The sequence below is a fragment of the Kitasatospora sp. NPDC057904 genome, assembly GCF_042887925.1.
Lineage (GTDB): Bacteria > Actinomycetota > Actinomycetes > Streptomycetales > Streptomycetaceae > Kitasatospora.
Map to the genome: position 1 here is coordinate 1 of NZ_JBHVOL010000037.1, position 57671 is coordinate 57671.

The window sequence follows — 57671 nt, forward strand, 5'->3', positions numbered from 1 at the left end:
CAGCGGGCCCTCCGGGCGCTTCGTTCTTTCGTGTTTCCAGCTTATCAGATGTTTTCCGCTCCGTTTTCCGGGGCTTCGTCATCCAACTCGCCGGTTTCTTCCGGGACTTGACGCCCCGTCCGACGTTTCAAACTCTAGCCGATCCCCGCTCCGAAAAGCGAATCCAGCCGAAGTCCGACCGCAACCCAATTAAACGCGCACGCCGAATACGCAGCGAGCCGCGACAAGACGCGACCCAGCCCGGACCGGGAAGTGGTGTTTCAGAGGATTGGCCGCCCCGGGACCGTCCGCGCCGATGCGTGTCCGGTGCTCCCTGCCGAGCGACTAGAGAACACTACCCCTGTTCGGCGCTCCGGGCAAACCCGTGCCGGGGACCGTCCGGGTACAGAGCGGGCGGCCCGCCTTCACGTGTTCGCCGTTCGGGTGGTCGTTGCCGGTGACCCAACGGCGTGCGGTGGGCTCGTCCCGGCCTCCGTCGCGGTGGCGGCGCAGGAGGCGTTCCTCGCGGAGGGCGTCGTCGGTCTCGACGTACCAGAGTTCGCGGAGCAGTCGGCGGGCGTCCGGCCACGGGGCGTCGGTGGAGGCGAGGTAGTTGCCCTCGGTGATGACGAGGCGGGCCTGCGGACGGACGACGTGGCGGGCGGCGACCGGTTCGTCGAGGGTGCGGTCGAAGTCGGGGACGTAGATGTCCTGGAAGCGGTCGGCGGCGATGCGGCGCAGCAGCGCGACGTAGCCGTGGGTGTCGAAGGTGGCGGGTGCGCCCTTGCGGTGGGTGAGGCCCAGGCGGTCGAGCTGGACAGCGGAGAGGTGGAAGCCGTCCATTGGGACGTAGGCGGCGCTGCCCGGGCCTTCGGTGCGCTCGACCTCGGCGACCAGGTGCCGGGCCAGGGTGGACTTGCCGGCCCCCGGAGGGCCGGTGAGTCCGAGGATCGTACGGGCGTTGCTGCCCGGGCCCCGGAGGAGTCCGAGGGCGAGGGCGGTGAGGCGGTCCTCGTTCATGGCCGCACCCTACTCATCCGTCCCGCCCCGGCCCGGGCCGCTCGCTTCCCCGCTGCCGACGCCTCACCGGGCGGCGAGGGCCGGCACCTCCAGGGTCAGCGTTCCCGCGTCGGCGTCGAGCACGGCCGGGACCCCGAGCGGGACGGTGAGGGTGGAGGGGCAGTGGCCGAAGCCCAGTTCCCACAGCACGGGCACCCCGAGCGGGCCGAGGCGGTCGAGCATCACCTCGCGGACCCGGTCCGGTCGCCCGCAGCCCTCCCAGGAGCCGAGGGCTATGCCGGCCACGCCGTCGAGGGCGCCGGAGCGGAGGAACTGGGTGAGGAGGCGGTCGAGCTGGTACGGGTGCTCGTTCACGTCTTCGAGGATCAGGATGGCGCCCGCGAAGGAGGGCCGGGCGGCGGGCGTGCCCCGCTCGGCCGCGAGGACGTGGACGCAGCCGCCGGCCGTGACGCCGCGGGCCCGGCCGGGGACGAGCGGTGCGGCGGCCGATCCGGTGAGGACGGTGGTCGTGGCGGGGTCGAAGAGGGTGCGGCGCAGGTGTTCGGCCGTGGGGGCGTCCTCGATGAAGGAGGCCGCCGCGCACATCGGCCCGTAGAGGGTGGCGAGGCCGAGCCGCTGGGCGAAGGCCTCGTGCAGAGAGGAGACGTCGCTGAAGCCGATGAGGACCTTGGGCGGGACGCGGCGCATCGCGGCCCAGTCGAGGAGGTCGACGACGCGGTGCACGCCGTAGCCGCCGCGGGCGCAGACGACGGCGTCGACGGTGGGGTCGAGCCAGGCGTCCTGCAGGTCGGCGGCCCGGCTGGCGTCGGTGCCGGCCAGGTAGCCGAGGGTGGGGTGGGTGTCGAGGACGTGCGGGGCGACGGTGACCCGCAGCCCCCAGGAGCGCAGGATCGCGGTCCCGGCGGTGAGCCGCTCGGGGTCGATCGGGCCACTGGGGGCGACCACGACGACGTGGTCCCCCGGACGGAGCTGCGGCGGACGGGTCAGCCCTCGGGCGGGCGTGGTCGGGTGCTGGTCCATGGCCGGGATCCTTCCAGGGTGCGGGCGTCGGAGCGTGAGGGGGTGAGGTGCGGTCGGATCCGGCGGGGCCCGCCGCAAGTGGTATGCCCCGTCGTCCTCAGACCGACCCCATGACCTCCCTGACCTCGGCGAGGGTGGCGTCCGCGATGGCGTTGGCGCGCTCGGCGCCGTCGCGCAGCACTTGGCGGAGGTGGCCGCGGTCGGCGGCGAGCGCGGCCCGGCGGGCGCGGATCGGGCGGAAGAACTCGTTCACGGACTCCGTGACGGTGCGCTTGAGCGCGGCCGCGCCGCCGTCTCCGAGTTCGGCGGCGACGTCCTCGGGTGCCCGGCCCTGGCAGAGGGCGGCCAGCAGGACGAGGTTGGCGACCTCGGGCCGGTTCGCCGGGTCGTAGGCGATGTGCCGGTCGGTGTCGGTCTTCGCGCCGCGGATCAGCCGGGCGGTCTCGTCCTCGGAGGCGCCGAGGAAGACGGCGTTGCCCCGGCTCTTGCTCATCTTGCCGCCGTCGGTGCCGAGGAGCAGCGGCGCGTCGGAGAGCACGGCCTCGGGGCGGGGGAAGACGGCGGTGCCGTCGGCGTGCGGGTAGCGCTCGTGGAAGCGGCGGGCGATGGTGCGGGCCACTTCGAGGTGGGGCAGCTGGTCCTGGCCGACGGGGACGAGGCCGGCCTTGCAGAAGAGGATGTCGGCGGCCTGGTGGACGGGATAGGTGAACATCAGTCCGCTGACGACGGCCTGGCTGGAGTGGGCGATCTCGTCCTTGACGGTGGGGTTGCGGCTCAGTTCGGCGACGCTGACCAGGCTGAGGAAGGGCAGCAGCAGCTGGTTGAGGGCGGGGACGCGGCTGTGCGCGAAGATCGTGGCGCGGTCGGGGTCGAGGCCGGCCGCGAGGTTGTCGAGGACGAGGTTCTCGGTGTGTTCGGCGAGCCGGTCGGCGATGTCCCGGTCGGTGATGACCTGGTAGTCGCCGACGACGATGAACATCTCGACGCCCTGGTCCTGGAGGCGGACCCGGTTCTGCAGGGTGCCGAAGTAGTGGCCGATGTGGAGCGGGCCGGTGGGGCGGTCGCCGGTCAGGACGCGGCGGGCCGCCGGAGCCGCGACGGGAGCGGGAACGGGAACGGGAGCGGGAACGGCGGCAGCGACGGGGTGGGCGGTCGTGGCGGTCATGCGGGTTGTCTCCTCGGTACGGCGGTGGTGGTGGCCGTCCGGGGCGCGGGCCCGTCCCGCTGGGAAACGCGACAGGGCCGTCCATCCCGGACGGCCCTGGTCAGGCATGCAGTGGTGGCCGTCCTAGGACGGCCACCAGCACAGGCCCGTGGAGCGCTTCATGCCTTCGACCATAGCGCCGGTCCCCCGCCGCGGTCACCGGTTTTCGCCGTCGGCCTCAGTCCTCGACGACGAGGGCGGGGGTGTCGCGGCGCAGCGTCTCGCCGCGGAAGAACTCCGCCTGCAGGAAGACGGCGCTGAGCCGCAGGCCGCCGACCCCGGGGTCCGGAAGCCCGGGTGGACGGCGCCGAAGCGCGGCGGGACGGCCCGGTAGGCGCTTATCGCCGGCAGCGTGCGGGCCACCGGGATGAACGTGGTCTTGTGGAGTAGGTTAGCCTCACCTTAGTTGCGAGTCCGTGGCCGCCCCTGCGGCCGCGCCCCGTCCCCGACTCGCCCCCGACCCGTCCTTGACCCGCCCGCCGATCCCGAAGGAGCGTCGCGTGGCCCCCAACGCCGACGACCTGACCCCCGCCCGCCGCACCGCCTCCCGCCGCCGCTTCCTCGCCGCCGGGCTCACCGGCGGTGCCGTGCTCGGCCTCGGCGGGCTCCTTACCGCCTGCGGCAGCTCGGACGGGTCGGCCGGACCCGGCACTGCGAAGCCGTCCGGCGGCGGCTCCCCCGACCAGAAGTCGGTCAAGCAGGGCGGCGACGACTACGCCACCGTGATCGAGAAGATGAAGGGCTTCGGCACCGACGCCGCCCCCGGCGTCTACCCCCGCACGGTCAGGCACGCGATGGGCGAGACCGTCCTCCCCGCCAAGCCCGTCCGCGTCGTCGTCCTCGACACCGGCGAGCTCGACAACGTCGTGTCGCTCGGCGTCCAGCCGGTCGGCGTCGTCCACACCGACGGCTCGAAGACCATGCCGTCCTACCTCAAGGACAAGGCCGGCAGCCCGGCGAACGTCGGCACCATCAACAGCCTCAACCTGGAGGCGATCGCCGCCCTCAAGCCCGACCTGATCCTCGGCAGCCAGCTGCGCGCCCAGGACCAGTACGCGCAGCTGTCGAAGATCGCACCGACCGTCTTCTCGCTGCGCCCCGGCTACCCGTGGAAGCAGAACTTCCTGCTCAACGCGAGCACCTTCGACCTGGAGACCGAGGCCAAGACCCAGCTCGACGCCTACCAGGCCGCCGCCACGGCGATCGGCGCCCGGCTCGGCGACAAGCGACCGGCCATCACGCCGCTGCGCTTCATGCCCGGCAAGACCCGCCTCTACGCGGAGCTGTCGTTCATCGGCACGATCCTCACCGACGTGCCGCTGCCGCAACCCGCGATCGAGCGGGTCAAGGAACTCGCGGTCGAGATCAGCCCCGAGCAGATCGACAAGGCGGACGCCGACTGGATCTTCTACGGCGTGTACGGATCGCCCACCTCCACCAACCAGGACACGGTGCTCGGCGGCGCGCTCTGGAAGACCCTCGGAGCGGTCAAGTCCGGTCAGGCGCGGCCGGTTTCGGACGAGACCTGGTTCCTCGGGCTCGGCGTGATGGCGGCCACCGCGGTGCTCACCGACCTCAAGGGCTTCGTCGCGCCCGGCAGTTGAGCCGACACGCCGGGTAGGGGCGGGGTGCCCGCGGCCCGCTCCCGGAGGGGCGTGCGGGCGTCCGAACGGGGAACCGGCGCTTGGAGCTGGTCACTCGGTGCGGGAGGATCGTCTGGACCGTCCCCCGAAGGGCCCGTGCCGATGACCTCGCTCCACCCCACCCCCACCGACCCAGCCCGCCCCGACCCGGCCGCGGACCGCGCCGGAGCCCCGCGTCAGGCCGCCGCGCGCTGCTCCATCGCGCAGGCCGCCGACACGGGACAGCTCCCCGGTGCGCCGGGCGGCGGCGCCCGGGACGACTCGGTGCCGCGACCGCGCAGCGGCCCCGGCGACGCCGACGGCGGGGCGCCGACCCGCGCACCCCTCACCGGCGCGCCGGACCAGCGGACGGCCGCCCGTGTGCAGGCCGCGCTCGCCGAACGGCTGCGGGCCGCACGCCTGCAGGGGCGCACGCTCGCCGAGTTGGCCGCCGCCTGTCGACGGCCGGTGGCGGAGGTCGCGGCGCTCCTGGGCGAGGCCGTGCCGGTGGAGGCTCCGTCGGCCTGGCAGGTTCAGGACGACCAGGGCGAGCCCGGCGACGTCCACACGCACGACGTTCACACGCACGAACTCCCGCAGCCCGCCGCACCGACGGCCGAACGGCCGGTGCCGGTGCTGCGGGCGGCCCGCGAGGAACCGCGGACCCTCGCGACACGACGGCCCTCGCCCTCACGCCGGCTGCGCCGCATGCACCCCGACGCCGCCCCGACCGGGCAGGAGGCGGCCGAACGGGAGACGGCCGCACCTGAGGGACCACTCCCGCGCAGGTCCGCACGGGGAGCGGGCAGGACGGCGGCGGGAGCGAACGGGGCCGCAGGGACCGCGGCGGCCTGGCGGCCGACCGGCGGCACCGGGGCCGGGGCCCGGGCCGGTGCCGGGGCCGGGGCCGGGGCCGACCAGGCCGAGACCCCGCTCGGGATCCTGATCGGCGCCGGCCCCCACCAACCCGAGGCGGTCGGCCGCCCGGAGGAGCGCACGCCGGTCCGGGTGACCGCCGAGCCGGTCCGGATCGGGCGCGGCACCAGCCTCGTCGTGCTGCCCTCCTGGCGACCCGCCATCGCCGTCTCGGTGCCGACCGAGCAATTGCTGTCCGCCACCGGGCTCGCCTTCGAACAACTGGCCGGTGTGCAGCTGACGGTGATGATGAACCCCGGTGCCCTGCACGACCGGGAGCTCGACCTGCACGACTGGCGGGCCGCGCGCGGACGGCGCGGCGGACGGGCGTAGCCGGTCCGTGCCGTTCGACCCGGCGTAGCGCCCGGCGTAGCGCCCGGCGGACGAACGTCAGTGCTCCGGCGAGGAGTTCGGGATGTAGCCAAGGTGGACGGCGCCCGCGTCGCTCCCGTCGACGTTCCAGTCGCCCGACCGGACCATCGCCAGCAGCTCGGGGAGCCTGGGCGGCCAGAGCGCGTCGGCGTCCGGGGCGGCGAGGTCGGACGGCGTCCACCAGCGCCAGTCGAGGATGCGGTCGACGGCGTGCACCGCGCTGACGTCGCCGACCGGGCCGCGGCGCGGGCCCCGGGTGACGTAGATGTGCTCGTGCTGGCGGACCGGGGTGCCGTGCCAGGTGAAGTCGTGCTCCCAGGTGCAGAGCAGCGGGCCGGGTTCGAGGTCCGTCCAGCCGGTCTCCTCGCGGAGTTCACGGACGGCGCCTTCGCGCGGGGTCTCGCCGGGGTCCAGTCCGCCGCCCGGCATCGTCCAGTGCACGCCGACCTCGGAGTTGTCGGAGCGGAGCAGGAAGACCGAGCCGTCCTCGGCCAGAACCGCCGTCCGGGCCGCCTGCCGGGGCACGCGCTCGCGGGGGCGCCGCAGTCCGACGAGTCCCAGCGGGTTGCGGAAGCGCTGCTGTCGTTTCATCGGCCCACTCTCGCAGGGCCCGACGACGGGCGTCTCCGAATTCCGGGACGGGCGGTGGCGGTACGGGCGGTGGCGGTACGGGGCCGTGACCGGACGGGCGGTGGCGGGACAGGCGGTGGCGGGACAGGCGCTGACGGAACGGTGTGACGGCGCGCGGAGGGCCCGTACCGCCGTACGCTGACGCCCATGCCCGTACCCGCGATCGTCTTTCCCGCCGACCCGCTCAACCCGCGCCGGCCCGACCCGCACTTCGCCTGGGAGGCCCGGCTGGTCCGGGAGTTGGGCGGCGAGCACCATCTCGTCGACCACGACGCGCTGCTGGCCGGACGGGCCGAGGAGGCCGTCCGGCGGGTGCCGGAGGGCGGCGGCCCGCTCTGGTACCGGGGCTGGATGATCCCCTCCCGGGACTACGCCGCCTTCGCCGCCGCCCTCTCCGCGCGCGGCGGGAACCTGCTCACGAGTGCCGCAGGCTACGCGGCCGCACACGAACTTCCCGGCTGGTACGGCGTGTTCGAGGGATCGACGCCGTCGAGCGTGTGGATCCCCTCGGCGGGCGAGGCAGCGGGCGGGTCTGCATCGGCGCCGGGACCGGGGCGGGAGGAACTGGCCGATGCCGTGGCCCGGTTGGGCGGGCGCGGCCCGGCGATCGTCAAGGACTACGTGAAGTCCCGAAAGCACGAGTGGCACGAGGCCTGCTACGTGCCGGAGCTCGCCGACCTGGACGCCGTCGGTCGGGTGGTGGCCCGGTTCGTCGAGTTGCAGGGCGAGTTCCTGGCGGGCGGGGTGGTGCTGCGGCGGTACGAGGAGTTCGCGCGGGCGTCCGCTCCCGTCGGCACCGAGGCCGGTGCCGGCGTCGGTCTCGGCGTCGGCGTCGGGGGCACCCGGGCGGTGGAGGCCCGGGTGTGGTGGCTGGACGGCGAACCGGTGCTCGTCGGACCGCACCCGGACGCGCCGCGCGACGAGGTCGACCCCGACCTGACCGGTGTGCGCTCGCTGGTGCGGACGCTCGGCTGCCGGTTCGTCACCACCGACCTCGCCAGCCGGGCGGACGGCTCCGGCTGGCGGGTGGTCGAGGTCGGGGACGGGCAGGTGAGCGACCTGCCGCACGGGATCGACGCGACCGGGCTGCTGACGTCGCTGATCGCGGCCTGACCCACGCTGGGTTCGGGCCCGGCCCGAACCCAGCGTGGGCCGGCCCGGGCTGGGCCCCGGGCCGGGCTCTTGGTCACCCGGCGGCGACGGTCTCCCCGACGGCGGAGGCCGCGTCGTGGTGCCCGTCCGCGATGAACGCGCGCCAGAGCCGCGCGTACGCCCCGTCGAGGGCGAGGAGTCCGGCGTGCGTGCCGTCCTCGACCACCCGGCCGTGGTCGAGGACGACGACCCGGTCGGCGCGTTCGGCGGTGGTCAGCCGGTGGGCGATCACCAGGGTGGTCCGTCCGCCGCTGAGCCGGTCGGCGGCGCTGTTCACGGCGGCCTCGGTGGCCAGGTCGAGCGCTGCGGTGGCCTCGTCGAGCAGCAGGATGTCCGGGTCGACCAGTTCGGCCCGGGCCAGCGCGATCAGCTGGCGCTGACCTGCCGAAAGGTTTCGCCCCCGGCCCGTGACCTCGTGGTCGTACCCGCCCGACAGGCGGACGATCATCTCGTGCGCGCCGACCGCCCGCGCCGCCGCCTCCACCTCGGCCGCCGTGGCCTCCGGCCGGCCGTAGGCGATCGCCTCCCGCACCGTGCCCGCGAACAGGTACGCCTCCTGCGGCACGACGCCGAGCCGGTGGCGGTACTGCGCGAGGTCGTACCGGGTGAGGTCGACCCCGTCGACCCGGACGGTGCCCTCGGTCGCGTCGTAGAAACGGGCGACCAGCTTCACCAGCGTCGACTTGCCGGCCCCCGTCTCGCCGACCAGCGCCACCGTCTGACCGGCGGGTATGTGCAGGTCCACCCCGGTGAGGACGTCCGGGGAACCGTCCGCGCCGCCGTTGTAGGCGAAGCCGACGCCCTCGAAGGAGATCTCGCCGCGCAACCCCTTCTCGACCGGCACCGGCTCGGCCGCGACGGCGGTGGTCGTCGGCGTGCGCAGCAGCTCCCGGATCCGGCCGAGGCCGACCGCCGCCTGCTGGTAGCCGTCGAACACCTGGGAGAGCTGGTTCACCGGCGCGAAGAACAGGTCGATGTAGAGGAGGTAGGCGACGAGCGCGCCGACCGTCAGGGTGCCCGCGTCGACCCGGGCCGCGCCCACGATCAGCACCAGCGCGGCGGCCACGCTGGACAGGAACTGGACGAACGGGAAGTAGAGCGAGATGTAGAGCTGCGCCCGGACCCGCGCCTCCCGGTAGGCGACGCCCCGGGCGACGAAGCGGTCGGTGTTGGCGTCCAGGCGGCGGAACGCCTGGACGATCCGCATGCCGGCCACGTTCTCCTGGAGGTCGGCGTTGACGGTGCTGATCAGGTCCCGGGAGATCTCGTACTGGTCCCGGGACTTCCGGCGGAACACCAGTGTGGCGATCACCAGCAGCGGCAGCACCGCGAAGACCACCAGGGCCAGGCCCGCGTCGATGATCAGCAGGGCGGCGAAGATGCCGGCGAAGGTCAGCAGGCTGACCACGGCGGTGACGACGCCGGTCTGCAGGAAGGAGGTCAGCGAGTCGAGGTCGGTGGTCATCCGGGTCATGATCCGGCCGGACAGCTCGCGCTCGTAGTAGTCCAGGCCGAGCCGGTTGAGGTGGGCGAAGATCTTGAGGCGGAGGGTGTAGAGCACGCGCTCGCCGGTGCGTCCGCTGACCCGGTTCTCGGCGCTCTGCACCAGCCAGTCCAGCAGGACGACCACCAGGGCGGCCACCGAGGCCACGGCGACCCCGGACATCAGGGTCTTGCTCACGCCCTGGTCGATGCCGTGCCGGATCAGGACCGGCAGCACCAGCGCGGCGCCCGCGTCCAGGGCGACCAGCAGCAGGGCCAGGGCGAGCGGGGCCCGGAAGGGGCGCAGCATCCGGCGGAGGGAGAAGTCCGGGTCGCCGGCCTCGGCCTCGGCGCGCGGTATCGCCGGAGTGTCGCCGGCGGGCGGGAGGGCGGCGACCTTGGCCAGCAGGTCGGGCTCGGCGGTGCGGGCCGCCTTGGTCAGGGCGGGAGTGGGGAGCTCGGGGGTGGGGCCGGGCGTTGGGGCCGCTTGGTTGTCGGGCGCGGTGTCGGGCACGGTACCGGGTACGGCGGCCGCTGTGGGGACAGTGTCCGTTGCGGGGTCGCGCTCGGGCTCAGGTGTGGCCCCGGGCGCGGTCCGGCCGGGTGTGCGGCCGGCCTCCGGGTCGGTGATCAGGGCCCGGTACTGGGGACATCGGGCCTCCAGTTCCTCGTGGGTGCCGATGTCCAGCAGCCGGCCGCGGTCCAGCACGGCGATCCGGTCGGCGAGTTGGAGGGTCGAGCGGCGGTGGGCGATCAGCAGCGTGGTGCGGCCGGTCATCACCGAGCGCAGTGCGTCGTGGATCTCCGCCTCGACCTGCGGGTCGACCGCGGACGTCGCGTCGTCCAGCAGGAGGATCCGCGGGTCGGTGAGGATCGCGCGGGCGAGGGCTATTCGCTGGCGCTGGCCGCCGGAGAGGGTGAGGCCCTGCTCGCCGACCTTGGTGTCGTAGCCGTCCGGCAGCGCGCGGACGAACTCGTCGGCCTGCGCGGCGCGCGCGGCGGCGACGACCTGTTCGTCGGTGGCATCGGGCCGGCCGTACGCGATGTTGGTGCGGACCGTCTCGGAGAAGAGGAAGCTCTCCTCGGGGACGATGCCGACGGCCGAGCGGACCGAGTCGAGAGTGAGGTCGCGCAGGTCGTGGCCGTACAGGCGGATGGCGCCGGCCGCCGGGTCGTAGAACCGGGGCACCAGTTGGGCCACCGTCGACTTGCCGGAGCCGGAGGCGCCGACGAGGGCCAGGGTCTCGCCGGGGGCGAGGGTCAGGTCCAGGCCGTGCAGGACGGGCACGGGGTGCTCGGGGTCGTAGCGGAACTCGACCCGGTCGAACTGCAGCGCCACGCCGGGCGTGCGCGGGCCGACCGTCGCAGTACCGGTCGCAGTACCGGCGGCGTCCCGGTGCGCGGCGGCGCCGGGGGCACCTTCGGGGGCGGCGACGGTGAGGTCGAGGGCCACCGCGTCCGGGCGCTCCTGGACCAGCGGGCGCTCGTCGATCAGCTGGAGGACGCGCTCGACGCCGGCCCGGGCCTGCTGGCCGACCGTGATGACCATGGTGAGCATCCGCACCGGGCCGGTCATCTGGGCGACGTACGTGGAGAAGGCGACGAAGGTGCCGAGCGAGACCCGCCCGTCCACGGCCAGCCAGCCACCGAAGGCCAGCACCGCGACCTGGGCGAGCGCCGGGATCGCCTGCATCGCCGGGTTGTAGCGGGCGTTGAGCCGGATCGAGCGCAGGCGGGCGGCGAAGAGGTTGCGGGAGGCGACCTCCAGCTTGTCCAGCTCCTGCGCCTCCTGGCCGAAGCCCTTGACCACGCGGACCCCGCCGATCGCCTCGTCCACGACGCCGGCGACGGCCGCGGCCTCCTGCTGGGCCGCCCAGGTCGAGGGGAACAGGCGCTTGCGGCTGAGCACGGTGACCCACCAGAGGGCGGGGGCCATCACGAGGGCGATCAGGGTGAGCGGCGGGGAGAGCCAGACCATCACGGCCGCCGACATGACGAACATCAGCAGGTAGCCGGTCATCATCGGCAGCATCGAGAGCAGCCCGTTGACCAGCTGGAGGTCCGACGTGGCGCGGCCGACCACCTGGCCGGTGTCCAGCCGGTCCTGGCGGTGGCCGTCGAGCCGGCCGAGCGAACGGAACAGGTCGCTGCGCAGGTCGTGCTGGACGTCGAGCGCGAGCTGACCGCCGTAGTAGCGGCGGACCTGCGTGCAGCCGAAGACCACGACGGCGGCGAGCAGCAGGACGACCGCCCAGGGGCCGAGCGAGCGGGAGTGCGTGGTGATGACGTCGTCGATGATCAGCTTGGTGACCAGCGGCACGAGCGAGGTGACGGCCATGCCGACGAGCGAGGCACCGAAGGCGAGCAGCAGGCTGCGCCGGGACCGCAGGCAGTAGCCGATCAGGCGGCGCAGCCAGCCGCCGGCCTCGGGGGACGCGGCGGTCGGCGGCGCCGTTGCGGTAGGCCCGGCCGGTGCCGCCGTTGCGGGCGGCGCGGTCGGCCCGGTCGGCCCGGTCGGCGCTGGGGTTACGGGGGTCGTGGGGGCAGGCTGAGTCGCCGCGACCGCCGGGCCGGCCGGGGTCGCCGGGGGCACCAGGCTCTCGGGACCGGCCGCGGCGGTCGGTCCCGGTTTCGCGTCGGGGGCAGGTGGGCCGCTCGGGGATTGCTCCACCGTAGATCCGTGAGTCTCAGGCATATTTAGGGATGCTAACCATTCCGTCGGGACGCCGCCATGCCGTTTCCGGCCGGGCCGGGGTGCGGGGCGGGTCGGGCGCACGCCCGGACGCGCGCTCGCAACAGGCTCCGGCGCAGTGGCCAACAGCCCGCGGCCTGCGGTGATTCCCGCCCGGACACCCGGACGGACCAACCGGCCCCGCTGTCACCAGGGTCGGCCACGCCCGCCCCGATCGCCCACCGGCCAGGGGGCGGCCGGGCGCCGTCCTTTGGGCCTAGGTCCGGAGGCGGGACGGGAGCCGGGCGCGACCGCAGCCGGCCCGGTCGCGGCCCGCTAGCACGGGCGGCCTCGGGCGACGGCGCAGTCGACCCCTGGGCCAGCCACAGCCGCCTCAGGCGTGGGCGGACGCCGATTCGGCCGCCGCCGAGAACGCGCCGTGGGCGAGGCTGTGCAGCAGCGCGGCCATGCCGTCGCGCTGGAGGCCGGGGCCGGGGCGATCGGCCTGGGCCGCCGGGTTGGGCCCGAGGCTGTGCGGGGTCGAGTTGATCAGGCCGAAGACGGCGTGCACCGCGGCGCGGGCGACCGGCTCGGCGGCGGGGTCGGCCAGCGCCGGGTAGGCCTGCCGGACCACGTCGACCCACAGCTCGACGTAGCCGCGCTGGAGCCGGCGGACGGTGCGGCGGTCCTCCTCCTTGAGGTTCAGCAGCTCGCGGTCGTGCAGGGTGATCAGGTCGCGGTCGTCGAGGGCGAACTCGACGTGGCCGCCGATCAGCGCGTCCAGCGCGGCGGCCGGGCCGTCGCCGCCGCCCGCGCGCCGGCGCCCCTCCTCCAGCAGGCGCTCGCTGATGCCGATCAACAGGTCGGCGAGCATCGCGTCCTTCCCGGCGAAGTGCCGGTAGAGACCGGGGCCGCTGATGCCGACGGCCTTGCCGATCTCGTCCACGCCCACGCCGAGGAAGCCCCGGGCGGCGAAGAGCCGGGCGGCTTCCCGGCGGATCTGGTCGCGGCGCGGGAGCGCGGTGGTTCCGGGGACGTTCGGCATGCCGCCCATCGTAGACAGTCGGGTTATCGCCCGTTAACCTGGGCGCGTAAGTTAACGTTAATTAACTTCAGGGAGAGCGGGCGCACCGGAACCCGGGCCACCCCGCCACCCGGTGCCGAGGGCAAGGGAGCTCTTGGGAATGGTCATCTCAACCGCCGGCGTATCCACCGGCGTCCATGGCAGCGCAGCGCGTGGTGGCGCGGCGGGCGGCGTAGCAGCGCCCGGGCCCGTACCGCCCGGGGCCGCCGCCCCCGCGCCCCGGCTCGGCACGGCCGCCGACCCGGCCTCCGAGGCCTACCGGTCCAACACCGAGGCGCACCGGGCGCTGGTCGCCGAGCTGCGCGAGAAGCTCGGCGCGGCCGCCCTCGGCGGCGGTGCCAAGGCCCGCGCCCGGCACACCGCGCGCGGCAAGCTGCTCCCCCGCGACCGCGTGGACACCCTGCTCGACCCCGCCTCGCCCTTCCTGGAGCTGGCCCCGCTGGCGGCCGACGGGATGTACGAGGGCGCCGCGCCCGCGGCCGGCGTCATCGCGGGCATCGGCCGGGTCGCCGGGCGCGAGGTGGTGGTCGTCGCCAACGACGCCACCGTCAAGGGCGGCACGTACTACCCGATGACGGTGAAGAAGCACCTGCGCGCCCAGGAGGTCGCGCTGGAGAACCGCCTCCCCTGCATCTACCTGGTGGACTCCGGCGGCGCGTTCCTCCCCATGCAGGACGAGGTGTTCCCCGACCGGGACCACTTCGGCCGGATCTTCTACAACCAGGCCCGGCTCTCGGCCGCGGGCATCCCGCAGATTGCCGCCGTGCTCGGCTCGTGCACGGCGGGCGGCGCGTACGTCCCGGCGATGAGCGACCAGGCCGTCATCGTCCGCAACCAGGGCACGATCTTCCTGGGCGGGCCGCCGCTGGTGAAGGCCGCCACCGGCGAGGTGGTCACCGCCGAGGAGCTGGGCGGCGGCGAGCTGCACTCCCGGACCTCCGGCGTGACCGACCACCTGGCCGAGGACGACGCCCACGCCCTCTCCATCGTCCGCACGATCGTGGCCGGCCTGGGCCCGCGCCCGGAGCGGCCGTGGCCGCTGGCCGCGGTCGAGCCGCCGGCCGTCGACCCGGCCGGCCTGTACGGGGCCGTCCCGGTGGACCCGCGCACGCCCTACGACGTGCGCGAGGTGATCGCCCGGCTGGTCGACGGCAGCCGGTTCGCCGAGTTCAAGGCCGAGTACGGCGCGACCCTGGTCACCGGGTTCGCCCGGATCCACGGCCACCCCGTCGGCATCGTCGCCAACAACGGCGTGCTGTTCTCCGAATCGGCCGTCAAGGGCGCCCACTTCATCGAGTTGTGCGACCAGCGCGGCATCCCCCTCCTCTTCCTGCAGAACATCACCGGCTTCATGGTCGGCCGGCAGTACGAGGCGGGCGGCATCGCCAAGCACGGCGCCAAGATGGTCAACGCCGTCGCCTGCACCCGCGTCCCGAAGCTGACGGTGGTGATCGGCGGCTCGTACGGAGCCGGCAACTACTCGATGTGCGGCCGGGCCTACTCACCTCGCTTCCTGTGGATGTGGCCGGGCGCGAAGATCTCCGTGATGGGCGGCGAGCAGGCGGCCTCCGTCCTCGCCACCGTCCGCCGTGACCAGTTGGAGGGGCACGGCGAGGAGTGGCCGGCCGAGGCGGAGGAGGAGTTCAAGCGACCCGTCCGCGAGCAGTACGAGCGCCAGGGCAACGCCTACTACGCCACGGCCCGGCTCTGGGACGACGGCGTGATCGACCCGATGGACACCCGCACCGTGGTCGGCCTCGCCCTCACCGCCTGCGCCAACTCCCCGCTGCCGCCGCCCGGTCCGTACGGCGTCTTCCGGATGTGACCCCGCGCTCCCCGGGCGGGGCCCCGCACCTCCCTTCCCCGCCCGGGGCGCACCCGCTCCCGGTGTGACCCCTCCGACGCCGGCCGCCGGGCCCATCGCCCGGGCCCGGACCCGGGCCCGCGCCCGGACCGTCCACCCCACCTCCTTCGTACGGCCCCCTCGACCCGGAGGAACGCCTCCCATGTTCGACACAGTTCTGGTCGCCAACCGCGGCGAGATCGCCCTCCGGGTGATCCGCACCCTGCGGCGGCTCGGCGTGCGCTCGGTCGCCGTGTTCAGCGACGCCGACGCCGACGCCCCGCACGTCCGCGAGGCCGACGTCGCCGTCCGGCTCGGCCCGGCCGACCGCAGCGACAGCTCGGCCGCCGAGACCTACCTGCGGACCGACCAGATCCTCGCCGCCGCCCGGCGCACCGGCGCCCAGGCCGTCCACCCCGGCTACGGCTTCCTCGCCGAGAACGCCGCCTTCGCCCGCGCCTGCGCGGACGCGGGCCTCGTCTTCATCGGTCCTCCTCCCGGTGCGGTCGAGCTGATGGGTGACAAGATCAACGCCAAGGAGGCCGTCCGGACCGCCGGCGTCCCGGTGGTCCCGGGCAGCCGGGCCACCGCGCCCACCGACGACGAACTCGTCGCCGCCGCGGACGAGATCGGCTACCCCGTCCTCCTCAAGCCGTCCGCCGGCGGCGGTGGCAAGGGCATGCGGCTCGTGCGGGACCCGGCCGAACTGCGGACCGAGATCGCCGCCGCGCGCCGTGTCGCCCGGACGGCCTTCGGCGACGACACCCTGCTCCTGGAGCGCTGGGTGGACCGCCCCCGCCACATCGAGGTGCAGGTGCTCGCCGACGCCCACGGCACCACCGTCCACCTCGGCGAGCGCGAGTGCAGCCTCCAGCGCCGCCACCAGAAACTGATCGAAGAGGCACCCTCCGTCCTGCTCAACGCCGAGACCCGGGCCGCGATGGGAGCCGCGGCCGTCCGCGCCGCGGAGTCCTGCGGCTACACCGGGGCCGGCACCGTGGAGTTCATCGTCCCCGGCATCGACCCGGACTCCCCCGCCCCCGACTCCCCCGAGGGCGTGCGGGAGTTCTTCTTCATGGAGATGAACACCCGTCTCCAGGTGGAACACCCCGTCACCGAGCTCGCCATCGCCGTCGCCGACCCGGACGGCGGCCACCCCCGCCGTCTGGACCTGGTCGAGTGGCAGCTGCGCGTCGCCGCCGGCGAGCGGCTCACCTTCGGTCAGTCCGACATCTCCTTCCTGGGCCACGCCATCGAGGCCCGCATCTGCGCCGAGGACCCGGAACGGGACTTCCTGCCCACCGGCGGACGGATCCTGGTGCTCGACGAGCCGCAGGGCGAGGGCATCCGGGTCGACTCCGGGGTCGCCCCCGGAAGCGTCATCACCAGCGCCTACGACCCGATGCTCGCCAAGGTCATCGCGTACGGGCCCGACCGCCCGACCGCGCTCCGCCGCCTGCGCGCCGCGCTGGCCGACACCCGCATCCTGGGCGTCACCACCAACACCGGCTTCCTGCGGCGACTGCTCGCCCACCCCGACGTCGTCGCCGGCCGACTGGACACCGGCCTGGTGGAACAGACCGTCCGGCAACAGCCCGCCCTGCTGGCCTCGCCGCACTCGCCCGCGACGGCCACCGACTCGGCAGCCGACCAGGCCGACCGAACCTCCCCGACCGACCACGCGGCCCCGGCCGACCCGGCCGCGACCGACGGATATCCCGCACCCGTCCACCTCCTCTACTACGCGGCCGCCCTCGCGCGGCACGCGGACCTCACCCCGGCCGCCGACTCCGGCGGCTGGACCGACCCCTTCTCCCTCCCCTCCGGCTGGCGCCTGAGCGGCGCACCCGCCTGGACCACCCACCGGCTCCGGGCCCCCGGCCAGGACCCCGTCTCGGTGCGCATCCGTTCGATCACTGCCGGCAACGTAGCCGACGCCACTGACATTCCCGGCAATGTCACCCTTGAGGTGGAAATCGGACTCGGCTCCGGCCCGGCCCACCGGGCCCGGGCGGTCCGCACCGCCGACCGGCTGCACCTGACGGTCGACGGCGTGCAGACCTCCTTCGCGCTGACCGTCGACGACACCCCCGGGGGCGCCGGCGCCCCGGTGACCTGGCTCGGCGTCGAGGGCGACGCCTGGCCGCTGCACAGCCACGACGCGGTCGGCGAGGGCGCCGCCGCGGCCGGCGCCCACCACGGCGCCCTCACCGCCCCGATGCCCGGCACCGTCACCGTCGTCAAGACCGCGACGGGCGAGGCGGTCCGCAAGGGCCAGGCCCTGCTCGTCCTGGAGGCCATGAAGATGGAACACGTGATCTCCGCCCCGCACGACGGAGTCGTGAGCGAGCTCCGCGCCACCGCCGGGGCCACCGTCGCGATGGAGGAGCTGCTGGTCGTGGTCACCCCCACGGAGGAGGGCGCGGACGTTCCCGCGGGCGCCCCCACCGGCGCGGACGCGACCGCCACGAGCCCGGCGGAGGTGCGGCCGTGACCACCGCCTCCCCCGCCCACGAGCCCGACGCGCTCGAACTCGGCCTGCCCGACCCCGTCCGCGCCCCCGGCCTGCCCGAGGAGGTCCGGATCCACGAGGTCGGACCGCGCGACGGGCTGCAGAACGAGAGCGCCCTGGTGCCCGTCGAGGTCAAGGCCGAGTTCATCGCCAGGCTCGCCGCCGCCGGGCTGCGGACGGTCGAGGCCACCAGCTTCGTCCACCCCAAGTGGGTGCCGCAGCTCGCCGACGCCGAGGACCTGGTGCCCCGGCTGGCCGACCTGCCCGGGCGCCACCCCGGGCTGCGGCTGCCCGTCCTGGTGCCCAACGAGCGCGGCCTCGACCGCGCGCTCGCCCACCACGCCGCCGACATCGCGGTGTTCGCCAGTGCCACCGAGACCTTCGCGCGCCGCAACCTCAACCGCTCGGCGGACGAGGCGATGGCGATGTTCCGCCCGGTCGTCGAGCGCGCCACGGCGGCCGGGGTCGCGGTCCGCGGCTACCTCTCGATGTGCTTCGGCGACCCGTGGGAGGGCCCCGTCCCGGTCTCCCAGGTGGTCCGCCACGGCGTCGCGCTGCTGGAGATGGGCTGCACCGAGCTGAGCCTCGGCGACACGATCGGCGTGGCCACCCCGGGGCAGGTCGCCGCCCTGCTCGCCGCGTTCGCCGCGGCGGGGGTGCCGGCCGAGCGGCTCGCGGTGCACTTCCACGACACCTACGGCCAGGCGCTCAGCAACACGCTCGCGGCGCTCCGCGAGGGCGTCACCACCGTCGACGCCTCGGCCGGCGGCCTGGGCGGCTGCCCGTACGCCAAGAGCGCGACCGGCAACCTCGCCACCGAGGACCTCGTGTGGATGCTGCACGGCCTCGGCGTCCGGACCGGCGTGGACCTGCGCGCGCTGGTCGCCACCAGTGGCTGGATGGCCGAGCGCCTCGGCCGCCCGAGCCCCTCCCGCACCGTCCAGGCGCTGCTCGGCGCCGCCCGGGGCTGACCGTCCCGGATCGCCGTCCGGCGTCCCCCGTCCACTCGGACGACCTTCTTTCCAGACGACCACACCACGCGACCGTCACACCATCGGACGGGCGCCGGTCACCCCGCTCACGCCCGCGGCCACCCCGGCCGGGCGGCCCCAGGAGGAACACCGTGTTCGATCACCGGCTGAACAGCGAGTACGAGGACCTGCGGCGCACCGTCGCCGAGTTCGCCCAGGACGTGGTGGCGCCGAAGATCGGCGAGTTCTACGAGCGGGAGGAGTTCCCGTACGAGATCGTCCGCGAGATGGGGCGGATGGGCCTGTTCGGCCTGCCCTTCCCCGAGGAGTACGGCGGCATGGGCGGCGACTACTTCGCGCTCGGCCTCGCGCTGGAGGAACTCGCCCGGGTCGACTCCTCGGTGGCCATCACCCTGGAGGCGGCGGTCTCCCTCGGCGCCATGCCGATCTACCGCTTCGGCACCGAGGAGCAGAAGCGCGAGTGGCTGCCGCGGCTCACCTCGGGCGAGCTCCTCGGCGCCTTCGGCCTGACCGAGCCCGAGGGCGGCTCGGACGCCGGCGCGACCCGCACGACGGCCCGCTACGACGAGGCCGCCGACGAGTGGGTCATCAACGGCACGAAGTGCTTCATCACCAACTCCGGGACGGACATCACCGGGCTGGTCACCGTCACCGCCCTCACGGAACCGCTCGCTCGTTCGAGTGAAGAGGGCGAATTCCGCTCGCCAACGCGCGAGATCTCTTCCATCATCGTGCCCACCGGGACCCCGGGGTTCCAGGTCTCGAAGAAGTACTCGAAGGTCGGGTGGAACGCATCCGACACCCGCGAACTGTCCTTTACCGACTGCCGCGTTCCCGCGGCCAACCTGCTGGGCGAGCGTGGCCGAGGCTACGCCCAGTTCCTGCGGATCCTCGACGAGGGCCGCATCGCGATCGCGGCCCTGGCCACCGGCCTGGCCCAGGGCTGCGTCGACGAGTCCGTCGCGTACGCCGGCACGCGCCGGGCCTTCGGCCGGCCGATCGGTGCCAACCAGGCCATCCAGTTCAAGCTCGCCGACATGGAGCTGCGCGCCCACACCTCCCGCCTGGCCTGGCGGGACGCCGCTTCCCGGCTGCTGCACGGAGAACCGTTCAAGAAGGAGGCCGCCATCGCGAAGCTGTACTCGTCCGAGGCCGCCGTCGACAACGCCCGCGAGGCGACGCAGATCCACGGCGGGTACGGCTTCATGAACGAATTCCCGGTCGCCCGTTTCTGGCGCGACTGCAAGATCCTGGAGATCGGCGAGGGCACGTCGGAGGTCCAGCGCATGCTCATCGCCCGGGAGCTCGGCGTCACGTCCTGAACCGCACCCTGCGGGGGTAACGCCCGCCCCCGCAGGGACGGTTGGGGCAGGCGACCGGGGCCGGCCGTCCGCCGTGGTCGGCGGCTGCGGCCACCTCCGGCGGTCGGCAGCTGCGGCCGCCTCCGGCCGGCGGCGACAGCCGTGGGCCCGCGCCGGAGCGGGACGGTGAGGGGATGGACGCGAGGGGATGGACGCCGGGCTGGTGCGGCGTCAGGGGATGACGATCACCGGTCGGTTGGCGCGGCGCGCCAGCCGGCCGGAGACCGAACCGAAGATCTTGCCGAGCAGGCCGTGCGTCGTCCCGACGACGATGGCGTCGGCGGCGTACTCACGGCCGACCTCCTCGATCTCGTGGCAGATGTCGCCGCCGCGCTCGACCAGGATCCACGGCACGCCGGCGAGGAAGTCGGCGCAGGCGAGCTCCAGGCCCAGCACCTCGGTGCGGTGGTCCGGGAGGTCCACGAAGACGGGAGGCTCACAACCCGCCCAGACCGTGGCGGGCAGGCGGTTGGCGACGTGCACGATCACCAGGCCACACTGCGAACGGCGGGCCATGCCCACCGCGTAGGCGAGGGCTCGCTCGCTGGACAGCGAGCCGTCGAAGCCGACGACCACGCCGTGCTGGAAGGCCGGGTCGCAGGCGCGGCCGGGCTCGTCCTGGACGATCGGCTCGGTGTGCGCGGACCGGCCGGACGTCTCCGGGCGGTCGGCGCCCGGGCCCAGGCGCCCGCTCACCGCGGGCTCCGTGCGGTCGGCCGCGGGCTCACCGCGCCGTCGGCGGTCACCGGGACGACCACCGGCGCGGTCGCGGCGGACGATGTCGCGCAGCGAGCGCGCGAAGCCCTGCACGCCGCCGTGCGCGGGCTCGTGGTGCTCTGCGCGGTGGGCGCCGCCGGGAGCGCCCGCGTCGGGCCGGCCGGAGCCTGCGCGGCCGGAGTCCGCTTGGCCGGCGTCCGCACGGCCGGTGGCTCCGTCGCCGGTAGCTGCGCGGCCGGTGTCTGCGTGGTCGGTGTCTGCACGGCCAGCGCCTGCGCGTCCGGTGTCCGCACGGGCAGCATCTCCACGGCCGGTGTCCGCACAGCCGGAATGCGCACGGCTCGAATCCACCTGGCCGGAATCCGCACGGTCGGCGTCGTCGCGCGGAACGGAGTCGCCTCCGGTCGCTGGGCCCGTGCCACGGGGAGCGTCCGGTTCAACCGGTCGGGAGAACTCAAAACCAGCCATGGCTCACGGCTCTTCGCGGGAGAGGGGCCGACAGGAGAGGACAACGCTGCCCGGGGAGCAGGCCCGCCCACGGGATGACATCGGTCTGCGCCGCCCAGCACCGTTTGTGACCTGTTCCTTTCAGAGTACGACGGGCGTGAGGCCCAGCCCAGCGGCGAAGCCCCGGGGCGCCGTTGTTCCCGCGAAAGGGGGATGCGCCCACCGAGACCGCGCGCCCCACTCGCAAGCCTTCGCGCCCCCTCCGGAAAGGAGGTTCCCTGGAGCTTGACTGAGCGAACCGGACCGCGCAACAGGCCCACGGGACACCGTGACCGGACTGTCATTGATCGGCGACGATCCGTCGCGGGCCGTCGCGACCCGTGACGTCCCACCCGTCCCACCAGGCCCGTTCCGCCCCACCGGCACACCGGTCCGCAGCACCCGTTTCAGCCACTTCGTGCGGGTTCGCGACGCTCTCTGGCATTTGCCAGGTGCATAGGCGCGGGCACTGGCACCATGCTCGGCATGCCCCTGCTCCTGTTCGACCTCGACAACACGCTGCTCCCCAGGGACGCCGCTTTCCGGGCCTGGGCGCAGGACTTCCTGTCCGAACGCGACCTGCCGCCCGGAGACGTCGACTGGTTCGTCACCCTGGACGGCGGCGGCTACGTGCCGCGCAGCACCGTACTGTCCGCCGTCCGGCGCCGCTACGGGTTGGACGCCTCTTCCGACGACCTGCTCGACCACTACCGACACGGCATCAACTCGCACATCCACTGCCCGCCCCGACACGTCGAAGCGCTGCGGGCGGCCCGGGCCGCCGGGTGGACCCTCGGCATCGTCAGCAACGGCGGGACGGGCCCCCAGTCGGAGAAGATCCTGCGGACCGGGCTCGGCCCGCTGGTCGACGGCTGGGTCATCTCCGAGGAGGCCGACTGCGTCAAGCCCGACCCGCTGATCTTCGAGATCGCCGCCCGGCGGTGCGGCGTCTCCCCCACCGGCGACTGGGCCGCGAACACCTGGATGGTCGGGGACCACGCGCCGGCCGACATCGCCGGAGCGGAGCTGACCGGTCTGCGCAGCGTCTGGCTGCACCACGGCCGGCCCTGGGCCGAGATCGGCTACCGGCCGACGCTGAAGGCCGCCGGCCTGCCGGAGGCCGTCGGCCAGGTGCTGGCCGCGCGCAACGCGCCGTCCGTCCGGGCGGGCGTCCGCGCGGGCGTGCCGGTCCGGCGGCGACCGGCCGCGCAGACGCGCGTGGTGGCCGCCTCGGCGGGCAGCGCTGCGAGCGGGCAGGCGGCCGTGACGGCGCTCATCGGCGCGCGGTCCGGCGTACGGCCGACAGCGTCCGCCTCGGAGGGCTCGCGTGCGCCTGTTCCCGTGAACGCCGGGGCGGGCGGCACAGGAGGACCGGAGGCGGGGGTCGCTGTCCGAAACCGCTCAGGTGAGCTTGCCGTGATCGTCGCGGAGCACAACGAGGCGGGCGCGAACGGTGCGGGCACGCCCGTCGAGCGTCCAACGGCGTTGCTCCCCAGGGCGGATGGGCCCGTGCGAACCAGGTTCGCCGTCCCGTTGGAGGCGCTGCCGACGGCAGCGGCGCGGTAGGTCGGCGGCAAGAGGCCGGCAGCAGCAGCGCGGTAGGTCGGCGGCAAGGGGCCGGCAGCAGAGGCCGCCAACAGGAGGCCGTCGGCAAGGCCGTCGTGCCGGGGCTACTCCTGCGCCCGGGCCGCCGGCGCGGTCCGGGTCCACCAGCACGTGCGCCCCTGGTCGGCGAACCCGAGCCTGCGGTAGAGCGGTTCGCCGACGGCGGTGGCGACCAGGGTCACCGGGCGGTCGGGTCGGGCCGCCGCCAGGGCGGTCTCCAGCACGGCGCGCGCCACGCCCCGGCCACGGGCGAAGGGCAGCGTGGCGAGCCAGTACACCCCGGTGGCACGGCCGTCGTCGTAGGTGAGGCAGGCGCCCGCCGGCGTGCCGTCGAGGCGTCCCAGCCACACCCGGCAGCCGGAGTCGTGCAGCATCCGCTCCGGGACCGCCTCGCCGCGCGTCCAGGGTTGCCGGGCGGGCTGCGGAAAACCGTCGACGATCACGCGTTCCGCGGCGGCGAGGGTGTCGCCGTCCACCACCTCATCCACCGTCAGGGAACCTCCGCCCGCCGCCTCACGGGCGTACGGCAGCGACCGCCCGCCGCCCCCGACCGGGCCCGGCTCACGGACCATCACCGGCATGACCGGTAGACGGGTGGCTCCGAGGCCGGTCAGGTCGAGGCCGCCGTACGGGTCCTCCAGGGCGAAGCGGCCGGTGGACCAGGCCGCCAGGAGCTCGGCCAACTCCGCTTCCGGCAGAGCCGGTTCGGCGTACGGGCGGGTGATCAGGACGCGGTGCGGGTCGTCCGGCGTGCGGGCGCAGCGGACGGCGGTGAGGGCACCGCCGGTGCGGGTCCGCCAGCCGTGCGCCCGGGCCTGGCCGAGCCAGAAGGCGGTGGCGTTGTCGTTGGCCTGTTCGAGCCGGCGCGGATCGTTCACGACTGGACGGCAACCCGGGCCGTCACGCCGGCCGCGGCCCGCCCGGACCCTGGCCGAATGAAGCCAGGGAGGCGCACTTCCGCCGACTTGTGCGCCCTCCCGTGCACCGCCGATTTTCGGTCAATTTCTGGCCGGTCCCTCCCGCTTGGGCAAATCCGCAGCCCAGACCCGCCGGCCGGGCGCCCCGGAGCCGGACGCCCCAGGAGCGGCCCCGCGACAACCAGCCACCGTTACACCGGCCCTCTTCCCAGAAGGGTCGACGGGTGCCACGCTTCGTGATCGAATGCATCACGCCAAATTGCCATGTCGACATAGCGTCGGATGGTGAACTTGTCACAACGGCAACGGTCCACCCGATAGATTTCGATCTTGGCTAGCAGTGCCGCACCACCCACACCACACCACCGAGGGGGCTTGAGCGCCTTGAGCAGGGTGAGCAGGAGCGACGCGGGTCCTGACAGCGGCCAGACGGTGGCCGGCATCGCGGGTCGCCCCGCGAGAAGCGCTGGCACCTCCGCGATCGCCGCCACCACCCGCAACTCCGGCACCTCCGGCACCGCTTCGTACCCCTCCCACTCCGCCGGACCGAACGCGCCGGCCGCCCACTCCGCCGCGCCCGGCGCCCCTTCCTACGGCGCGTCCCCGGAGCACGGCGCACCGGCCGTCAGCCGAGGCCCCATCAACCCCGGCCAGCCGTACGGCTCCGGCGGTGCGGGCGCGGCATACGGATCCGGCACCGCAGGCCCGGGCTACGGATCCGGTACCGCGGGCGCGGGTTACGGCTCCGGAGCCGCGGGCCAGGGTTACGGATCCGGCGGCGCGGGCCAGGGTTACGGCGCGGACTACCCCGTCTACCCGGGCACGCCCGGCGCTCCCGGCCTGCCCGGCGGCTCCACCGGCACGCTCGGCGGACTCGGCCTCGGCCCGGGCGTGGGCGTCGCGGGCGGGCACGGTCCGCTCGGACACGGCGCTCCGCACGGTCCGGCACACGGCGGTGCCCACGGCGGCCCGCTCGGCGAGCGGTCCGGCGCGAACGGCTCCGCGACGGCGGTGATGACCGCCGCGCCGCGCAAGCTGTCCGGCCGGCGCCGCCGCGAGACCGTCGCGGTGCTGATCTTCGGCGGTGCCCCGATCTTCGAGAGCTCGATCCCGCTCTCCGTCTTCGGGGTCGACCGCCAGGACGCCGGGGTGCCGCGCTACCGCCTGCTGGTGTGCGCCGGGGAGGAGGGCCCGCTCGCCACCACCGGCGGCCTCACCCTCTCCGCCCCCTACGGCCTGGAGGCCCTGGCCCGGGCCGGCACGATCGTCGTACCGGCCTGGCGGTCGATCTCGCAGCCGCCGCCGGTCGAGGCGATCACCGCCCTGCGCAAGGCGCACCACGAGGGTGCGCGGATCATCGGCCTGTGCACCGGCGCGTTCGTGCTCGCCGCGGCCGGCCTGCTCGACGGGCGGCCGGCGACCACCCACTGGATGTACGCCCCGACCCTCGCCAAGCGCTACCCGCGGGTGCACGTCGACCCGCGTGAGCTCTTCGTCGACGACGGCGACGTGCTGACCTCGGCCGGCACCGCCGCCGGCATCGACCTCTGCCTGCACGTGGTGCGCAGCGACCACGGCGCCGAGGCGGCCAACGCGCTCGCCCGCCGGCTGGTGGTGCCGAGCCGCCGCAGCGGTGGAGGACAGGCCCAGTACATCGATCAGTCTTTACCGGAGGAGATCGGCAACGACCCGCTGGCCGAGGTGGTCACGTGGGCGCTGGAGAACCTCAACCAGCAGTTCGACGTCGAGGTGCTGGCGGCTCGCGCCTACATGAGCCGGCGCACCTTCGACCGGCGGTTCCGCACGCTCACCGGCAGCGCGCCGCTGCAATGGCTGATCACCCAGCGGGTGCTCCAGGCGCAGCGGCTGCTGGAGACGTCGGAGCTGTCGGTGGACGACGTCGCGCGGCGGTGCGGGTTCCGTTCGCCGGTGGCGCTGCGCGGGCACTTCCGCCGTCAGCTCGGGGTCTCGCCGGCCGCCTACCGGACCGGCTACCGGGCGCGTCGGCCCGGCCCGCAGACCGCGGGACCGGCCGGTCCGCACGGGGCGGCCACCGCGACGGCGGCGGGCGGCGGAGCGTTCGGCGGGGTGCACGGCCAGCAGCCGGCGCACGCGTTCCCGGCGGCGGCCGGCGGTCCGGTGCTGCCCGCGCAGCACGGTCAGCACGGGCAGGCGGCGGCGCACGGCCAGCCGGGCGGCCACGGTCAGGCCGGTCCGCACGGCCAGCCGGGTCCGTTCGGTCCCGGTCCCGCCGGTGCGCAGGCCCCGCAGCCGCACCACGCGCGCCCCGGTCAGGCGTACCCGTACCAGCAGGCCGCGCAGCAGCCGTACCCCGGGCAGCCGGGTGCGGCGCGCGGTCCGGTGCGGCCGCCGCTCGTGCCGCCGCAGGCCGGTCCGGGCGCGGGCCGTCCGCCGCGCACGGCCGAGCACGCGGCGACCGAGGACGGGCTCCCGCAGCCGGGTGCGCGCGGCCAGGGGCAGGGCCACCGGAGCGCGGTCGAGCGGCCGGCGGACGAGCCGGGTGGCGCCGGGGCGGTGCGCGGTCACGGCTCGCCCGGCGGGCAGCCGGTGTCCGGCGGCGACGTCCGGGCGCGTCAGGCCCGGGCGCCGCAGGTCCGTCCGCAGGGCGGGCGCGCGGCGGCCGACGGCGGCCGTGCCGCGGCGAGGGAGGCCAGGCCCGGACGGGACGGCCACCCCGTCCGCCCGGACCGGGAGGCCGACCACACCGGCGCCGCGGAGCACCGCGACCTCGGTGAGCACGGCGACCACGCGGACGGCCTCGGGCCGGACGAACGGTCCGCCGAGGCGCTCGCCCAGGCCCCCCGCTCGGCTCCACCGGTCCCCGCGGCGCGTGATCGCGCCGTAGGGTGAGTTGCGTGAATGACCGTTTGGTATGGATCGACTGTGAGATGACCGGCCTCGACCTCGACCGGGACGCCCTGGTCGAGGTCGCGGCGCTGGTGACGGACTCCGAGCTGAACATCCTCGGCGAGGGTGTCGACGTCATCATCCGCCCGCCCGCGGAGGCGCTGGCGAACATGCCCGAGGTGGTGCGCGCCATGCACACCTCCTCCGGGCTGCTCGACGAGCTCGAGCACGGGGTGACGCTCGCCGAGGCCGAGGAGCGGGTGCTCGCGTACGTGCGCCAGCACGTGCCGGAGGCCGGCAAGACGCCGCTGTGCGGGAATTCGGTGGCCACCGACCGCGGCTTCCTGGCCCGGGACATGCCCGCCCTGGAGGGCCACCTGCACTACCGGATCGTGGACGTCTCCTCGATCAAGGAGCTGTCCCGCCGCTGGTACCCGAAGGCGTACTACAACAGCCCGCAGAAGGGCGGCAACCACCGCGCGCTCGCCGACATCCGCGAGAGCATCGACGAACTGCGGTACTACCGCGAGGCGGTGTTCGTCCCCCAGCCCGGCCCGGACACCGACACCGCGCGCTCGATCGCCGAGAAGTACCGGCCCGCGACGGACTGACCCGCCGCACCAACCCGCGCACCCACCCGCCGGACCGTCCGATCGGACGGTCCGGCGGGCTCCGGTAGGGCTCCGCGAGGGGTCCGCGCACGCCTGCGGGAAACCCTGGCGCGAGCACCCTCTCGGATCCTGTAGAGTTCTTCCTGTCGGAACGGGAACGCGAAGAGCGGGAACGGGCCGGACAGATGGTGGGTGTAGCTCAGTTGGTAGAGCACCTGGTTGTGGTCCAGGTGGCCGCGGGTTCGAGTCCCGTCACTCACCCCACGAGCCCGAGGGGCCGATCTCTTCAAGAGGTCGGCCCCTCGGGCGTTTTCGCGTTCCCTCACATCGGGCTCCCGCACCGCCCGTCGAGGACGGGCCTGTCGCCGGAAGCTACCGAGCAGTAACATCGTCCGCATGACGACACCTTCGATCGGCCAGATGCTCGACGCCACCGTCCCGATGGCGCGCACCCTCAAGCTCGAGTACCTGGAGACCACCCCGGAGCGCGCCGTGCTCCGGCTGCCCGACCAGCCCGAGTACCACAACCACGTCGGCGGGCCGCACGCCGGCGCGATGTTCACCCTCGCCGAGTCCGCCAGCGGCTGCATCGTGCTCGCCGCCTTCGGCGACCAGCTCTCGCGCGCCGTGCCGCTCGCCGTCAACGCCGAGATCACGTACAAGAAGCTCGCGATGGGCGAGGTCACCGCGACCGCCGTGCTGGGCCGCCCGGCCGCCGACATCGTCGCCGAGCTGGACGCGGGCGAGCGCCCGGAGTTCCCCGTCACCGTCGAGATCACCCGGGCCGACGGCGCCGTCACCGGTGTGATGACGGTCACTTGGACCCTGCGCCCCAACTCCTGACCGCCGCGCGGTCCGTGGCCCCGGGACGGCACCCCCGGGGCCACGATGACTGTCCGTGACGGCCGGCGTGACCTCACGGCCCGTCCGCTCGTTCTCAACTCACATGCGAGCCAATCACGCCACCAGGCACCAGGAACCCGACCCCCTCGGCGCCACCGGCGCCCGGCGCTCGGCCGGCCGGTGGCTCCCCGGGCCCCGCGCCGTCGCGGCCGGCGGGGCACTGCTCGCACAGCTCTGGGGCATCGGCGCCACCGGCGCGTACGCGGCCACGGCCGACCCCCTGCCCGCCCCCGCCGACACCGCCGTCCGACGCGCCCTGCACGGCACGCCGGCGCAGCACGACAAGGAGTCGGCCGAGCGCGCCGGCACTCCCGCGCGGACGCCCGCCTCGAATTCCCCCGGGCTCGTCGACGAGCTCACCGGCACCACCGGGGCCGCCAACGGTGGCCTGCAGGAACGCATCCGGGCCGGCGGCCTGCCGCTCCCCGGCCAGCGGGCGGCCGTACCCGACGCCTTCGCCCTGGCCTCCGGCCTGCTCGGCGCGGTGCCGCCCCGGGGCCGGCCCACCGCGACACCCGCGCCGCGCGAGGGCGGACCCGCCGGGTCCACGGCCACCCCCGGCGAGCACGGCGGGACGAGGTCCGCACACCCCGCGGGTTCCGCACCGGCGGCGCGGAAGGCCGAACCGGCCGCCGCCGCACCCGAGCCCGCGGTGCCGTCGGGCACGGCCGCCGGACCCACGGCACCGGACGCCACCGCCGGCACCGGGCACACCGGACAGACGTCCACCGCGCCCTCGACCGGCGCTCCGGGAACGCCCTCGGCCATCGCGCTCGCCGACACGGCCACCGTGACGGCCGCCAAGGAGGGCTCCGGCACGGCCACCGCCGTCCTCGCCCCCATCGCGGCCGGGCTCCTGCTCACGGGGGCGGCGATGTGGAAGCACCGCGGGCTGCCGCGAGGGCACTGACCCGACGGGGCCGGGTGGGCGGGATCCCTTGCCGGGGGGACGAGTTCACGGCCCGGGTGGACGCGCGCCGGGTCGAGCACGGCGGTGGGCGCAGCCGAGCGGCCGCGGCAGGCCGGCGCGGCCGGGCCGACGCGGTGGTCGCCCCCCGCCAGGCACAGCCGAGCCGACGCGGCCGGGCGGGCGCGGTGGTCGCCCCCCGCCAGGCACAGCCGAGCGAACGCGGCGGGCCGGCGCGATGGGCACAGCCCGCCAGGCACAGCCGAGCGGACACGGCCGGACCGGCGCAGCAGGCACAGCCGAGCCGACGCAGCCGAGCCGACGCGGTGGTCGCGGTCGGACGGACGCCGCGGGAACGGCTCGGCAAGGCACCTGCCACACGGCGAGCGCCCGCGCCGCACCGCCCGTCAGCGGAAGACGCCCGCCGGCGGGGCCGGGGACGGGACGGCCGTGGCGTCCGTCACGGGAGCGGCCCCGGCGGTGAACGCGGCCAGGGGCCCGCCGTGTTCGACGCGGGCGAGGGCGGAGTCGGTGGCCACGCGCCGCGTGAGGTCGGCGACCGGGAGGGGGGCGTGGGCCGCGGCGAGGATCAGGTTGCCGAAGCGCTTGCCGCGCAGGACCGCCGGGTCGGCGACGAGGCAGAGCTCGGGGAAGACCGCGCCCAGCGTGGCGACCTGGGCGCGCGCGAACGGGAGGGCGGAGCCGTCGGCCATGTTGACCGCGTACCAGCCGCCGGGGGCGAGCGCGCGGGAGGCGAGCGTCGCGAACTCGACGGTGGTGCAGTGCGCCGGGGTCCGGGCGCCGGAGAAGACGTCGGTGATCACCAGGTCGACGCTGCCCTCCGGGGTGCGCTCCAGCACGCCGCGGGCGTCCCCGCCGCGGACCTTGATCTGCCAGCCGCGCTCCAGCGGGAGTTCGGCGCGGACCAGCTCGGTGAGCGCGGTGTCGATCTCGGCGACCTGCTGCCGGGAGCGGGGGCGGGTCGCCGCGACGTAGCGGGCGAGGGTGAGGGCGCCGCCGCCGAGGTGCAGGACGGTGAGCGGGCGGCCGGGCGGGGCGACGAGGTCTATCAGGTGGCCGAGCCGGCGCTGGTACTCGAAGCCGAGGTGGGTCGGGTCGGCGAGGTCGACCATCGACTGCGGGGCGCCGTCGATCAGCAGGGACCACGCGGCGGGGCGGTCCCGGTCCGGGCGGAGCTCGGCCAGGCCGGAGCCGACGGGACGGGTGAGCGGCCCCTGGGCGTGGAGGCGGCCGCCGGGCCCGGTGGTGTCGGGCTGCGGCTGCGCCGTCGCGCGGCCCCGGTCGGTGCCGCGCGCGGCCCTGCTGCTTCGTCCCATGACAGCCATTATCGGCGCAGGTCGATGGGACCACTCGAACTGGCGAACGCCCGCGGGCGTGCTGGGTGGATCCGGCCGGAGGAACGGACCGAGGGCCCGGCGGGATCCGCACGGCACGCCCGCTAGAACGGGCCGAGGCCGCCGGCGGTCAGCGTGCAGGCGGCCTCGCAGAGCGCGGAGCGGAGCACCCACGCGTCGGTGGGCCGGGTGGAGCCGTCGGTGGCGGTCGGGGGCATCACCCAGCGCGGATCGGCGACGGGCAGCAGCAGGGCGCCGGGCGTGCACGAGCTGCCGGGCAGGTGCCAGGTGTCACAGGTGCCGGCCGGGACGTAGAAGGAGACGGTGCTGCCGCTGCGGCTCTGCAGGACGGCCCCGCAGGCGCGGCGCAGGCGCAGGATGTCGACCGCCTCCAGTCCGTGCCGCACGGCGACCGTCACGGTGTCGTAGCCGGGGAGGACGGTGCCCTCGCCGACGGCCGGGCGGCGGCCGGGGCTCCTGCTCCCGCGGGGGGCGCGGCCGCCCTCGACCGGCCCCCGGCCGGGGATCCGGTCGTCGGCGGGATCGGGGAGCAGGGCGGGGGCGGCGCCGGCGAGCACACCTCCGACGGCAGGTCGGTACTGCGGCAGTCCGGTGGCCATCACGGGCCCTCCTGTCACCTCGTCGGATCGGAAGCCGGGCCGCCGGGAGGCCCCGGGCGGTCCGGGGAGGTGGGGGTGTCGCCGGAGCGGGCGGCGGGGCCGGGGGCGGCGGCCTGGGTTCCACGTACCAGCACAACGCCGCAACCGCGCCGCAGGCCACGGGGCGCCTTACAGCAAGGCATGGCATTTCATGGCGGATCTCGGCAACTGCGCCCGTTTCACACCGGATTGACCACATATCGGGCGAGAACGCGCTGTGGCCGACCGGTGACTCCCGGTACTGTCGGTGGCGGGCCGGGGTGATCCGTTCGGAGCACCCGGACACCGCCCCCGCACCTCCACGGAGCGCACCATGGCAGCCACCCCACCGGCCGAGCCGACCCGCCCGTCACCCAACACCGTGATGCGCGCACTGCGCGGCGACCGCTCGCCCGGCGAGTTCGCCACCGCCGTGCGCCGCGCCGCCCGCGAGATCGGGGAGCACGTGTCCTGCGACGCCCGCTACGTCGGACGGGTCGAGTCCGGCGAGATCCGCTGTCCCAACTACGCCTACGAGCGCGTGTTCCGGCACATGTGGCCGGGCCGCTCGCTCACCGACCTCGGCTTCGCCCCCAGGACCGCCGTCCGCCGCCGCTCGGCGGACGGAGCCCGGGGCGACACGCCACCCCCGCTCCACCCACCGTTCCCGACCCTGCCCGCCCCGCGCTCGCCACTCTCCACCCAACTCCCGTACGCTGCCTCGCCGTACGCGGATCCGCCCGCCCCGGACGGCCCCCCGTGGCCGCTCTCCGCGGCGGTGCCCCGAGGGCCCGCCGGACCGCGCCTTCTCGACGAGGAGAACGACGACGTGCGTCGCCGTACGTTCCTGACCGGCGGCTCGGCCGCCCTGGCCACCGCGATCGGATTCGACCCGCCCGCCGCGGCCGCCCCCGGCACCGGCCCGGGCGCCGGGGCCGGTGCCCTGGTGCCCGGCCGCAGCGCCCCGGTGCCGCTGCGCAAGGTCGGCGCCGCCGAGGTGCTGGGCGTGGAACAGGCCGTCCGGGACATCCGGCTCGCCGACGACGCGCACGGCGGCGACACCCTGTTCGAGCTGGCCGGGCAGTCGCTGAGGACGGCCTACGTGCTGCTCAACGAGGGCGAGTACAGCGCCGAGACGGAGCGCCGGCTGCAGGCCGGGGCCGGCGAACTCGCCATCTCCGTCGGCTGGCTGGCCCACGACTCCAACCGGCTCGCGGACGCCCGCTCGCTCTACGCCGAGGCGCTCGCCACCGCGCGGATGGCCGGCGACTCCGCCCTGGAGGCGCACGTCTTCTCCAACAGCGCCTTCCTCGCCCGGGACGCCGGCCGCCCCCGCGAGGCGCTGCGCGCCGCCCAGGCCGGGCAGGCGGCCGCCCGGCACCTCGACTCCGACCGGCTGCTGGCGCTGCTCGCCATGCGCGAGGCCGGCGGCTGGGCGCTCCTGCAGGACCGATCCGCCTGCGAGCGCGCGATCGCCCGTGCGTACACGCTGTTCGACCGCGGGCCCTGCGAGGCCGACCCGGAGTGGATGTCCTTCTTCGGCGAGGCCGAGATCGCCGGGCTCCAGTCCCAGTGCTGGTCCGCGCTCGGCGACTGGGACCGGGCCAGCGAGCAGGCCGGGCTCGCCATAACGCTCCAGGAGCCGCACTTCGTCCGCAACCGGGTGCTGTACACCGCCGAGCTCGCCCACGACCGGCTCGGCCGGGGCGACCTCGCGGGCGCCGCGCACCACGGCTCGGCCGCCGTGGCGCTGTTCGGCGAGGTCCGCTCCGCCCGGATCCGGAGCATGCTCGCGCACACCGCCGAACGGCTGCGGCCGCACGGCGCGGTGCCGGAGGTCGGCGGGTTCCTGGCCGCGTACGACGTCGCGACCGCCGCCTGAGCGGAGCCGGTCGGCGGTCCTTCAGTGGCCGGCGCCCAGGCCCTCCAGGTCAGTGGCCGGCGCCCAGGCCCTCCAGGTGGGAGAGGTCGTTCCACACCTCGACCGCGGGCGCGCCGTACTCCCAGGACAGGACGCACAGGGCCGCCGTGCCGAGCTTGAAGCGCTGGGCGAACTCGGGCGGCAGGCCGAGCCAGCGGGCGGTCAGGATCCGGAGCAGGTGCCCGTGGGCGAAGAGAACGACGTCCCGGTCGGCGCCGTGCATGACGGTGGTGTCCGTCTCCGGGACGCCGTGCTCGTCGTTGAGGCCGGCCAGGAAGGCGTCCACGCGGGCCGCCACCTCGGAGAGCTTCTCGCCGCCCGGCACGCCGTCGCGCCAGATCAGCCAGCCCGGGTGGTCGGTGGCCCGGATGTCGGCGCCGGTGCGGCCCTCGTACTGGCCGTAGTCCCATTCGAGCAGCTCGGGGCGGTCCACGGCGCGGTCGCCGAAGCCGGCCAGGGCGCAGGTCTCCTTGGCCCGGCCGAGCGGGCTGGTGTAGACGAGCGCGTCCGGCAGCCCGTTCCAGGGCGCCTTGGCCAGCCGGGCACCGAGCGCCCGGGCCATCGCGCGGCCCTCCTCGGTGAGCGGGATGTCGGTGCGGCCGGTGTGACGGCCGGTGGCGGACCACTCGGTCTCGCCGTGGCGGACCAGCACGATACGGGCGGGCATGGGGGGCTCCTCGCGACGGGGCGGCGGCAACGGTCGGTCTCACCCTTGAGCACCGGGCTCCATGATCCCTCACCCGGACGGTGGACACGACGCGGGCCGGGAGCAGGGGCCGGAGCGGCGACGCGAACGCGAAGGGGGCGGGGGCCGGAGGGCACGGGAAGGCGCCGGACGGACACGACGCGGGCCGGACACGACGCAGGCCGGGAACGGGCCGGAACGACCGGGCCGACGAACGAACCGGCCCCCGCCGGAGGCGGTCCGCGCACGGAACGGGCCGGAACGGGGTGATCCCCGCCGGATTGTCGGACCCGGATGCGACACTGGGCCGCACCATGAACGTCTCGACGAACGCCCCCTCCCGTGGGCACTCTGAGCCGCTCGCCCGCCGGCTCGCCGAACTGCGCGGTCCCGCGCCGCAGCGCAGTCTGAACGCCCGCTCCCTCGCCGCGCTCGCCGCCAATCCGGGCTGTCACCGCAGGGCCGTGCTGGACGCGGCCGGGGTGGACAAGGCGGTGCTCGCCTCCCGGCTCGGCCGGCCGGCGCCGTTCGGGCAGTCCCCGTTCGCGATCGCCCGCGGCGTGATCTTCGAGTCCCGGCTGAAGGCCGACGGCTACGCGGCGCTGCTGGAACCGCTGCGCCGCCACCTCGGCCTCCCGCCGGACGGCGGCGCCCCGCTGGTCGTCCCGGACCTCCTGCAGCGCTCGGGCCCCGCCGTGCGCGCGGACCGGACGGCCGAGGCGCTGGCGGAGGCCGCCGCCGACCCGGACGCCTGGACGCTGCTCGACCACCCGCTGCTGCGGCTCGACGTGGCCGGCAGCACCGCCTACCTGGAGCCGGACGCCGTCGTGGTGCACGGCGGGCGGTGCACGGTGGTCGAGATCAAGTCCTTCCCCGTGCTGGACGGCGCCGCCGACCCGGCCAAGGTCGGCGCCGCCGCCCGCCAGGCCGCCGTGTACGTGCTGGCGCTGCAGCACGCGGCCGCCGCCCGGTCCGGCGCAGCGCTCACGCCGGACCCGTACGCCGAGCAGCGGCTGCCGGGCAGTCCCCGGCTGAGCGTGCTGCTGGTCTGCCCGAAGGACTTCGGCAACCGGCCGACCGCGGTCGCCGTCGACATCCGCCGCGAACTCGCCACCACCCGGCGCCAGTTGAGCCGGATGACCGGCATCGGCCGGCTGCTGGAGACGCTGCCCGAGGGCACCGCCTTCGACCTCGCGGTCGACGAGGAGGGCGCCCCGGCCCGCTCGGGCGACGAGCTGGCCGACGCGGTCGCGGCCGTGCCCGCCGCGTACAGCCCGGACTGCCTCTCCACCTGCGAGCTCGGCTTCCACTGCCGCGCCCAGGCCCGCTGCGGCGACCGGGTCGAGCAGCTGGGCCGCGGCGTGCGCGGCGAGCTGGGCAGCATCCGGACGGTGACGCAGGCGCTGGCCGCCGCCACCGGCAGCGGCACGGACGAGGCGGCGGAGCGGCTCGCGTACGCGGCCGCGCTGCGCGCCGAAGCCCTGGGGAAGTGACCGGGAAGTGACCGGAGAAGAGACCGCGGAAGTGACCGTTCACACGAGCGAGCGAATCGTCGAGGGGCCATGAGTCTGCTGACCACCCTCGCCCGGCTGGAGGCCGTCCGCAGCGGGCGGGCCGAGCCGCTGGCCACCGTCCGGCACCGGCACCTGTCCGACCGGCCGATGGTGCTCGTCCCGCTGACCGCCGCCGGCGAGGCGGGCGCGCCGCTGGCCGTCCTGCTCGGCACCGACCGGGACGCGCCCCGGCTGCACCTCGTGCCGCAGCCGCTCAACCGCACGCTGCGCTTCGACTTCCTGGCCGCGCTGGCCGCCGACCTCCTGCCCTACGTGGAGTCCTTCGGGGCCGAGGTCGAGCAGATCGAGGGCTCCGAGAAGGACCCGGAGAGCGGTGAGAAGACGCAGGTGTTCCGCGAGCTGTGCGCCGACGCGCCGCAGCTGATCGTGCCGAACGGCGCGGGCGTGCACCACCTCGCACTGATCGGCCGCTCGACCCGGTTCCGCCGCACGGTCGAGGACGACGAGCCGGGCCCGTACCCGGCCCCGGTGCGGGTCCCGCTGCTCGGCCGCTGGCTGACCCACCTCACCGACCGGGCCCAGGTGCCCGGCTCCAGCCTGCTGCTCCCGATGACCGGCCTGCTGGCCCGGCACTGGGCGACCGGCCAGAGCCACCTGGAGGACCAGCACCTCGCGGCCCGGCTGGCCTGGCACTTCCCGCCGGAGGGCGTCGGCGGGGCCGAGGCGGCCGAGCGGGCCGAGTCCGCCCGGGACGACCGGGGGCAGCTGCTGCACCCGCCGGCCGGTCCGGCGACCGACCCGTCCTTCGACAGCGTCGTGCTCGGCCCGGCGATCGCCCGGTACGACGCCGCCGCCTCCGCGCTGCAGCACAGCACCGAGCAGCGGGACGACGAAGCGGCGGCGCGCGCCCGCGAGGCCGTCCGGGCGGCCGTCGAGCAGGTGCGCGGCGCGCTGTCGGCCGTGCTGCTGCCCACCTGGCACGACGTGTGGCGCGGCATCGACCTGCTGCGTTCGCTGCCGCCCGCCGGGCACCTGGCGGAGCGCTGGACGGGCGACCGCTGGTCGTACACCGGCCACCGGGACCGCCTGGCGGCCGGCGAGCCCCCGCAGCCCCGGCAGGACGACGCGGTGACGGCCGCCCGCAAGCTCGCCCAGCGCGAGCGCGAGCAGGCCAGGCTGGACGTCCAGGAGGCGCTGGACGATCCGCTCGCGATGGCCGAGCACCGGCTGGCGGGCGAGGCGTTCGCCGGCGTGGTGACGGACGTCGTCCCGGACTACGACACCTCCGGCCGCTCCCCCAAGCCGCGTCCGCTGGTCACCGTGCGGACCGACGACCGCCCGCACGCCGACCTCGGCCGCGAGGCGCACCGGGTCTGGGGGTCCCCCCGCCCGGAGGCCGGGGGAGGTCAGTCCGCGCAGAAGGCCGAGATCGTCGCGGCCGACCCGGCGGAGGGCACGATCACGCTGCGGATCCTGTCCGGGATGGGCCGCAGGAAGGAGCCCGAGCCGGGCAGCGTGCCCGAGCCCGGCGAGCCGGTCACGTTCACCCTCTTCGAGCTGACCGTCCGCCAGTCCGCGCCGCTGCCCGAGCCGGACGACACCCCGTGGACGCACGGCGGCCCGCCCGGCGCCGCGCCCGGATCCCCGGGCCCCGCGGCCGACTTCGACTGGGAGTGAGCAAGCGCGTGACCGAGCAGAGCTCAGCGGGCCAGGCCCCGGGCGCGGCCGCCGACGCCGCCGTGGCCCGGATCCTGGCCGCGACCGTCCACCCGCCGGCCGGCGCCCCGCGCGGCGTGGTGGTGGACTCGCCGCCCGGCGCCGGGAAGTCGACGCTCGTGGTGCGCGCCGCCCGGGAGCTGGTCCGGTCGGGCGAGCGGCTGATGATCGTCGCCCAGACCAACGGCCAGGTGGACGACCTGGTCGGCCGGCTGGCCGAGAAGGCGCCGGAGCTGACGATCGGCCGGCTGCACGCAGCCGACGGCCGGCCGGGCCCGGAGGTGCTGCGGCACGCCAACGTCACCCCGTCCGACAAGGTCGCGGACCTGGTCGAGCACGACGTCGTGATCTCCACCTCCGCCAAGTGGCAGTGGGTGCGGGCCGAGGCGCCGTGGCGGCACGCGATCGTCGACGAGGCGTACCAGATGCGCTCGGACGCGCTGCTCGCGGTGGCCCGGCTGTTCGAGCGGGCGCTGTTCGTCGGCGACCCGGGCCAGCTGGACCCGTTCACCGTGGTCGGCACCGAGCAGTGGGCGGGCCTGTCCTACGACCCGTCGAGCAGCGCCGTGGTCACGATGCTGGCGCACAACCCGCAGATCGAGCCGCACCGGCTGCCGGTCTCCTGGCGGCTGCCGGCCAGCGCGGCGCCGCTGATCTCGGACGCGTTCTACCCGTACACGCCGTTCCGCTCCGGCACCGGCCCGGACGACCGCCGGCTCACCGCCACCGTCCGCCCGGACGGCTCGGCGCTGGACGCGGCGATCGACCGGGCGGCCGAGCACGGCTGGGCGCTGCTGGAACTGCCCGCCCGGCACACCGTGCGGACCGACCCGCAGGCGGTGGCGGCCGTCGCGGCGACCGTCCGCCGGCTGCTGGAGCGCGGGCTGAGCGCGCATTCCGAGCAGGGGCAGGCCCCGCTCACCGCGGACCGGATCGCGGTCGGGACGGCCCACCGGGACCAGGCGGCGGCCGTGCGCGCGGCCCTGCTCAAGGTGGGCGTCCCGGTGGACGGGACAGCCGGCCCGGCGGTCACCGTGGACACCGCGAACCGGCTGCAGGGGCGCGAGTACGACGTCACCGTCGTCCTCCACCCGCTCTCCGGGCGGCCCGACGCCACCGCCTTCCACCTGGAGACGGGCCGGCTCTGCGTGCTCGCCTCCCGCCACCGGCACGCGTGCATCGTGGTGGCCCGGGCCGGGATCGCCGAGCTGCTGGACGAGCATCCGTCCACGGAACCGGTGCAGTTGGGCGTCTCGGTCAGGTTCCCGGACGGCTGGGAGGCGAACCACCAGGTGCTGCACCACCTGTCCGGGCACCGGGTGCGGCTGCGCTGAGCCCCGGGGGCGGTCAGTCCTCGGTTTCGCAGAGCGCGTACGCGGTGACGACGCCGTGGTCGGCGCGGGCCGACCAGGTGCCCGGGGCGCCGGGGGCGGGCGCGTTGACCAGGACGGTGTCGCCGGGGCCGGCGGGGGCGAAGGTGTAGCCGCCGCCGGTCAGGTGGCTGTGGGCGGGGCAGGTCGCGGTCGATCCACCGCCGGGGGCGCTCTTGGCCCCGGTCACCACGACGGTGGTCTCGGCGGCGGCGGCCGGGGACGCGCAGGCGAGGACGAGGGGCAGGGCGAGGACCGGGAAGGCCTTCCGCACACGCATGGTTCTCCTTGTAGGGGTTCCGTTGGTCGACGAAGGGATCACCCGGCACAACGGCCCGGTCCCCGCCCCGATGCCGCGGCACGGGAGGGACCACCCGAAGGTGTCCGGCTCGCGGGAGTCCGGGGCGCGCCGGGGGCGCGCACGGGGGAATAGCGCCCGCACGCGCACCGTTCCGTCATCGGCCGCCTCCGCGCGACAATGGACGGCGGCCCGACCGGGCGGCGCGGCCCCGGAGCAACCGCCGTCCGCCCCTCACCGAGCACCCGGAGGTGTCCGTCCATGCCCGACTCCCACGCGATGGCGTCCGATTCCGGTGGTCCGTCCGCGCCGGCCCGGCGGCTGCGTCCGGTGCAGCTGCTGTTCGAGCCGCAGGCGGCGGAGCCGGAGGCGGAACGCTTCTTCGACCTGGAGTCGATCGACGACCCGGCGGAGCTGCTGCGCCGCTCGACCGAGCTCGCCCTGGCGTTCCGCGCGGCCGCCGAGCGGGCCACGGACTTCCAGGCGGTCGCCGCCGCGCAGCTCGCGGACCCGCGCCGCTTCGACGCACTGTCGGCGGACGACATCGCGCAGCGGGCGGACTGGACCCCCGACTACGCCACCAAGATGATCGAGTACGGCCGCGGCCTGCTCCAGCCGCGCCGCCACGAGGACTGAGCCCCGGGACCGCGCACCGGTCGGATCCGGGGCTCCGGAAACTCGCCCCTGGCATATGCGCGGGGCGGAAGGGTACGCCGCCGCGCGCCGGCCTGTCCGGCGAACGGCCCTTTCCGCCCGGCCGCGCCCGCGCAGCGCGCACGCTGCTGTGCGTGGAGATCTGGACCTATCAGTCGGTGGAGTACGTCACCGTGGCCGGGGAGGCCTGGCTGGCCTCGGCGAGCGAGTACCCGCGCAGCATGCGCGCGCTGTGGGAGTCCCGCCCGTGGGCGCCGTCGGTGCTGCCGTGCGGGCGGGCGTTCGACGTGATCAGCATGCCGTCCCTGTTCGGCCGCCGGGTGCTGGACGAGCTGTGGGCCTCCGGGCCGGGCTGCGGGCCGGTCGCGGCCTACCGCGGGCGGACCCTGCTGTTCGTCCAGCCGGGCGCGGCGCCCCGGCTGCGCAGGCTGCTGGCCTGGGAGGAATGGGCCCGGGACGTGCCGCCGCTGCTCTGCCACGGCAAGGGCGACACGGTGACGGTGCCGCCGGTGCAGCGGATGGTGCACGGCCCGGACTCCCCCGGGCTGGGCGCCGGCCGGTGGATCGTCGCGCCGGAGGACCGGGAGCCGTGGCTGCCGGGCGCCTCGGTGGTGCTGTGGGCGTGCGTCCGGGCCTCGCGCGAGCCGGTCGCGGCGGGCCCCGCCGGGCCGGCGGTGACCGCGCGGTGAACAGCGCGCGACCGGTATTCGATTTTGGCGCGGGCCGGGGCCGCTGCTAGAGTCTTCTCTGTCAGCAGGCGCCGCTAGCTCAGTTGGTTAGAGCAGCTGACTCTTAATCAGCGGGTCCGGGGTTCGAGTCCCTGGCGGCGCACAGACAGCCGGAAGGCCCCTTGCGAGAGCGAGGGGCCTTCCGGCGTTTCCGCGTCGGGTGGCGCCGGGACTGCCGGGGGCCGCCCGCCCGCGGAGGACGGGCGGCCCGACGGCTCAGCGCCCGCGCAGCGCGCGGTAGCGGGCGACCAGCTCGGCGGTGGAGCTGTCCAGCTGCTCGGCGCCCTCGCCGGAGAGCAGCACCGGCTCGATCCGCTTGGCGAGCACCTTGCCCAGCTCGACGCCCCACTGGTCGAAGGAGTCGATGTTCCAGATCGCGCCCTGGACGAACACCTTGTGCTCGTAGAGCGCGACCAGCTGGCCGAGCACCGACGGGGTCAGCTCGCCGGCCAGGACGGTGGTGGTCGGGTGGTTGCCCTTGAACGTCTTGTGCGGGACGAGCTCGGCCGGCATGCCCTCGGCCTCGACCTCCTCGGCGGTCTTGCCGAAGGCCAGCGCCTGGGTCTGGGCGAAGAAGTTGGCCAGCAGCAGGTCGTGCTGGGGGACCAGGCCCGGGAGCAGGTCGGCGACCGGCCGGGCGAAGCCGATGAAGTCGGCCGGGATCACCTTGGTGCCCTGGTGCAGCAGCTGGTAGTAGGCGTGCTGGCCGTTGGTGCCCGGGGTGCCCCAGACGACCGGGCCGGTCTGCCAGTTCACCGGGTTGCCCGCGCGGTCCACCGACTTGCCGTTGGACTCCATGTCCAGCTGCTGGAGGTAGGCGGTGAACTTGGACAGGTAGTGCGAGTAGGGCAGCACCGCGTGCGCCTGGGCGTCGAAGAACGCGCCGTACCAGACGCCGAGCAGGCCCAGCAGCAGCGGGACGTTCTCCTCCGGCGGGGCGGTGCGGAAGTGCTCGTCGACGAGGTGGAAGCCGTCCAGCATCTCGCGGAAGGCGTCCGGGCCGATGGCGAGCATCAGCGAGAGGCCGATCGCCGAGTCGTAGGAGTAGCGGCCGCCGACCCAGTCCCAGAACTCGAACATGTTGGCCGTGTCGATGCCGAAGTCGTGCACGCCCTGGGCGTTGGTGGACAGCGCGACGAAGTGCTTGGCCACCGCCCCGGTGCCGGCGTCCAGTCCGTCGAGCAGCCAGGTGCGCGCCGAGACCGCGTTGGTGATGGTCTCGATGGTGGTGAAGGTCTTCGAGGCGACGATGAACAGCGTCTCGGCGGGGTCCAGGTCGCGGACGGCCTCGTGCAGGTCGGCGCCGTCCACGTTGGAGACGAAGCGGACGTCGAGGTCGCGCTTGGCGAAGGAGCGGAGCACCTCGTAGGCCATGGCCGGGCCGAGGTCGGAGCCGCCGATGCCGATGTTGACGACGGTGCGGATCGGCTTGCCGGTGTGGCCCTTCCACTCGCCGCCGCGGACCCGGTCGGCGAAGGCGGCCATCTTGTCGAGGACGGCGTGCACGCCGGGCACGACGTTCACGCCGTCGACCTCGACGACGGCGCCGCGCGGGGCGCGCAGCGCGGTGTGCAGGACGGCGCGCTGCTCGGTGTTGTTGATCTTCTCGCCGCGGAACATCGCGTCCCGCAGCTCGGCGACGCCGGTGGCCGCGGCGAGCTCGCGCAGCAGCTCCAGGGTCTCGTCGGTGACCAGGTGCTTGGCGTAGTCGACGTGCAGGTCGCCGACCCCGAGGGTGTAGCGGCGACCGCGCTCGGGGTCGGCGGCGAACAGCTCGCGCAGGTGCGTGTCGCCGAACTCGGCGCGGTGCTTGCCGAGGGCGGCCCACTGCGGGGTGCGGTCGAGCGGCGTGCGGGCGTCGGCGCTGGTCTCCGACATCGGTGTTCCTCGATTCATCTGGGTGCAGATACCGGCAGGGCCAGGCGGTGAGGGTCTCTTCGCGAGGTCGTGCGGGTTCCGGTGGTGCGCCGACTCCGTTGACGGCCTGCCCGGGGCCAGCCTATGCAACGCCGGAGGGAGCGGCGCACATTCCGTACGGGCACGTCCGGAGTGCGGTGGACTGCGGGTGGACTGCGGTGGACTCCGGGTGGACGCTCCGGCACGAACGGCGCGTCACTTGCGTTCGGAGCGCAGGTCGAGCCCGCGCAGCACCTGGTCGACGAGCTCCGGGTCGGCGCCGAGCTCGCTGCGGGCGACCAGCATCTCGCGCCGCGAGGCGGCGATCATCTCCTGCTCGACGTCCCGGGCGGCCCGCCACTGGGAGAGCCGCAGCTTCGCCTCGGAGGCCTCCTCCTCGGCGTACTTCTCGGGGCAGAGCCGGGCCAGCCGGTCGTGCTGACGGTCCCGCAGGCGGTCGGCGACCTCGGCGGGCAGCCGGTCCTGCTCCTCCAGTTCGCCCAGCCGGTCGAGCCCGGCCCGGGCGGCGCGCCACCAGAGCTGACGGACGGCCTGTTCGTGCCGGTCCTGGTCGAGGTCGAGCTGGAAGCGCTTGGCCAGCCAGGGCAGGCTCAGGCCCTGGACGAGCAGCGTGAACAGCACCACGCTGAAGGCGATGAAGACCAGCCGGCCGCGCTCGGGGAAGCCGGCGCCGGAGTCGACGGTGAGCGGGATGGCCAGGGCGAGGGCGACGGTGGCGACCCCGCGCATGCCGGACCACCAGAGGACCACGCTCTCCTTCCAGCTGAACGGGGTGTCCTCGTCGTCCCCCGCGCGCAGCCGCCGGGACAGCCAGCCGGCCGGGAGCAGCCAGAGCAGGCGGACCACGACGACGACCGCGATCACCATGCTCGCGTCGCCGATGAAGCCGGTCCAGCCCTGGCCGGCCTCCTTGAGCACGGTGGCGAGTTCGAGGCCGATCAGGCCGAAGGCGACGCCGGTGATGAGGATCTCGACGACCTCCCAGAAGGCGTTGCCGACCAGCCGGTAGGAGACGGCGTCCGCGTCGGCGGCCCGTTCGGCGAGGTAGAGCGCGCAGACGACGACGGCGAGCACGCCGGAGCCGTGGATCTCCTCGGCGATCGTGTAGGCGGCGAACGGGACCAGGAGGTTGAGCGCGACCTGCTGGGTCGGGTCCTCCAGGAGCTCGGCGAGCTTGGTGTTGACCCAGCCGAGCGCGACGCCGACGACGACGGCGAGCACCGCCGACAGGACGAAGCGCAGCACCGCGTGGCCGGGCGAGAAGTCGCCGCCGACCACGGCGTCGATGGCGAGCGAGTAGATGACGATCGCGGTGACGTCGTTGAACAGGCCCTCGCTCTCCAGGATGGCGACCAGGCGGCGCGGCAGGCCGACGCTGCCGGCCACGGCGACGGCCGCGACCGGGTCGGGCGGGGAGACCAGCGCGCCGACCGCGACGGCCGCGGCGAGCGGCAGGGCGGGCAGCAGCCAGTGGACGGCGCCCGCCACCGCGATCGTGGTGACCACGACGAGGGCCACGGCCAGCAGCAGGATCGACCGGATGTTGGCCTTGAAGTAGCGCACCGAGGAGCGCCGGGCGACGGCGAAGATCAGCGGCGGCAGGACCAGCGGGAGGATCAGCTCGGGTTCGACGGAGATGTCCGGGATCTGCGGCACGAGCGCCATGACGATGCCGAGCAGCGTCATCAGGACCGGCTGCGGGACGCCGGTGCGGCGCGCGAGCGGCAGGGTCACCACCGAGGCGAGCAGCACCAGGAAGAACAGGGGCAGCTGGCCCACGGGGGGTTTCCTCTCGACGACGGACGGCTGGGCGGCGGACGACGGACAGCTGGGCGGCGGACGGCGGGGACGACCGGGCGACGGACGGCTGAGCGCCGCCCAGGATAAATCTGACAATGCGCCCATCCGGGAGGACACGCCGGGAAGGCAGTTGACCTCAAGCGCACTTGAGGTCAGATGATCGGAAGGAAGCACCGGCCGCACCACCGACGAGAGGCAGGACCCCCCGATGAAGGCAGTCACCGTCCCCGAGCCCGGCGGCCCGGAGGCCCTGCGGGTCGTCGAGGTGGCCACCCCCACCGCCGGGCCGGGCCAGGTGCGGGTCCGGGTGTACGCCGCCGGGGTGCAGCCGGTGGACCTCGCCATCCGGGCGGGCTTCCGGCCGCCGGGCGTCGTGGCCGAGGGCCCGCTGGTGCTCGGCAACGAGTTCGCCGGCGTGGTCGACCAGCTCGGTCCCGGCAGCTACGGCTGGGAGGTCGGCGACGAGGTGATCGGCTTCCGGGTACTCGACAGCCAGGCCGAGTTCGTCGTCGTGGACACCTCGCACCTGGTCGCCAAACCGGCCGGGATGCCCTGGGAGCAGGCCGGCTCGCTCTCCGCCTCCGGCCAGACCGCGCACATGGCCCTCGACCTGCTCAAGGTCGGCCCGGGCGACACCGTGCTGGTGCACGGCGCCTCCGGCGGCGTCGGCACGGTGGCCGTCCAGCTCGCCCGGGCCTACGGCGCGACCGTGATCGGCACCGCGAGCGAGTGCAACCACGACTACCTGCGCGAACTGGGCGCGATCCCGGTCGCGTACGGCGACGGACTGGTGGAACGGGTCCGGGCGCTCGCGCCGGACGGCGTGGACGCCGCGTTCGACGCCGCCGGGCGGGGCGCGCTGGAGGCCTCGGTCGAGCTGGTCGCCGACCGGGACCGGATCGGCACGGTCGTCGACTACGCGACCGCCGAGCGGCTCGGGCTGCGGCAGCTGCGCGCGGAGCGGACGGCCGCCCGGCTGGCCGAGCTGGTCGAGCTGTGGGAGGCGGGCGGCCTGCGCCTGGAGGTCGCCGAGACCTTCCCGCTGGAGCGCGCCGCCGACGCCCACCGGATGGTCGCCACCGGGCACGTCCGGGGGAAGGTCGTCCTCACCGCGTGACGCCCGTCGGCGGGGCACCCCGGGCCGATTGTGTGTTTCCGCCGCTGACCAGGTAATGTTCTCCGCGTCAGCAGGCGCCGCTAGCTCAGTTGGTTAGAGCAGCTGACTCTTAATCAGCGGGTCCGGGGTTCGAGTCCCTGGCGGCGCACAGACAGCCGGAAGGCCCTTCGCGAGAGCGGGGGGCCTTCCGGCGTTTCGGCGTTCCCCCTGGGCCGAGGGCAGCCGGGGGCGGCCGGTGGCAGGAAAGGTGGGAAACAGGTCATTGCTGCCGTCCCGACCCGCTGACAGGCTGACCGCATGAGAACGCGCAGCGTGGTCGTCGTCCTCTACGACGGCGTGCAGAGCCTGGACGTCACCGGCCCCCTGGAAGTGTTCGCGGGAGCGGGCGCCGCCGCCGGGCAGCCGGGTGCGTACCGGGTCACGCTCGCCGCCGCGGGCGGCGGGCCGGTGCGCAGCTGCAGCGGCCTGCGGGTGCTGCCGGACGCGGACCTGGCCGCCGTCGGGCCCGTGCACACCCTGCTGGTGCCCGGCGGGGAGGGCACGGACGCGCCGGATCCGGCCCTGGTGGCGCGGATCCGGGAACTGGCCGACCGGGCCGAACGGGTGGCGTCGGTGTGCACCGGCGCCTTCCTGCTCGCCGAGGCCGGGCTGCTCGCCGGGCGCCGGGCGACCACCCACTGGGCGTACTGCGACGCCCTGGCCCGGCGTTTCCCCGACGTCGAGGTCGACCCCGACCCGATCCACGTCCGGGACGGGCACGTCGCGACCTCGGCCGGGGTCACGGCCGGCATCGACCTCGCGCTCGCCCTGGTCGAGGAGGACCTCGGGCGCGACGCCGCGCTGCTGATCGCCCGCCACCTGGTGGTGTTCCTGCGCCGGCCGGGCAACCAGGCCCAGTTCAGCACCCAGCTGGCCGCCCAGGTGGCCGCACGGCACCCGTTGCGCGAGGTCCAGCGGTGGATCGCCGAGCACCCCGAGGAGGACCTCTCGGTCGAGGCGCTGGCCCGGCGCTCGGCGCTCTCGCCGCGGCACTTCGCCCGCGCCTTCGCCGCCGAGGTCGGGGTCACCCCGGGCCGGTACGTGGACGGCGTCCGGCTGGAGGCCGCCCGGCGCCGCCTGGAGGACACCGGGGACGGGATCGAGGAGATCGCCCGCGCCTGCGGCTACGGCACCCCGGAGGCGATGCGGCGCGCCTTCGTCCGGACCCTGGCCGCACCACCCGCCGAATACCGCCGCCGCTTCCACCCCAGCCCTCCCGGAGGAAACTGATGCGCATCGCCGTCCTGCTGTACGACGACTTCACCGCCCTGGACGCCGTGGGCCCGTACGAGGTGCTGTCCCGCATCCCCGGTGCCGAGGTGGTGTTCACCGCGGCCCGGCGGGGGCCGGTCCGCACCGACATGAAGAGCCTCGCGCTCACCGCCGACGCCGCCCTCGACGAGGTCGACACCGCCGACGTGCTGCTCGTGCCCGGCGGCCCCGGGACCGAGCCGGCCCTCGCCGACGGGGAACTGGTCGACTGGGTGCGGCGGGTGGACGCGACCACCACCTGGACCACCTCGGTCTGCTCCGGCTCCCTGCTGCTCGGCGCCGCCGGACTGCTCGCCGGACGCCGGGCCACCTCGCACTGGTGCTGCCTCGACGCGCTGACCGGCTTCGGCGCCGAGCCGACCGGCACCGAGCGGGTCGTCATCGACGGCAAGTACGCCACGGCCGCCGGGGTCTCGGCCGGCATCGACCTGGCCCTGACGCTGACCGGCCGCATCGCCGGGGACGCGACCGCCGAGGCGATCCAGCTGGTCATCGAGTACGACCCGCGGCCCCCGTACTCGGCCGGTTCCCTCGCGACCGCCCCGGCGGGTCTCGCGGACTCGTTGCTGAGCACCAACCTGCTGCTCGGCTAGGGCCCCTGTTCGGTCAGCCGCGGCGGGCCGGGAAGCCGTGGGTGCGGGCGGCGAGGACCGCCGCGAGGGCGGGGAGCACCAGGGCGAGCACCGTCCACGGCAGTGCGCCGGTGCCGAGGCGGCCGAGCACGAGGCCGCCGACCACCCCGCCGCCCGCCATCGCGGCGTTCCACAGGGTGACCAGCATCGCCTGGGCCGCGTCGGCCTGCTCCCCGCCGGCGTCGCCGACGGCGGTCTGCAGCAGGGTCGGCACCCCGCCCCAGCCGAGGCCCCAGAGGAGCGCCGCGAAGTAGACCAGCGGCGCGCTGCCGGACCCGACCGCGAGGACGCCCGCCGTCACCGCGACCAGCAGCGCGCCGCCGATCGTCAGCGCACGCAGCCTGCGGTGGATGTGCGCGCCGACGAACCAGATGCTCACCAGCGAGGCCAGGCCGAAGACCAGCAGCACCGAGTCGGTCGAGCCGCCGAGCCCGGCCCGGGCGAGGAAGGGCGCGATGTAGGTGAACAGGATGGTGTGCGCGAGCACGAAGAGCAGGGTCACGGCGAGCACCGGCACGACCCCCGGCACCGTGAGCGCCCGCCGCAGCGGTGCCCGCTCCCCCGCCGTCCTGCCGGGCTGGTCCGGCAGGACGGCGGCGGTCCAGCCGATCACGCCGAGCGCCAGCGCCGTCATCACCAGGAACGGCACCCGCCACGAGAGCGCCTGACCGGCGAAGGTGCCGGCCGGGACCCCCAGGGAGAGCGCCACCGGGATGCCGGCCATCGCGATCGCGATCGCCCGGCCCTGCAGCTCGGCGGGCACCAGCCGGCGCGCGTAGCCCGCCAGCAGCGCCCAGGCGAGACCGGCCGCCACGCCCGCGACGAAGCGGGCCGCCATCGTCAGCGGGTAGTCCGAGGAGAGCGCGGTCACCGTGTTGGCGGCGGCGAAGCCGGCCATCGCGGTGAGCAGCAGCCGCTTGCGGCTCCAGCCGGAGGTGGCCGCGGTGAGCGGGATCGCGGTGGCGGCGGTGCCGAGCGCGTAGACGGTGACGGTCTGGCCGGTCGCCGACTCGCCGACGCCGAGGGACCCGCTCATCCCGGGCAGGACACCGGCGGGCAGGGTCTCGGTCAGCGCGGTGACGAACACCGCGGTGGCGAGCGCGAGCAGGGCGGGGTACGGAAGTGCCGTACGGGATACGGGCTTCGCGGTCTGCGTGGTCTGCGTGTTCTGTGCGGTCGTCATGCGGACCATGCTCGAACCTCACACCGGTGTGAGGTTCAAGCACGGGACTGCGGGACTTCGGGACTGCGAGGCCGCGGGTCAGCGGCCGTAGTAGGCGTCGAAGTTCTTCGAGAACTCCCCTCCCCCGAACCGGTCCCAGTTGATCGACCAGGTCATCAGCCCGCGCAGGTTCGGCTGGGCACCCGAACGCGGCACGTACGTCCCGCAGTCGGTGAGCTTGGTCAGGCAGTCCAGGGCCTTGTCCACCTCGCCCGGGGCGACGTAGCCGTTGCCCGCGTTGGTGGTGGCCGGCATGCCGATGGCGACCTTCGAGGCGGGCAGCGGCGGGAACACGTTGTTGGTGTTGCCCGCCACCGGGAAGCCCTTGAGCAGCAGGTCGGTCATCGCGACGTGGAAGTCGGCGCCGCCCATCGAGTGGTACTGGTTGTCCAGGCCCATGACGGAGCCGGAGTTGTAGTCCTGGACGTGCAGCAGGGTGAGGTCGTCGCGCAGCGCGTGGATGACCGGCAGGTAGGCGCCGGCACGCGGGTCCTGGCCGCCCCACGGGCCGGAACCGTAGTACTGGTAGCCGAGTTGGACGAAGAACGTCTCCGGCGCCATGGTCAGCACGAAGGCAGGCCCGTACGTGGCCTTGAGGGTCTTCAGCGCCGAGATCAGGTTGACGATGACCGGGCTGGTCGGGTTCCTGAAGTCGGTGTCGCCGGTGTCGAGGGAGAGCGAGTGGCCCTCGAAGTCGATGTCCAGGCCGTCCAGGCCCCACCTGTCGATGATCGCCGAGACCGAGCTGACGAAGGCGTCCCGGGCGGCCGTGGTGGTGAGCTGGACCTGGCCGTTCTGGCCGCCGATCGAGATCAGCACCTTCTTGCCCTGGGAGCGCTTCGCGGCGATCGCGGCCTTGAAGTCGGCGTCGGACTCGGCGGTCGGGCAGTCGGTGGTGGAGCAGCGGTTGAAGCGGATGTCGCCGGAGGTGGGCGAGGTGGGTTCGCCGAAGGCGAGGTCGATGAAGTCCCAGGAGTTCGGGACGTCGGCCATCCGGGTGTAGCCGGCGCCGTTGGCGAAGCTCGCGTGCAGGTAGCCGACCAGGGCGTGGCCGCCGGGCTGGGGGGTGCCGGTGGGCGTGCCCGTCGGGGTGCCGGTCGGGGTCGCGGTGGGCGTGGGCGACGCGGCGGGCGTGGGCGACGCGGTGGGCGTAGGAGTCGACGTCGGGCTCGGGCTCGGCGCTCCCGGCCCGTCGAGCGAGACGTCGTCCGCGTAGTAGGTGCCCTGGCCGTACCAGCCGTGGGTGTACACGGTGGCACTGGTCTGCGTGGCGCCCGTGGTGAAGCTGACGCTGAGCTTCTGGTAGGCGCCGCCGGTGCCCGGGGTCCAGGTGCTCGGGCCGCCGCCGTCGACGCCGAGGTACACGTACGAGCCGTTGACCCACGCGCTCAGCGTGTAGGTGGTGCCGGGGGCGACGGCGACGGTCTGCGCGCACTGGGCGGTGTCGCTCGCGCCGGCGGCCCCGGACAGGGCGTAGCTCCCGCTGTGCACCGGGCTGGCGACGACGCTGCCGGTGCCGCCGGAGCAGCTCCAGGGGCCGAGCGAGCCGGACTCGAAGCCGCCGTTGACCAGGAACTCGCCGGCCGAGGCGGCGGGGGCGAGGCCCAGGGTGAGGCCGGCCAGGGTGGCCGCGGCGACGGCGGAGGCGGTGCCGGCGGCGAGCGCGGCGCGGGACGGGCGCCGACGGGAGGTCGGGGGAGTTCTGCTCATGCGGGGGCTCCTGCGGGGGCGTGGTCGTGGGGGACGTCCGAGGGCACGCCGGAGCACGCGCCAGTGGGGGGAACGGCCCGGCCTGGCACCCAAGTTGGACTAGACCACTGAAGTGGATGCGGCGGGGAGGTGTCAATGGTCCAGACCGGTCGGGGCCCGCCCCCGCGGCCCGCCCCGGTTGCCGGGCGTGACACCCCGTCGAAGGATGGAGGGGTGACCTCGCCCGGCTACCTCCGCTACCCCCACCTGCACGGGGACCTGCTCGCCTTCACCGCGGAGGACGACGTCTGGATCGCCCGGCTCACCGGCGGCGCCACCACCGACCGGGCCTGGCGGGTCACCTGCGACCGCACCCGGGTCAGCCACCCCCGCTTCTCCCCCGACGGCGCCACCCTCGCCTGGACCAGCTGGCTCGGCCTCACCCCCGAGGTGTGGACCGCCCCCACCGCCGGTGGCGAGGCGCAGCGGCTCAGCCACTGGGGCAGCCAGGACACCCGGGTGCGCGGCTGGCTGCCGGACGGCGAGGTGCTCGCCGTCACCTCCTTCCACGAGCCCTTCGGCCACTACACCTGGGCGCACGCGCTGCCCCCGGACGGCTCCCCCGGCCGCCGGATGCCCTGGGGTCCGGTCGGCGACGCCCAGATGAGCCGCGACCGCACCGTCCTGCTCACCGGCGCCGCCCCGCACGAGCCCGCCGCGTGGAAGCGCTACCGCGGCGGCGCCACCGGCCGGCTCTGGGTGGACGGCGAGCAGGTGCTCCCCGGCCACCGCGGCCACCTCGCCTCACCGATGACCGTCGGCGAGCCCCCCGACGACCGGATCGCCTTCCTCTCCGACCACGAGGGCATCGGCAACGTCTACTCCTGCCGGCCCGACGGCACCGACCTGCGCCGCCACACCGACCACGCCTCCTACTACGCCCGCGAGGCCGCCACCGACGGCACCCGGATCGTCTACCAGCACGCGGGCGACCTCTGGCTGCTGGACGGCCTGGACGCCCCCGCGCCGCACCGGCTGCACGTCCCGCTCGGCGGCGCGCGGGCCGGGCGCCGCCCCTACCAGGTCGGTGCCGCGAGCCAGGTCAAGGACCTCGCCTGCGACCAGACCGGCCGGACCGGGGTGATCACGGTGCGCGGCAGCCAGTACTGGCTCACCCACAAGGACGGCCCGGCCCGCGCGCTCGCCGACACCCCGGGGGTGCGCACCCGGCTGCCGGTCATGCTCGGGCACACCGGCGAGGCCGCCTGGATCACCGACGCCGAGGGCGCGGACGCCGTCGAGGTGATGCCGCTGCCCGGGCACGACGGCCCCCTCGAACACACCAGCGGGGAGCGGCACCGCCACCGGGTGCTCGCCGCCGGACGGCTCGGCCGCGTCCTGGAGCTCACCGCCTCCCCCGACGGCACCCGGCTGGCCGCCGCCACCTCGGACGGGCGGCTCCTGCTCGTCACCGCCGCCGACGGCGAGGTCCGCGAGGTCGCCGCCTCCGCCCACGGGCCCGTCTCCAGCGCCCGGTTCTCCCCCGACTCGCACTGGATCGCCTGGTCCCAGCCCGCCGCCGGGCGCTCGCTGCGCCGCATCCGGCTCACCCGCGCCGACGCGCCCGCCCCGATCACCGACGTCACCGACGGGAGGTTCGAGGACGAGCAGCCGGTGTTCACCCGGGACGGCCGCTACCTGGCCTTCCTGTCCTGGCGCGGCTTCGACCCCGTCCACGACGTCCACACCGGCGACCTCTCCTTCCCGCTCGGCTGCCGCCCCTACCTCGTCCCGCTCACCGCCGACACCCCGTCCCCGTTCGCCGCACCGGCCGAGGACGGCGGCCCGCGCGGGGACGGCGGGGGCGACGGCACCGTCCGGGTCGACCCGCAGGGCATCGGCGAGCGGCTGCTGCAGTTCCCGGTGATCGCCTCCAAGTACTCGGCCACCGACGCCGTCCGCGGCGGCCTGGTCTGGCTGCGCTGGCCGATCTCCGGCACCCTCGGACAGACCTTCACCAGCCCGGACGACACCTCCGGCCGCCCCTCGCTGGAGCACTTCGACCTCGCCCGCGGCACCCGCTCCACCCTGGTCGACAAGCTCGACGGGTACGCGGTGTCCGGCGACGGCGGCTCGATCGCGGTCTACTCGGCCGGGACCCTGCGGATCGTCCCGGTCGGCGCCCCCTCCGCCGGCACCCCGGTGGACCTGCGCCGGATCAACCACACCGTGCACCCCGCCGCCGAGTGGCGCCAGGCCTACCACGAGGCCGCCCGGATCGTCCGGGACCAGTTCTGGGACGACCGGATGTCCGGCCTCGACTGGCCCGCCCTGGTCGCCCAGTACGAGCCGCTGCTCGACCGGATCGCCGGGCCGGACGACTTCGCCGACCTGCTGCGCGAACTCCTCGGCGAACTCGGCACCTCGCACGCCTACGTCACCCCGTCCCGCCGCGGCGAGGGCCCCTCGCTCGCCCAGCAGCCGCTCGGCCTGCTCGGCGCCAACGCCCACCGCTCCCCCGACGGCCGCTGGCTGGTCGACCGGGTGCTGCCCGGCGAGTCCTCCGACCCGCGCGCCCGCGCCCCGCTCGCCGCCCAGGGCGTGCGCGACGGCGACGAACTGCTGGAGATCGGCGGGCGCCCGGTCGACCCGGTGCGCGGCCCGCTCCCGCTGCTCGCCGGCACCGGTGGCACCACCGTCGAGATCGGCCTGCGCAGCGACCCCGGCTCCCCCGTGCGGCGGATCACGGTGACCCCGCTGACCGACGAACGGCCGCTGCGCTACCAGGACTGGGTGGTCAAACGCCGCGCCCTGGTACGGGAGTTCAGCGACGGGCGGTGCGGCTACCTGCACATCCCCGACCTCGGCGGCTCCGGCTGGGCGCAGTTCAACCGCGACCTGCGCCGCGAGCTCGACAAGCCCGCCCTCGTCCTCGACGTCCGCGGCAACGCCGGCGGCAACGTCTCCGAACTCGTCCTGGAGAAGCTCACCCGGCGCGTCCTCGCCTGGGACTTCACCCGCGACCGCCAGCCCGTCCGCTGGCCGCGCAACGCCCCGCGCGGACCGGTGGTCGCCCTCGCCGACGAGGCCACCAGTTCGGACGGCGACGTGATCATCGCGGCGATCGAACTGCTCGGCCTCGGACCGGTGGTGGGCACCCGCACCTGGGGCGGGGTGGTCGGGATGACCGGGCGGCACACCCTCGGCGACGGCACCCAGATCTCGGTGCCGAAGAACGCGTCCTGGTTCACCGGCGGACTCGGCTGGTCCGTGGAGAACCACGGCGTCGAACCCGACGTGCACGTGCTGCGGGGCCCGCGCGACTGGGCCGGCGGGCGGCACCCGGAACTGCACACGGCCGTCCAGCTGGCGCTGGAGCTGCTGGAGGACGCCCCCGCCGCCGCGCCCCCGCCGGACGACACCCCCCGGCCGGACCTGCGGCGCCCGCCGCTGCCGCCGAGGGGCTAGGGAGTGTCCTTCGGATCAGTCCCAGGGGTCGCCTTCGGCCGTCATGTTCTCGGCGGCCCGCCGGTCGGCCTCGGCCTGGTCCTGGACCTGCTGCCGCTGCGACTCGCGCATCTCGCGCGTCCGCTCGATGTCGTCGCTGTACGCGTCGGCCGCCTCGTCGTGGGCGAGCGCGGCCCGTTCGGTGGCGTCCGGCCCGGCGGCCTCGTGCCCCCTGTGGAAGATCCTGTCCAAGATGCCCATGACTCCTCCTCCGGACGGATACCGGGCTGTCCCCCACTCTCACACCACGACCGGACGGGCGCACGTCGGGCCTCGACGCGGCGTGCGTTGAGTCTTTGGTCCCGGTCGAACGCATCGAAGGGCCGTAGCGGGCCGGTCCCGGCCGGGCGGACGGTGGGGGTGTGAGGAACGCCATCGACGAACAGCACGGCGGCCCGCGCCGCCTGGTCGGGCCGCTCGCCGCGCTGGACGGGCGGCTGCCCGGCCCGCACGACCTGCTGCTCATGCAGTGCCCAGGTTCGCTGCGCCCGCTCGGCGGCGGCGAACTCCCGGACTGGGCGCGGGCGGTGCTCCGCGCGCACCCGTGGGTGACGGTCGCCAGGGCGCCCGCCGTGGTCGGCTCCCCGGTGGACACCCCGCACCCGGTGCGCTGCACCGGGGACGTCACGGCGCCCGAGCACTGGATCCCGGTGACGGTGCGCGGCCCGCACCGCGGCCAGCTGCTGCACGCGCTCGCGCCCTGGGCGGTGGTGGCCCGCACCTTCCGTCCCGAGCAGCTCCCGGCCCGGCGGGCCCTGCTGGCGCCGGGCCGGGTCGCGCAGGTCCCGGCGCTCGCCCTGCTGCCGGCGGTCGGCGAGCTGGCGGCGGACCACCGGCTGGCCTGGGGCCCGATCGGCGCCGTCGGCTACGAGCTGGGCACCGGCGTGCCGGTGACCGGACCGCTCAGCCCGCTGCGGCTGGTGCTGCGCGCCCCGCAGCCGGTCAGCCGGCGGGACGCGCTGCAGCTGCGGCGCGCGCTGAGCAAGCTGCGCGTGCCCGTGCAGGCCGAGCTGGAGACCCGGCACGGCTCGGTGCTGCTGGCCGAGTACGCGGCGGCGCCGCTCACGCTCACCCTGCTGACGCCGGAGGGGCCCCGGGAGGTCCACGATCCGTGGTTCCCCCGGGGCCCCTCGGGCGGGGCGGTCAGCCGCTGACGCTGGGGGCGCCGGTCTCCAGGTGGCCGGTGAACCGCTGCGACCAGCTGCTGTCGGCGTCCACCGTGACGGTGAAGTCGTACCAGCCGTTGTTGTAGGCCACCGAATTGAAGAAGTCGCTGGTGCTGCCGCCGGCCGGCACCCGGTACGTCCAGGGGCCGTCCGTGCGGTAGTTGTTCGACGCGATGGTGAAGGTGAGCGCGGTGCTGCCGGTGTTGGCCAGCGCGAAGTAGAGGGCCAGCTTGCCGGTGCCCGGCTCGACCGCGTACGAGGCGGTGACGGCGGCGTTCTTGCCCGCCTTGGTGGCGTCGCCCTTGAAGCGGCGCAGGAAGCGGTTGGGGCCGACCACCGTGAGGTCGTACGGGCCGTTGCCGAAGCCGGTGCCGCAGTTGAAGAAGTCGCTGGTGCTGCCGCCCGGGTCGACGGTGTACTGCCACGGGCCGCCGCTGCGGTAGGCGTTGGCGTAGGCGGAGAAGTGGGCCGACTTGGTGGCGGTGCCCCCGTTGGCCATCCTGATCCAGACCTTCATGACCCCGCCGGAGCCGAACTCCAGGTGGTCCAGGTTGGCGTTGGGCTGGTAGGGCAGCGCGCGGGCCGGGCGGGTGCCGGACTCCTGGACGGGCAGCTGGTTGTTGACCGGCGCCGGGTTGGACAGCGGGCCGCAGGCGGCGAGGCCGATGGTCTGCGAGGTGTCGGGCAGCGCCGGGAGGCCGTAGACCGGGTTGGCGAAGTCGAACGCGCTGGTCAGGTCACCGCACACGCGCCGGCGCCAGTCGCTGATGTTCGGGCAGGTGGCGGGTGCGCCGATGGCGGCCGTCCAGGTCTCCAGGAAGCGCAGCACCGAGGTGTGGTCGAAGGTCTCGGAGTTGACCCAGCCGCCGCGGGTCCAGGGCGAGACCGCGATCATCGGGACGCGGAAGCCGAGACCGATGTTGGTGCCGCTGTAGAACTCGCCCGGGGTGCCGGCCGGGGCGGCCGGCGGCGGGACGTGGTCGAAGAAGCCGTCGTTCTCGTCGTAGTTGATGAACAGGACGCTGGAGTCGAAGACGTTCGGGTCGGCGTTGAGCGCGTCGATCACGTTGTGGACGAAGTGCGCGCCGTCGGCCGGGGTGGCGTACGGGTGCTCGGAGGAGGCCTGGTCGGGGACGATCCAGGAGACCTGCGGGAGGGTGCCGGCCAGCACGTCGGCCTTGATCGCGGCGACGATGTCGTCCGGGGTGCTGCCGGTGACGGCGGGCACGGACGCCATGCCCTTGACGGCCAGGGCGCTGCCGGCCGGGGCGCCCGCGAACTGGCTGAAGTAGGCGAGGGCGTTGTCACCGTAGTTGTCGGCGGCGTTCTGGTAGACCTTCCAGCTCACGCCGGCGGCCTCCAGGGCCTCGGCGTAGGTCTGCCACCGCAGGCCCTTCTCGTCACCGCCGTCGTAGGCGGGGCCGCCCGCGGTGCCGGCCGGGTCGATCTGGCCGGACCAGTGGTAGGTGCGGTTGGGGCCGGTCGCGCTGAGCACCGAGCAGTGGTACGCGTCGCAGATGGTCCAGTTCTCGGCCAGCGCGTAGTGGAACGGGATGTCCTGGCGGGTGAGGAAGCCGAGGGTGCGGACGTTGCCCTTGGCCGCGACCCAGGAGTCCATCCTGCCGTTGTTCCAGGCCTTGTGCTGGTCGCTCCAGCCGTGGGCGAGGTCGCCGTTGCACTGGGCGAGGCGCTCGGGGTCGGCGCCGCCGGCCGGCTTGGTGAGGCTGAACTGCCAGGGGTACTGGCGGCCGGTGCCGTTCGGCTGGTTGAACACGCTGTAGCCGCCGGCGATCTGGATCGCGCTGCGGTCGGCGAAACCGCGCACGCCCTTCATCATGCCGAAGTAGTGGTCGAAGCTGCGGTTCTCCTGCATGAGGATCACCACGTGCTGCACGTCCGCGATGGTGCCGGTCTGCGACAGCGCCGCGGTGTTCACGGCGGCGGGCGCCGCGCCCGCGGCGGTCGGGGCCGCCCCCGCGCCCCCGGCACCGGTCATGGCCAGGCCCGCGGCGGCGGCTCCGGACAGCGTCACGAACTTCCTACGACTCAGCTCGGCCATCAGCCCAGCCCGTCCCTTCACTACCGATGTTGTGTGCACAAGTCGGGGCTCATCGATCGCGGAGCAGTCTCCACCGGCGCCGAACCGGCCCACCAGATGCGGGCGGGAGGGTTGGTGGACTGTTCGTCCGGCCGTCATCGAGCGACCACCGGCTGAACGGGGGACGGAAACTCCGAGGATGTGAAGGGGAGGGGGACCGGCCGGCGGGCCTCAGCGGTCCTGGACGGTGATGCCCAGGGCGTGGGCGAACTGCGGCGCCAGCTCCAGGAGTTGGTGCGAGTTGATGATCGCGCCGCGCAGCCCCAGGTGGCCGTCCGGGAGGCCGAGGCGGGCGGCGCCGCGCAGGTCCGTCCTGGTCAGCGCGGCCCCGCGCAGGTGGACCTCCTCCAGCGTCGAACCGGGGAACGACACCTGGGTGAGCTTCGCGTCGGCGAAGTCCACGTCGCGCAGCAGGCAGTCCTCGAAGACGACGTCCCGCAGGACGGCCGCCCGCAGGTTGACCGCCTCCAGCTTGCAGCCGCGGAACACCACCCGGCGCACGGCCGAGCCGTGCGCGGCGATCCCGGCCAGCACGCCGCCGACGAAGGCGCTGTCCTGCCACTCGCCGTCGCTCAGGTCGCAGGCCACCCAGCGGCCGGACTGCACCCACACGTCGGTGAAGCGGGCCTGGCGCAGCTTGACGCCGCTGAAGGCGACGCCGGTGAGCGCGCACTCCAGGAACGTCGCCCCGGCGGCCGCCTGGTCGGTGTACTCGCCGCCGTCGAAGTGCACGGTGTCGTAGCGCTCGTCGGCGCGCAGCGGCCCGGTGTGCGGGCGGAGCAGGTCGGCGAAGCGCAGGTCGGCGAGGCGGTCGGGGAAGTCGGGCACGTTGGGGGCGGTGTTCGGCACGGGGGCGGCACCTCGCGGGGTCGGGCGGACGGGGTCTCGCCCGCATGCTCGCACGCGCCACCGACAGAACCGGGGGTGCCCGGCCGCGGCCCACGGCGGCCGGGCGGTTCCGGGGGGGGGTCGGTCAGCCGCGCGCCCAGAGGGAGTTGACCCGGCTGCGCTCGGTGCCGTTCGGGTAGGGGTTGGTGCAGGACGGGCCGGGCCCGCCGCCGGACATCAGCTCGCTGCACGGCCCCGAGTAGTGGTCGGGCAGGCCGAGCACGTGCCCGGTCTCGTGGGCCGTCACCCGCAGCGAGTTGTACTGCCGGTTCTGCTGGTAGTCGAGGAAGACGTACCCGCGCCCGTGGCCGTCGGTGCTGGCGTACGAGCCGCGCGAGTCGTTGCCCTCGTAGTAGCGGAAGTCGGCGGCCGAGCCGGCGCGCAGCTGGACGTTGCCCACCGAGCCGTTCCAGATCTGCGCGGCCTGGGATATCTGGGTGCGGAACGACGGGGCGCTGCTGGCGTCGTAGGTGACGACGACGGTCGCGAGGTTCGGGTTGGCGGCCTGCTTGGCCTTGGCGGAGGCCATGACGGCCTGGAAGAACGCCTGGTTGTCGGCCGCCTCGGCGGCC

General features: G+C 74.9%; 42 protein-coding genes, 3 tRNA genes and 1 pseudogene (1 of these 46 running past the window's edge). 26 read left to right on the top strand and 20 right to left on the bottom strand.

Annotation, left to right across the window (positions count from 1 at the left end; all coding sequences use genetic code 11):
• Positions 1-324: 324 nt before the first annotated feature.
• The 3 genes from ACFVSN_RS42485 to trpS form a co-directional block, all read right to left on the bottom strand.
• A complete protein-coding gene (locus tag ACFVSN_RS42485) occupies positions 325-999 on the bottom strand; it encodes a nucleoside/nucleotide kinase family protein (RefSeq protein WP_387958856.1) in 675 nt (224 codons plus the stop codon).
• A 63-nt stretch (positions 1000-1062) separates the two neighbouring features.
• Positions 1063-2019, bottom strand: a complete 957-nt coding sequence (locus ACFVSN_RS42490; protein ID WP_387958858.1) for an LD-carboxypeptidase — start codon at positions 2017-2019, stop codon at positions 1063-1065.
• Between the two features lie 97 nt (positions 2020-2116).
• Positions 2117-3184, bottom strand: coding sequence for a tryptophan--tRNA ligase (trpS, locus tag ACFVSN_RS42495; RefSeq protein ID WP_387958860.1), 1068 nt, complete (start codon positions 3182-3184; stop codon positions 2117-2119).
• 539 nt (positions 3185-3723) lie between these two features.
• Here trpS and ACFVSN_RS42500 point away from each other — a divergent pair.
• Both ACFVSN_RS42500 and ACFVSN_RS42505 read left to right on the top strand, forming a co-directional pair.
• On the top strand, positions 3724-4827 hold the full coding sequence (locus ACFVSN_RS42500) for an ABC transporter substrate-binding protein (RefSeq protein WP_387958862.1): 1104 nt from the start codon (positions 3724-3726) through the stop codon (positions 4825-4827).
• 141 nt (positions 4828-4968) lie between these two features.
• Positions 4969-6093, top strand: a complete 1125-nt coding sequence (locus tag ACFVSN_RS42505; protein WP_387958864.1) for a hypothetical protein — start codon at positions 4969-4971, stop codon at positions 6091-6093.
• A 57-nt stretch (positions 6094-6150) separates the two neighbouring features.
• On the opposite strand, the gene ACFVSN_RS42510 is transcribed toward ACFVSN_RS42505, so the two are convergent.
• Complete coding sequence (locus ACFVSN_RS42510; protein WP_380510722.1) at positions 6151-6723, bottom strand: NUDIX hydrolase; 573 nt, start codon at positions 6721-6723, stop codon at positions 6151-6153.
• Positions 6724-6909: 186 nt separating this feature from the next.
• Here ACFVSN_RS42510 and ACFVSN_RS42515 point away from each other — a divergent pair, with 186 nt between their 5' ends.
• Complete coding sequence (locus tag ACFVSN_RS42515; protein WP_387958866.1) at positions 6910-7875, top strand: ATP-grasp domain-containing protein; 966 nt, start codon at positions 6910-6912, stop codon at positions 7873-7875.
• 73 nt (positions 7876-7948) lie between these two features.
• On the opposite strand, the gene ACFVSN_RS42520 is transcribed toward ACFVSN_RS42515, so the two are convergent.
• Positions 7949-11809 (bottom strand): ABC transporter transmembrane domain-containing protein, encoded by a 3861-nt coding sequence (locus ACFVSN_RS42520; RefSeq protein ID WP_387958907.1) that lies wholly within the window; start codon positions 11807-11809, stop codon positions 7949-7951.
• 652 nt (positions 11810-12461) lie between these two features.
• Positions 12462-13112: a TetR/AcrR family transcriptional regulator gene (locus tag ACFVSN_RS42525; RefSeq protein ID WP_380445964.1), complete on the bottom strand. Its 651-nt coding sequence runs from the start codon at positions 13110-13112 to the stop codon at positions 12462-12464.
• 139 nt (positions 13113-13251) lie between these two features.
• On the opposite strand from ACFVSN_RS42525, the gene ACFVSN_RS42530 reads away from it, so the two are divergent.
• The 4 genes from ACFVSN_RS42530 to ACFVSN_RS42545 all read left to right on the top strand — a co-directional run bounded on the left by ACFVSN_RS42530 (position 13252) and on the right by ACFVSN_RS42545 (position 19820).
• Positions 13252-14976 carry a carboxyl transferase domain-containing protein gene (locus tag ACFVSN_RS42530; protein WP_380508637.1) on the top strand — a complete coding sequence of 575 codons (1725 nt, stop codon included), beginning with the start codon at positions 13252-13254 and terminating at the stop codon, positions 14974-14976.
• Positions 14977-15157: 181 nt separating this feature from the next.
• Positions 15158-17488, top strand: a complete 2331-nt coding sequence (locus ACFVSN_RS42535) for an acetyl/propionyl/methylcrotonyl-CoA carboxylase subunit alpha (RefSeq protein ID WP_387958869.1) — start codon at positions 15158-15160, stop codon at positions 17486-17488.
• Positions 17485-18477, top strand: a complete 993-nt coding sequence (locus tag ACFVSN_RS42540; protein WP_380445961.1) for a hydroxymethylglutaryl-CoA lyase — start codon at positions 17485-17487, stop codon at positions 18475-18477. Before ACFVSN_RS42535 ends, ACFVSN_RS42540 begins: the two co-directional genes overlap by 4 nt.
• A gap of 152 nt (positions 18478-18629) precedes the next feature.
• Positions 18630-19820, top strand: coding sequence for an acyl-CoA dehydrogenase family protein (locus tag ACFVSN_RS42545; RefSeq protein ID WP_387958871.1), 1191 nt, complete (start codon positions 18630-18632; stop codon positions 19818-19820).
• Positions 19821-20030: 210 nt separating this feature from the next.
• Here the strand turns inward: ACFVSN_RS42545 and ACFVSN_RS42550 are convergent, their stop codons facing one another.
• The gene (locus tag ACFVSN_RS42550; RefSeq protein ID WP_380445965.1) at positions 20031-20486 is read right to left on the bottom strand and encodes a universal stress protein; all 456 of its coding nucleotides are present in this window, start codon (positions 20484-20486) and stop codon (positions 20031-20033) included.
• A gap of 1062 nt (positions 20487-21548) precedes the next feature.
• On the opposite strand from ACFVSN_RS42550, the gene ACFVSN_RS42555 reads away from it, so the two are divergent.
• Positions 21549-22628, top strand: coding sequence for an HAD family hydrolase (locus ACFVSN_RS42555; RefSeq protein WP_380508643.1), 1080 nt, complete (start codon positions 21549-21551; stop codon positions 22626-22628).
• A gap of 104 nt (positions 22629-22732) precedes the next feature.
• Here ACFVSN_RS42555 and ACFVSN_RS42560 read toward each other — a convergent pair whose 3' ends face one another.
• Positions 22733-23545, bottom strand: coding sequence for a GNAT family N-acetyltransferase (locus ACFVSN_RS42560; protein WP_387958873.1), 813 nt, complete (start codon positions 23543-23545; stop codon positions 22733-22735).
• A gap of 1053 nt (positions 23546-24598) precedes the next feature.
• On the opposite strand from ACFVSN_RS42560, the pseudogene ACFVSN_RS42565 reads away from it, so the two are divergent.
• The 5 genes and pseudogenes from ACFVSN_RS42565 to ACFVSN_RS42585 form a co-directional block, all read left to right on the top strand.
• Positions 24599-25870 (top strand): annotated as a pseudogene (locus ACFVSN_RS42565) (helix-turn-helix domain-containing protein); the annotation flags it as partial.
• 590 nt (positions 25871-26460) lie between these two features.
• The gene (gene orn / locus ACFVSN_RS42570) at positions 26461-27063 is read left to right on the top strand and encodes an oligoribonuclease (protein ID WP_387958875.1); all 603 of its coding nucleotides are present in this window, start codon (positions 26461-26463) and stop codon (positions 27061-27063) included.
• Positions 27064-27251: 188 nt separating this feature from the next.
• Positions 27252-27327: transfer RNA gene (locus ACFVSN_RS42575), tRNA-His, on the top strand.
• A gap of 132 nt (positions 27328-27459) precedes the next feature.
• Entirely contained in the window at positions 27460-27906 is a 447-nt protein-coding gene (locus tag ACFVSN_RS42580; RefSeq protein WP_387958877.1) for a DUF4442 domain-containing protein, read from the top strand.
• Positions 27907-28009: 103 nt separating this feature from the next.
• Positions 28010-28876 carry a hypothetical protein gene (locus ACFVSN_RS42585; RefSeq protein ID WP_387958879.1) on the top strand — a complete coding sequence of 289 codons (867 nt, stop codon included), beginning with the start codon at positions 28010-28012 and terminating at the stop codon, positions 28874-28876.
• 404 nt (positions 28877-29280) lie between these two features.
• Here ACFVSN_RS42585 and ACFVSN_RS42590 read toward each other — a convergent pair whose 3' ends face one another.
• Both ACFVSN_RS42590 and ACFVSN_RS42595 read right to left on the bottom strand, forming a co-directional pair.
• Positions 29281-30210, bottom strand: a complete 930-nt coding sequence (locus tag ACFVSN_RS42590) for a spermidine synthase (protein WP_387958881.1) — start codon at positions 30208-30210, stop codon at positions 29281-29283.
• A 122-nt stretch (positions 30211-30332) separates the two neighbouring features.
• Complete coding sequence (locus ACFVSN_RS42595; protein WP_387958883.1) at positions 30333-30848, bottom strand: hypothetical protein; 516 nt, start codon at positions 30846-30848, stop codon at positions 30333-30335.
• Between the two features lie 352 nt (positions 30849-31200).
• On the opposite strand from ACFVSN_RS42595, the gene ACFVSN_RS42600 reads away from it, so the two are divergent.
• The gene (locus ACFVSN_RS42600) at positions 31201-32748 is read left to right on the top strand and encodes a tetratricopeptide repeat protein (RefSeq protein ID WP_380445954.1); all 1548 of its coding nucleotides are present in this window, start codon (positions 31201-31203) and stop codon (positions 32746-32748) included.
• A 49-nt stretch (positions 32749-32797) separates the two neighbouring features.
• Here ACFVSN_RS42600 and ACFVSN_RS42605 read toward each other — a convergent pair whose 3' ends face one another.
• The gene (locus ACFVSN_RS42605) at positions 32798-33454 is read right to left on the bottom strand and encodes a histidine phosphatase family protein (protein ID WP_380445953.1); all 657 of its coding nucleotides are present in this window, start codon (positions 33452-33454) and stop codon (positions 32798-32800) included.
• A gap of 332 nt (positions 33455-33786) precedes the next feature.
• Here ACFVSN_RS42605 and ACFVSN_RS42610 point away from each other — a divergent pair, with 332 nt between their 5' ends.
• The 3 genes from ACFVSN_RS42610 to ACFVSN_RS42620 all read left to right on the top strand — a co-directional run bounded on the left by ACFVSN_RS42610 (position 33787) and on the right by ACFVSN_RS42620 (position 38036).
• Positions 33787-34965, top strand: a complete 1179-nt coding sequence (locus tag ACFVSN_RS42610; RefSeq protein WP_380508661.1) for a hypothetical protein — start codon at positions 33787-33789, stop codon at positions 34963-34965.
• Positions 34966-35034: 69 nt separating this feature from the next.
• Entirely contained in the window at positions 35035-36663 is a 1629-nt protein-coding gene (locus tag ACFVSN_RS42615; RefSeq protein ID WP_380508664.1) for a hypothetical protein, read from the top strand.
• An 8-nt stretch (positions 36664-36671) separates the two neighbouring features.
• Complete coding sequence (locus ACFVSN_RS42620; protein ID WP_380491416.1) at positions 36672-38036, top strand: AAA family ATPase; 1365 nt, start codon at positions 36672-36674, stop codon at positions 38034-38036.
• Positions 38037-38049: 13 nt separating this feature from the next.
• Here ACFVSN_RS42620 and ACFVSN_RS42625 read toward each other — a convergent pair whose 3' ends face one another.
• On the bottom strand, positions 38050-38352 hold the full coding sequence (locus ACFVSN_RS42625; protein WP_387958886.1) for a hypothetical protein: 303 nt from the start codon (positions 38350-38352) through the stop codon (positions 38050-38052).
• A gap of 279 nt (positions 38353-38631) precedes the next feature.
• On the opposite strand from ACFVSN_RS42625, the gene ACFVSN_RS42630 reads away from it, so the two are divergent.
• From ACFVSN_RS42630 to ACFVSN_RS42640, 3 genes are all read left to right on the top strand, one after another.
• Positions 38632-39006: a hypothetical protein gene (locus ACFVSN_RS42630; RefSeq protein ID WP_380445948.1), complete on the top strand. Its 375-nt coding sequence runs from the start codon at positions 38632-38634 to the stop codon at positions 39004-39006.
• Between the two features lie 152 nt (positions 39007-39158).
• On the top strand, positions 39159-39713 hold the full coding sequence (locus tag ACFVSN_RS42635) for a bifunctional DNA primase/polymerase (protein WP_380445947.1): 555 nt from the start codon (positions 39159-39161) through the stop codon (positions 39711-39713).
• Between the two features lie 68 nt (positions 39714-39781).
• Positions 39782-39855, top strand: a tRNA-Lys gene (locus ACFVSN_RS42640).
• A 113-nt stretch (positions 39856-39968) separates the two neighbouring features.
• Here ACFVSN_RS42640 and pgi read toward each other — a convergent pair.
• Both pgi and ACFVSN_RS42650 read right to left on the bottom strand, forming a co-directional pair.
• Entirely contained in the window at positions 39969-41630 is a 1662-nt protein-coding gene (pgi, locus tag ACFVSN_RS42645) for a glucose-6-phosphate isomerase (protein WP_387958888.1), read from the bottom strand.
• Positions 41631-41864: 234 nt separating this feature from the next.
• Complete coding sequence (locus ACFVSN_RS42650) at positions 41865-43448, bottom strand: Na+/H+ antiporter (RefSeq protein ID WP_380435223.1); 1584 nt, start codon at positions 43446-43448, stop codon at positions 41865-41867.
• Between the two features lie 229 nt (positions 43449-43677).
• Between ACFVSN_RS42650 and ACFVSN_RS42655 the strand changes: the two genes are divergently transcribed.
• The 4 genes from ACFVSN_RS42655 (at position 43678) to ACFVSN_RS42670 (ending at position 46490) form a co-directional block, all read left to right on the top strand.
• Positions 43678-44586 carry an NADP-dependent oxidoreductase gene (locus ACFVSN_RS42655; protein WP_387958890.1) on the top strand — a complete coding sequence of 303 codons (909 nt, stop codon included), beginning with the start codon at positions 43678-43680 and terminating at the stop codon, positions 44584-44586.
• A gap of 74 nt (positions 44587-44660) precedes the next feature.
• A tRNA-Lys gene (locus tag ACFVSN_RS42660) sits at positions 44661-44734 on the top strand.
• Between the two features lie 149 nt (positions 44735-44883).
• On the top strand, positions 44884-45855 hold the full coding sequence (locus tag ACFVSN_RS42665) for a GlxA family transcriptional regulator (RefSeq protein WP_387958891.1): 972 nt from the start codon (positions 44884-44886) through the stop codon (positions 45853-45855).
• Positions 45855-46490 carry a DJ-1/PfpI family protein gene (locus ACFVSN_RS42670; protein ID WP_380435220.1) on the top strand — a complete coding sequence of 212 codons (636 nt, stop codon included), beginning with the start codon at positions 45855-45857 and terminating at the stop codon, positions 46488-46490. Before ACFVSN_RS42665 ends, ACFVSN_RS42670 begins: the two co-directional genes overlap by 1 nt.
• 13 nt (positions 46491-46503) lie before the next feature.
• Here ACFVSN_RS42670 and ACFVSN_RS42675 read toward each other — a convergent pair whose 3' ends face one another.
• Together ACFVSN_RS42675 and ACFVSN_RS42680 are read right to left on the bottom strand one after the other, a co-directional pair.
• On the bottom strand, positions 46504-47712 hold the full coding sequence (locus ACFVSN_RS42675) for an MFS transporter (RefSeq protein ID WP_387958892.1): 1209 nt from the start codon (positions 47710-47712) through the stop codon (positions 46504-46506).
• A gap of 78 nt (positions 47713-47790) precedes the next feature.
• Complete coding sequence (locus ACFVSN_RS42680; RefSeq protein ID WP_387958894.1) at positions 47791-49461, bottom strand: chitinase; 1671 nt, start codon at positions 49459-49461, stop codon at positions 47791-47793.
• Positions 49462-49596: 135 nt separating this feature from the next.
• Between ACFVSN_RS42680 and ACFVSN_RS42685 the strand changes: the two genes are divergently transcribed.
• Positions 49597-52908 (top strand): S41 family peptidase, encoded by a 3312-nt coding sequence (locus tag ACFVSN_RS42685; RefSeq protein ID WP_380435217.1) that lies wholly within the window; start codon positions 49597-49599, stop codon positions 52906-52908.
• 15 nt (positions 52909-52923) lie between these two features.
• Here ACFVSN_RS42685 and ACFVSN_RS42690 read toward each other — a convergent pair whose 3' ends face one another.
• The gene (locus tag ACFVSN_RS42690; RefSeq protein ID WP_380435216.1) at positions 52924-53148 is read right to left on the bottom strand and encodes a hypothetical protein; all 225 of its coding nucleotides are present in this window, start codon (positions 53146-53148) and stop codon (positions 52924-52926) included.
• Positions 53149-53309: 161 nt separating this feature from the next.
• Here ACFVSN_RS42690 and ACFVSN_RS42695 point away from each other — a divergent pair, with 161 nt between their 5' ends.
• A complete protein-coding gene (locus tag ACFVSN_RS42695) occupies positions 53310-54101 on the top strand; it encodes a phosphoribosyl-dephospho-CoA transferase MdcG domain-containing protein (protein ID WP_387958896.1) in 792 nt (263 codons plus the stop codon).
• Here the strand turns inward: ACFVSN_RS42695 and ACFVSN_RS42700 are convergent.
• The 3 genes from ACFVSN_RS42700 to snpA form a co-directional block, all read right to left on the bottom strand.
• Positions 54091-56172 (bottom strand): phosphocholine-specific phospholipase C, encoded by a 2082-nt coding sequence (locus tag ACFVSN_RS42700; protein ID WP_387958897.1) that lies wholly within the window; start codon positions 56170-56172, stop codon positions 54091-54093. The two genes, ACFVSN_RS42695 and ACFVSN_RS42700, sit on opposite strands and share 11 nt — an antisense overlap.
• Before the next feature lie 210 nt (positions 56173-56382).
• A complete protein-coding gene (locus tag ACFVSN_RS42705) occupies positions 56383-57060 on the bottom strand; it encodes a pentapeptide repeat-containing protein (RefSeq protein ID WP_380435213.1) in 678 nt (225 codons plus the stop codon).
• Between the two features lie 124 nt (positions 57061-57184).
• Positions 57185-57671, bottom strand: the 3' portion of a protein-coding gene (snpA, locus tag ACFVSN_RS42710; protein ID WP_380508788.1) for a snapalysin. 149 nt of this gene lie beyond the right edge of the window; only the last 487 of its 636 coding nucleotides appear in the window; its start codon lies beyond the right edge, outside the window; the stop codon is at positions 57185-57187.

Coding starts and splice junctions, on each gene's coding strand:
- ACFVSN_RS42485 (WP_387958856.1), bottom strand. CDS start 999: ATGAACGAGGACCGCCTCACCGCCCTCGCCCTCGGACTCCTCCGGGGC.
- ACFVSN_RS42490 (WP_387958858.1), bottom strand. CDS start 2,019: ATGGACCAGCACCCGACCACGCCCGCCCGAGGGCTGACCCGTCCGCCG.
- trpS (WP_387958860.1), bottom strand. CDS start 3,184: ATGACCGCCACGACCGCCCACCCCGTCGCTGCCGCCGTTCCCGCTCCC.
- ACFVSN_RS42505 (WP_387958864.1), top strand. CDS start 4,969: ATGACCTCGCTCCACCCCACCCCCACCGACCCAGCCCGCCCCGACCCG.
- ACFVSN_RS42510 (WP_380510722.1), bottom strand. CDS start 6,723: ATGAAACGACAGCAGCGCTTCCGCAACCCGCTGGGACTCGTCGGACTG.
- ACFVSN_RS42515 (WP_387958866.1), top strand. CDS start 6,910: ATGCCCGTACCCGCGATCGTCTTTCCCGCCGACCCGCTCAACCCGCGC.
- ACFVSN_RS42525 (WP_380445964.1), bottom strand. CDS start 13,112: ATGCCGAACGTCCCCGGAACCACCGCGCTCCCGCGCCGCGACCAGATC.
- ACFVSN_RS42530 (WP_380508637.1), top strand. CDS start 13,252: ATGGTCATCTCAACCGCCGGCGTATCCACCGGCGTCCATGGCAGCGCA.
- ACFVSN_RS42535 (WP_387958869.1), top strand. CDS start 15,158: ATGTTCGACACAGTTCTGGTCGCCAACCGCGGCGAGATCGCCCTCCGG.
- ACFVSN_RS42555 (WP_380508643.1), top strand. CDS start 21,549: ATGCCCCTGCTCCTGTTCGACCTCGACAACACGCTGCTCCCCAGGGAC.
- ACFVSN_RS42580 (WP_387958877.1), top strand. CDS start 27,460: ATGACGACACCTTCGATCGGCCAGATGCTCGACGCCACCGTCCCGATG.
- ACFVSN_RS42585 (WP_387958879.1), top strand. CDS start 28,010: ATGCGAGCCAATCACGCCACCAGGCACCAGGAACCCGACCCCCTCGGC.
- ACFVSN_RS42590 (WP_387958881.1), bottom strand. CDS start 30,210: ATGGGACGAAGCAGCAGGGCCGCGCGCGGCACCGACCGGGGCCGCGCG.
- ACFVSN_RS42595 (WP_387958883.1), bottom strand. CDS start 30,848: ATGGCCACCGGACTGCCGCAGTACCGACCTGCCGTCGGAGGTGTGCTC.
- ACFVSN_RS42600 (WP_380445954.1), top strand. CDS start 31,201: ATGGCAGCCACCCCACCGGCCGAGCCGACCCGCCCGTCACCCAACACC.
- ACFVSN_RS42605 (WP_380445953.1), bottom strand. CDS start 33,454: ATGCCCGCCCGTATCGTGCTGGTCCGCCACGGCGAGACCGAGTGGTCC.
- ACFVSN_RS42610 (WP_380508661.1), top strand. CDS start 33,787: ATGAACGTCTCGACGAACGCCCCCTCCCGTGGGCACTCTGAGCCGCTC.
- ACFVSN_RS42615 (WP_380508664.1), top strand. CDS start 35,035: ATGAGTCTGCTGACCACCCTCGCCCGGCTGGAGGCCGTCCGCAGCGGG.
- ACFVSN_RS42625 (WP_387958886.1), bottom strand. CDS start 38,352: ATGCGTGTGCGGAAGGCCTTCCCGGTCCTCGCCCTGCCCCTCGTCCTC.
- ACFVSN_RS42630 (WP_380445948.1), top strand. CDS start 38,632: ATGCCCGACTCCCACGCGATGGCGTCCGATTCCGGTGGTCCGTCCGCG.
- pgi (WP_387958888.1), bottom strand. CDS start 41,630: ATGTCGGAGACCAGCGCCGACGCCCGCACGCCGCTCGACCGCACCCCG.
- ACFVSN_RS42655 (WP_387958890.1), top strand. CDS start 43,678: ATGAAGGCAGTCACCGTCCCCGAGCCCGGCGGCCCGGAGGCCCTGCGG.
- ACFVSN_RS42665 (WP_387958891.1), top strand. CDS start 44,884: ATGAGAACGCGCAGCGTGGTCGTCGTCCTCTACGACGGCGTGCAGAGC.
- ACFVSN_RS42670 (WP_380435220.1), top strand. CDS start 45,855: ATGCGCATCGCCGTCCTGCTGTACGACGACTTCACCGCCCTGGACGCC.
- ACFVSN_RS42675 (WP_387958892.1), bottom strand. CDS start 47,712: ATGACGACCGCACAGAACACGCAGACCACGCAGACCGCGAAGCCCGTA.
- ACFVSN_RS42680 (WP_387958894.1), bottom strand. CDS start 49,461: ATGAGCAGAACTCCCCCGACCTCCCGTCGGCGCCCGTCCCGCGCCGCG.
- ACFVSN_RS42685 (WP_380435217.1), top strand. CDS start 49,597: ATGGTCCAGACCGGTCGGGGCCCGCCCCCGCGGCCCGCCCCGGTTGCC.
- ACFVSN_RS42690 (WP_380435216.1), bottom strand. CDS start 53,148: ATGGGCATCTTGGACAGGATCTTCCACAGGGGGCACGAGGCCGCCGGG.
- ACFVSN_RS42700 (WP_387958897.1), bottom strand. CDS start 56,172: ATGGCCGAGCTGAGTCGTAGGAAGTTCGTGACGCTGTCCGGAGCCGCC.